The sequence below is a fragment of the Pseudomonas sp. B20(2017) genome, from assembly GCF_002113125.1.
In the GTDB taxonomy this organism is placed as follows: domain Bacteria; phylum Pseudomonadota; class Gammaproteobacteria; order Pseudomonadales; family Pseudomonadaceae; genus Aquipseudomonas.
Window position 1 is genome coordinate 1 of record NZ_NEJP01000009.1, and the last position, 55826, is coordinate 55826.

General features: G+C 61.4%; 52 protein-coding genes and 2 pseudogenes (1 of these 54 running past the window's edge). 27 read left to right on the forward strand and 27 right to left on the reverse strand.

Going from position 1 to position 55826, the window contains the following annotated elements; genetic code table 11:
* Positions 1-128: 128 nt before the first annotated feature.
* The 3 genes and pseudogenes from CAF63_RS29275 to CAF63_RS14580 form a co-directional block, all read right to left on the reverse strand.
* On the reverse strand, positions 129-989 hold the full coding sequence (locus CAF63_RS29275) for a methyl-accepting chemotaxis protein (protein ID WP_371807408.1): 861 nt from the start codon (positions 987-989) through the stop codon (positions 129-131).
* Positions 984-2105, reverse strand: a pseudogene (locus tag CAF63_RS29280) (Cache 3/Cache 2 fusion domain-containing protein); the annotation flags it as partial. The gene CAF63_RS29275 and the pseudogene CAF63_RS29280, both read right to left, overlap by 6 nt.
* A 184-nt stretch (positions 2106-2289) precedes the next feature.
* Complete coding sequence (locus tag CAF63_RS14580) at positions 2290-3210, reverse strand: LysR substrate-binding domain-containing protein (protein ID WP_085685856.1); 921 nt, start codon at positions 3208-3210, stop codon at positions 2290-2292.
* 158 nt (positions 3211-3368) lie between these two features.
* On the opposite strand from CAF63_RS14580, the gene CAF63_RS14585 reads away from it, so the two are divergent.
* Positions 3369-4763, forward strand: a complete 1395-nt coding sequence (locus CAF63_RS14585; RefSeq protein WP_085685858.1) for a NorM family multidrug efflux MATE transporter — start codon at positions 3369-3371, stop codon at positions 4761-4763.
* A gap of 108 nt (positions 4764-4871) precedes the next feature.
* On the opposite strand, the gene CAF63_RS14590 is transcribed toward CAF63_RS14585, so the two are convergent.
* Positions 4872-6542, reverse strand: a complete 1671-nt coding sequence (locus CAF63_RS14590; protein ID WP_085685860.1) for a bifunctional diguanylate cyclase/phosphodiesterase — start codon at positions 6540-6542, stop codon at positions 4872-4874.
* Between the two features lie 264 nt (positions 6543-6806).
* Here CAF63_RS14590 and rep point away from each other — a divergent pair, with 264 nt between their 5' ends.
* Positions 6807-8816, forward strand: a complete 2010-nt coding sequence (gene rep, locus CAF63_RS14595) for a DNA helicase Rep (RefSeq protein ID WP_039765244.1) — start codon at positions 6807-6809, stop codon at positions 8814-8816.
* A 56-nt stretch (positions 8817-8872) separates the two neighbouring features.
* On the forward strand, positions 8873-9445 hold the full coding sequence (locus tag CAF63_RS14600; protein ID WP_075946495.1) for a xanthine phosphoribosyltransferase: 573 nt from the start codon (positions 8873-8875) through the stop codon (positions 9443-9445).
* Positions 9446-9605: 160 nt separating this feature from the next.
* Here the strand turns inward: CAF63_RS14600 and CAF63_RS14605 are convergent, their stop codons facing one another.
* The 6 genes from CAF63_RS14605 to dadA all read right to left on the reverse strand — a co-directional run bounded on the left by CAF63_RS14605 (position 9606) and on the right by dadA (position 15698).
* The gene (locus tag CAF63_RS14605; RefSeq protein WP_085685862.1) at positions 9606-11528 is read right to left on the reverse strand and encodes an acetyl-CoA hydrolase/transferase C-terminal domain-containing protein; all 1923 of its coding nucleotides are present in this window, start codon (positions 11526-11528) and stop codon (positions 9606-9608) included.
* Positions 11529-11664: 136 nt separating this feature from the next.
* Entirely contained in the window at positions 11665-12081 is a 417-nt protein-coding gene (locus CAF63_RS14610; RefSeq protein ID WP_085685864.1) for a cytochrome c5 family protein, read from the reverse strand.
* 181 nt (positions 12082-12262) lie between these two features.
* The gene (locus CAF63_RS14615; protein ID WP_007920393.1) at positions 12263-12811 is read right to left on the reverse strand and encodes a cupin domain-containing protein; all 549 of its coding nucleotides are present in this window, start codon (positions 12809-12811) and stop codon (positions 12263-12265) included.
* A gap of 88 nt (positions 12812-12899) precedes the next feature.
* Positions 12900-13973 carry an alanine racemase gene (alr, locus tag CAF63_RS14620; RefSeq protein ID WP_085685867.1) on the reverse strand — a complete coding sequence of 358 codons (1074 nt, stop codon included), beginning with the start codon at positions 13971-13973 and terminating at the stop codon, positions 12900-12902.
* Between the two features lie 95 nt (positions 13974-14068).
* On the reverse strand, positions 14069-14422 hold the full coding sequence (locus CAF63_RS14625; protein ID WP_039765240.1) for a RidA family protein: 354 nt from the start codon (positions 14420-14422) through the stop codon (positions 14069-14071).
* Entirely contained in the window at positions 14394-15698 is a 1305-nt protein-coding gene (gene dadA / locus CAF63_RS14630) for a D-amino acid dehydrogenase (RefSeq protein WP_085685869.1), read from the reverse strand. The genes CAF63_RS14625 and dadA overlap by 29 nt, the downstream gene beginning before the upstream one ends.
* A 155-nt stretch (positions 15699-15853) precedes the next feature.
* On the opposite strand from dadA, the gene CAF63_RS14635 reads away from it, so the two are divergent.
* Entirely contained in the window at positions 15854-16342 is a 489-nt protein-coding gene (locus CAF63_RS14635; protein ID WP_003177284.1) for an Lrp/AsnC ligand binding domain-containing protein, read from the forward strand.
* A gap of 103 nt (positions 16343-16445) precedes the next feature.
* Here CAF63_RS14635 and CAF63_RS14640 read toward each other — a convergent pair whose 3' ends face one another.
* Positions 16446-16799 (reverse strand): YkgJ family cysteine cluster protein, encoded by a 354-nt coding sequence (locus CAF63_RS14640; protein WP_085685871.1) that lies wholly within the window; start codon positions 16797-16799, stop codon positions 16446-16448.
* A 145-nt stretch (positions 16800-16944) separates the two neighbouring features.
* Between CAF63_RS14640 and CAF63_RS14645 the strand changes: the two genes are divergently transcribed.
* On the forward strand, positions 16945-18255 hold the full coding sequence (locus CAF63_RS14645; protein WP_085685873.1) for an FAD-binding oxidoreductase: 1311 nt from the start codon (positions 16945-16947) through the stop codon (positions 18253-18255).
* 129 nt (positions 18256-18384) lie between these two features.
* Here the strand turns inward: CAF63_RS14645 and CAF63_RS14650 are convergent, their stop codons facing one another.
* Positions 18385-18630, reverse strand: a complete 246-nt coding sequence (locus tag CAF63_RS14650; RefSeq protein ID WP_085685875.1) for a DUF1127 domain-containing protein — start codon at positions 18628-18630, stop codon at positions 18385-18387.
* Positions 18631-18809: 179 nt separating this feature from the next.
* Here CAF63_RS14650 and CAF63_RS14655 point away from each other — a divergent pair, with 179 nt between their 5' ends.
* Entirely contained in the window at positions 18810-20237 is a 1428-nt protein-coding gene (locus tag CAF63_RS14655) for a PLP-dependent aminotransferase family protein (RefSeq protein WP_085685877.1), read from the forward strand.
* Between the two features lie 12 nt (positions 20238-20249).
* On the opposite strand, the gene CAF63_RS14660 is transcribed toward CAF63_RS14655, so the two are convergent.
* The 4 genes from CAF63_RS14660 to CAF63_RS14675 form a co-directional block, all read right to left on the reverse strand.
* On the reverse strand, positions 20250-20780 hold the full coding sequence (locus tag CAF63_RS14660; protein ID WP_085685879.1) for a hypothetical protein: 531 nt from the start codon (positions 20778-20780) through the stop codon (positions 20250-20252).
* Between the two features lie 14 nt (positions 20781-20794).
* Positions 20795-23215, reverse strand: coding sequence for a fimbria/pilus outer membrane usher protein (locus tag CAF63_RS14665; protein ID WP_085685882.1), 2421 nt, complete (start codon positions 23213-23215; stop codon positions 20795-20797).
* Positions 23215-23922 (reverse strand): fimbria/pilus chaperone family protein, encoded by a 708-nt coding sequence (locus CAF63_RS14670; protein WP_085685884.1) that lies wholly within the window; start codon positions 23920-23922, stop codon positions 23215-23217. Before CAF63_RS14670 ends, CAF63_RS14665 begins: the two co-directional genes overlap by 1 nt.
* A gap of 170 nt (positions 23923-24092) precedes the next feature.
* Complete coding sequence (locus CAF63_RS14675; RefSeq protein ID WP_085685886.1) at positions 24093-24758, reverse strand: DUF1120 domain-containing protein; 666 nt, start codon at positions 24756-24758, stop codon at positions 24093-24095.
* 385 nt (positions 24759-25143) lie between these two features.
* On the opposite strand from CAF63_RS14675, the gene CAF63_RS14680 reads away from it, so the two are divergent.
* Positions 25144-26679: a phospholipase D family protein gene (locus CAF63_RS14680; protein ID WP_143492457.1), complete on the forward strand. Its 1536-nt coding sequence runs from the start codon at positions 25144-25146 to the stop codon at positions 26677-26679.
* 21 nt (positions 26680-26700) lie between these two features.
* On the opposite strand, the gene CAF63_RS14685 is transcribed toward CAF63_RS14680, so the two are convergent.
* On the reverse strand, positions 26701-27846 hold the full coding sequence (locus CAF63_RS14685; protein WP_085685890.1) for an MFS transporter: 1146 nt from the start codon (positions 27844-27846) through the stop codon (positions 26701-26703).
* Between the two features lie 184 nt (positions 27847-28030).
* Entirely contained in the window at positions 28031-29524 is a 1494-nt protein-coding gene (locus tag CAF63_RS14690; protein WP_007954454.1) for an aldehyde dehydrogenase, read from the reverse strand.
* Positions 29525-29758: 234 nt separating this feature from the next.
* Here CAF63_RS14690 and CAF63_RS14695 point away from each other — a divergent pair, with 234 nt between their 5' ends.
* Positions 29759-30121, forward strand: a complete 363-nt coding sequence (locus tag CAF63_RS14695) for a cupin domain-containing protein (RefSeq protein ID WP_085685892.1) — start codon at positions 29759-29761, stop codon at positions 30119-30121.
* Between the two features lie 73 nt (positions 30122-30194).
* Here the strand turns inward: CAF63_RS14695 and rpmG are convergent, their stop codons facing one another.
* Together rpmG and rpmB are read right to left on the reverse strand one after the other, a co-directional pair.
* Positions 30195-30350, reverse strand: a complete 156-nt coding sequence (gene rpmG / locus CAF63_RS14700) for a 50S ribosomal protein L33 (RefSeq protein ID WP_003177274.1) — start codon at positions 30348-30350, stop codon at positions 30195-30197.
* 11 nt (positions 30351-30361) lie between these two features.
* Entirely contained in the window at positions 30362-30595 is a 234-nt protein-coding gene (gene rpmB, locus CAF63_RS14705) for a 50S ribosomal protein L28 (protein ID WP_003177273.1), read from the reverse strand.
* Positions 30596-31040: 445 nt separating this feature from the next.
* Between rpmB and CAF63_RS14710 the strand changes: the two genes are divergently transcribed.
* On the forward strand, positions 31041-32627 hold the full coding sequence (locus CAF63_RS14710) for an ABC transporter substrate-binding protein (RefSeq protein ID WP_085685894.1): 1587 nt from the start codon (positions 31041-31043) through the stop codon (positions 32625-32627).
* Positions 32628-32753: 126 nt separating this feature from the next.
* On the opposite strand, the gene radC is transcribed toward CAF63_RS14710, so the two are convergent.
* Positions 32754-33428, reverse strand: a complete 675-nt coding sequence (gene radC / locus CAF63_RS14715) for a DNA repair protein RadC (RefSeq protein ID WP_085685896.1) — start codon at positions 33426-33428, stop codon at positions 32754-32756.
* A gap of 134 nt (positions 33429-33562) precedes the next feature.
* Between radC and coaBC the strand changes: the two genes are divergently transcribed.
* From coaBC to argB, 4 genes and pseudogenes are all read left to right on the forward strand, one after another.
* Positions 33563-34771 carry a bifunctional phosphopantothenoylcysteine decarboxylase/phosphopantothenate--cysteine ligase CoaBC gene (coaBC, locus tag CAF63_RS14720; RefSeq protein WP_085685898.1) on the forward strand — a complete coding sequence of 403 codons (1209 nt, stop codon included), beginning with the start codon at positions 33563-33565 and terminating at the stop codon, positions 34769-34771.
* Between the two features lie 5 nt (positions 34772-34776).
* Positions 34777-35232: a dUTP diphosphatase gene (gene dut / locus CAF63_RS14725; RefSeq protein WP_007954445.1), complete on the forward strand. Its 456-nt coding sequence runs from the start codon at positions 34777-34779 to the stop codon at positions 35230-35232.
* 257 nt (positions 35233-35489) lie between these two features.
* Positions 35490-36866 (forward strand): annotated as a pseudogene (locus tag CAF63_RS14730) (phosphomannomutase/phosphoglucomutase); the annotation flags it as partial.
* Positions 36867-36890: 24 nt separating this feature from the next.
* The gene (gene argB / locus CAF63_RS14735) at positions 36891-37796 is read left to right on the forward strand and encodes an acetylglutamate kinase (RefSeq protein ID WP_007954443.1); all 906 of its coding nucleotides are present in this window, start codon (positions 36891-36893) and stop codon (positions 37794-37796) included.
* Positions 37797-37866: 70 nt separating this feature from the next.
* On the opposite strand, the gene pyrE is transcribed toward argB, so the two are convergent.
* Positions 37867-38511, reverse strand: a complete 645-nt coding sequence (pyrE, locus tag CAF63_RS14740; RefSeq protein WP_007954442.1) for an orotate phosphoribosyltransferase — start codon at positions 38509-38511, stop codon at positions 37867-37869.
* A gap of 82 nt (positions 38512-38593) precedes the next feature.
* Here pyrE and CAF63_RS14745 point away from each other — a divergent pair, with 82 nt between their 5' ends.
* A complete protein-coding gene (locus tag CAF63_RS14745) occupies positions 38594-39373 on the forward strand; it encodes an exodeoxyribonuclease III (protein WP_007920349.1) in 780 nt (259 codons plus the stop codon).
* Positions 39374-39436: 63 nt separating this feature from the next.
* Here CAF63_RS14745 and CAF63_RS14750 read toward each other — a convergent pair whose 3' ends face one another.
* Positions 39437-39805 (reverse strand): DUF4870 domain-containing protein, encoded by a 369-nt coding sequence (locus tag CAF63_RS14750; protein ID WP_085685902.1) that lies wholly within the window; start codon positions 39803-39805, stop codon positions 39437-39439.
* 29 nt (positions 39806-39834) lie between these two features.
* Positions 39835-40557 carry a ribonuclease PH gene (gene rph / locus CAF63_RS14755; RefSeq protein WP_003229494.1) on the reverse strand — a complete coding sequence of 241 codons (723 nt, stop codon included), beginning with the start codon at positions 40555-40557 and terminating at the stop codon, positions 39835-39837.
* A gap of 267 nt (positions 40558-40824) precedes the next feature.
* Here rph and CAF63_RS14760 point away from each other — a divergent pair, with 267 nt between their 5' ends.
* The 6 genes from CAF63_RS14760 (at position 40825) to CAF63_RS14785 (ending at position 46134) form a co-directional block, all read left to right on the forward strand.
* The gene (locus CAF63_RS14760; RefSeq protein WP_085685903.1) at positions 40825-41688 is read left to right on the forward strand and encodes a YicC/YloC family endoribonuclease; all 864 of its coding nucleotides are present in this window, start codon (positions 40825-40827) and stop codon (positions 41686-41688) included.
* A gap of 12 nt (positions 41689-41700) precedes the next feature.
* The gene (gmk, locus tag CAF63_RS14765; RefSeq protein ID WP_003229498.1) at positions 41701-42321 is read left to right on the forward strand and encodes a guanylate kinase; all 621 of its coding nucleotides are present in this window, start codon (positions 41701-41703) and stop codon (positions 42319-42321) included.
* A gap of 168 nt (positions 42322-42489) precedes the next feature.
* Positions 42490-42753, forward strand: coding sequence for a DNA-directed RNA polymerase subunit omega (rpoZ, locus tag CAF63_RS14770; protein ID WP_003229503.1), 264 nt, complete (start codon positions 42490-42492; stop codon positions 42751-42753).
* 57 nt (positions 42754-42810) lie between these two features.
* A complete protein-coding gene (gene spoT, locus CAF63_RS14775; protein ID WP_007954439.1) occupies positions 42811-44916 on the forward strand; it encodes a bifunctional GTP diphosphokinase/guanosine-3',5'-bis pyrophosphate 3'-pyrophosphohydrolase in 2106 nt (701 codons plus the stop codon).
* A 24-nt stretch (positions 44917-44940) separates the two neighbouring features.
* Entirely contained in the window at positions 44941-45321 is a 381-nt protein-coding gene (locus CAF63_RS14780; RefSeq protein WP_085685905.1) for a RidA family protein, read from the forward strand.
* Positions 45322-45393: 72 nt separating this feature from the next.
* The gene (locus CAF63_RS14785) at positions 45394-46134 is read left to right on the forward strand and encodes a hypothetical protein (protein WP_085685907.1); all 741 of its coding nucleotides are present in this window, start codon (positions 45394-45396) and stop codon (positions 46132-46134) included.
* Between the two features lie 138 nt (positions 46135-46272).
* On the opposite strand, the gene CAF63_RS14790 is transcribed toward CAF63_RS14785, so the two are convergent.
* Positions 46273-47130 carry an SDR family oxidoreductase gene (locus CAF63_RS14790; RefSeq protein ID WP_085685910.1) on the reverse strand — a complete coding sequence of 286 codons (858 nt, stop codon included), beginning with the start codon at positions 47128-47130 and terminating at the stop codon, positions 46273-46275.
* Positions 47131-47318: 188 nt separating this feature from the next.
* Between CAF63_RS14790 and exbB the strand changes: the two genes are divergently transcribed.
* The 6 genes from exbB to CAF63_RS14820 all read left to right on the forward strand — a co-directional run bounded on the left by exbB (position 47319) and on the right by CAF63_RS14820 (position 54223).
* The gene (gene exbB / locus CAF63_RS14795) at positions 47319-48272 is read left to right on the forward strand and encodes a tonB-system energizer ExbB (protein WP_085685912.1); all 954 of its coding nucleotides are present in this window, start codon (positions 47319-47321) and stop codon (positions 48270-48272) included.
* A 6-nt stretch (positions 48273-48278) separates the two neighbouring features.
* Positions 48279-48707, forward strand: a complete 429-nt coding sequence (gene exbD / locus CAF63_RS14800) for a TonB system transport protein ExbD (protein WP_011336565.1) — start codon at positions 48279-48281, stop codon at positions 48705-48707.
* The gene (locus CAF63_RS14805; RefSeq protein ID WP_085606139.1) at positions 48704-49450 is read left to right on the forward strand and encodes an energy transducer TonB; all 747 of its coding nucleotides are present in this window, start codon (positions 48704-48706) and stop codon (positions 49448-49450) included. Before exbD ends, CAF63_RS14805 begins: the two co-directional genes overlap by 4 nt.
* Positions 49451-49728: 278 nt before the next feature.
* The gene (locus CAF63_RS14810; RefSeq protein ID WP_007954418.1) at positions 49729-50658 is read left to right on the forward strand and encodes a hydrogen peroxide-inducible genes activator; all 930 of its coding nucleotides are present in this window, start codon (positions 49729-49731) and stop codon (positions 50656-50658) included.
* A gap of 9 nt (positions 50659-50667) precedes the next feature.
* The gene (gene recG / locus CAF63_RS14815; protein ID WP_007954416.1) at positions 50668-52743 is read left to right on the forward strand and encodes an ATP-dependent DNA helicase RecG; all 2076 of its coding nucleotides are present in this window, start codon (positions 50668-50670) and stop codon (positions 52741-52743) included.
* Positions 52744-52822: 79 nt separating this feature from the next.
* On the forward strand, positions 52823-54223 hold the full coding sequence (locus tag CAF63_RS14820) for an aminoacyl-tRNA deacylase and HDOD domain-containing protein (RefSeq protein ID WP_085685914.1): 1401 nt from the start codon (positions 52823-52825) through the stop codon (positions 54221-54223).
* A 120-nt stretch (positions 54224-54343) separates the two neighbouring features.
* Here the strand turns inward: CAF63_RS14820 and CAF63_RS14825 are convergent, their stop codons facing one another.
* A complete protein-coding gene (locus CAF63_RS14825) occupies positions 54344-54730 on the reverse strand; it encodes an SCP2 sterol-binding domain-containing protein (RefSeq protein WP_007954413.1) in 387 nt (128 codons plus the stop codon).
* Positions 54731-55164: 434 nt separating this feature from the next.
* Here CAF63_RS14825 and CAF63_RS14830 point away from each other — a divergent pair, with 434 nt between their 5' ends.
* Positions 55165-55524: a DUF6124 family protein gene (locus CAF63_RS14830; protein WP_085685916.1), complete on the forward strand. Its 360-nt coding sequence runs from the start codon at positions 55165-55167 to the stop codon at positions 55522-55524.
* A 58-nt stretch (positions 55525-55582) separates the two neighbouring features.
* On the opposite strand, the gene CAF63_RS14835 is transcribed toward CAF63_RS14830, so the two are convergent.
* Positions 55583-55826 carry the 3' portion of a hypothetical protein gene (locus CAF63_RS14835; protein WP_085685918.1) on the reverse strand. It continues 182 nt past the right edge of the window, so 244 of the gene's 426 nt are visible here — the last part of the coding sequence; its start codon lies off the right edge, out of view — the gene reads right to left on this strand; the stop codon is at positions 55583-55585.

Sequence of the window (55826 nt, forward strand, 5' to 3'; positions counted from 1 at the left end):
GGAGGAGGGGCGAAATCTCCCACGGATCTGTACTGCGCCAACAGTCAGAATCGAGCCTTGTCCCTCCTCCTCCCTTCAAGTACCAGCATACAAGCGAGCCTGCTCGCGATAGCTATGTCAAAGAAACCTCAACGGAAGCGGTCGACTTCCTGACGGAGGTCGGCTGCCAGACCTTCCAGCTCCTTCGCAGTAATTGCCAGGTTCGACACCACTTCGCGCTGCTCGCTGTTGGCCATCGCGATGCTTTGCAGATTGCTGCTCAACAATGTCGCGGTGCTGCTCTGTTCCTGGGTCGCCGTGGTGATTGCGGCGAACTGCTGACCCGCCGAACGGCTCTGCTCATCGATCCGCGCCAGCGCCGAAGCGACGTTGGCATTGCGCGACAGGCCTTCCTGCATCAGCAGGTTGCCCTGCTCCATGTTGCTGATGGCGTTGCCGGTCTCCTGCTGAATGCTGTGAATCATGCTGGAAATTTCATCCGTCGCCTGACGGGTACGCGAGGCCAGGCTGCGCACCTCGTCGGCCACCACAGCAAAGCCGCGACCTTGCTCACCGGCACGGGCCGCTTCGATGGCGGCGTTGAGTGCCAGCAGGTTGGTCTGTTCGGCAATCGAGGTGATCACGCTGACGATGCCGCCGATTTCCTGGGAGCGCTGACCCAGCGTGTTGATTACGGTCGCCGTGGTGTTCAGTGCACCGGCAATCTGCTCCAGCGAGGAAGACGCTTCTTCCATCGACGTACGACCGATCTGGGTCTGCTGAGCGTTTTCCTGGGCCAGACGCTGGGTGTTGCTCATGTTGTCGGCAATGTTCAGCGACGTGGCGGAGAACTCTTCAACGGCGCCGGCCATGCTGGTGATTTCGCCAGACTGCTGCTCCATGCCTTCATACGCGCCACCGGACAGACCGGACAGCGCCTGAGCCCGACGGTTGACCTCTTCGGAGGCGCGGCGGATGTGCTCGACCATGGTCGACAGGGCCTGGCTCATCTGGTTGAAGGCGCGAGCCAACTGACCAATCTCGTCGTTGCTCGACACGCTCAGACGCACGCTCAGATCACCGGCACCCAAGGCTTCGGCCTGACGAACCAGATCACCCAAAGGCGCCAGTTTGCTGCGCAGCAACCAGACCACGGAGCCGACCGCCAGCAACATCGCCAGCAGACTGCCGATGGCCAGTTGGGTACCCACGCTCCAGGTCACCGCACGAATCTCGGCCTTCGGCATGCTCGCCACCACCGACCACGGGCCGCCTTCGAACGGCACGGCAATGCTGTAGAAGTCTTCGGACTTGTCGCTCCAGAACCGACCTTTACCCGGCGTTTTCGCCAGATCATTGATCACAGGAACCGCTTGATCCAGCGCCTGCACGCCAGCCGGCGCCACCAGCCATTGGTTCTTTTCGTCCAGCAGTGCCAGCGAGCCGGTCTGGCCGATGCGGAAGCGCTTGAGGTTGTCGAACTGGGCGTTCTGCGCGTCGGTGTAATCGAAGCCGACGAACAACACAGCAATCACCTTGCCGCTGCTGTCACGCACCGGGGTGTATTGAGTCATGTAGGAGCGATCGAACAGCAAGGCGCGGCCAACATAACCCTGCCCCGCCATCAACTTCGCGTAGGCCGGGTGAGCGTGATCGAGCAAGGTGCCGATGGCGCGACTGCCATCCTGCTTGGTCAGCGAGGTGCTGACCCGCACGAAGTCTTCGCCGCTGCGCACGAACAGCGTGGCGACACCCGCCGTCATCTGCTTGAACTCGTCGACTTCCTTGAAGTTGTTGTTCAGCACTTCGCTGCCCAGATGCAGGCCCGGGGTCTGGGTGCCAGCGACGTTGACCGGCTCGCCCGGATGAATGCTCAGGCCGGCGCTGAAGCGCTTCTCGAACAATCCGCTCAGGCGCTGGGTGCTTTCACGCAGCGTGCCGTGGAAAGTGCTCAACTGATCGGCGAGCAGGCGTGCCTCGCTGGCCAGGTGTTCTTCACGAGTGGCGAGGTTGGCGGTGTCCAGCGAACGCAGGGCGAACACCGTACTGCCGCTGATGACAATCGCCAGTATCACGGCGAGCGCGAGGCCCAGCTGCGAGGCGATCCGAGCGCGAGGTTGAGACATGGACAGCTCCTGGCCGAGCCACGGGATCCTCCTTGATCCTGACTCGGAAATTTTTCTAATAGTGGGGGTGAATCGTGGATACCGGCACGACGGTTCCACATGCACGTATTCGGCGGTAAAACCGAATACTTGAGCGAATAGCAGGGTTATGGCGAAAGGCCGGCATTGTGCAGGCTCGAACGTTTCAGCTCAAGCGTGTGACCGCCGGCAGCGTCATGGCGCGGACTTCGCCTTGCAGGAAGTCGCTCAGGCGGCGCAAACGTTCACCTCCCGGACGGGTTTTTGGCCACACCAGGTAATAATTCAGTCCGCTGGCGACCGCCGTCGGCCACGGCAGACTCAGGCGTCCTTGCGCGACATCCTCGGCCACCATCAGCAAATCCCCCATGGAAACCCCATAGCCCCGGGCCGCCGCAATCATCCCGAGTTCCAGGGTATCGAACACCTGCCCGCCCTTGAGTGACACCTGATCCGACAACCCCATGTGTTCCAGCCAACTGCGCCAGTCCCGGCGATCCGGCGTCGGGTGCAGCAATTCGGCGCTGGCCAGCCGTGCCACGTCCCAGGGCTGGTCGTTGAGCAGATTCGGCGCGCCGACCGGAATCAGTTCCTCTGGAAACAGCAGGCTGGCTTCCCAGTCCGGCGGGAAATGCCCGTCACTGAGCAACACCGCGCAATCGAAGGGCTCGTTGTTAAAGTCCACTGAATCCACGTCCATCCAGGCGCTGGTCAGTTGTACCTCGTTGCCCGGCTGCAGATGGCGGAAGCGACTGAGCCGCGCCAGCAACCAGCGCATGGTCAGGGTCGACGGAGCTTTCATGCGCAGGATGTCATCCTCGGCGCGCAAGGTATTGCAGGCTCGCTCCAGGGCGGCGAATCCCTCGCGGATACCCGGCAGCAGCAGGCGCGCCGACTCGGTCAGTTGCAGATTGCGACCGCTGCGATGGAACAAGCGACAGGCGAAATGCTCTTCGAGCGTGCGGATGTGCCGGCTCACCGCACTTTGCGTGATCGACAACTCTTCGGCGGCCCGCGTGAACGAACTGTGACGAGCCGCCGCTTCGAATGCGCGCAGGGCATACAAGGGTGGAAGACGACGGGACATGTACAACGCTCCAATGGCGGGATTGCGCCAACTTAGCAGAATCGCGGAAGGATGAGTTTTAATCATGCCACCCATCCTTTTTATCCCTTTGTGCAACCTGCGCCAAACCCTGAGAATCGACGGTCTCTTGCTCCCTCTTTTATATGGATGTGAACACCATGCAGCGTCCTGTGCGTACCGAACTCTGGGCCATCCTGCGGCTGGCGGGGCCGTTGATTGCTTCGCAGTTGGCGCACATGCTGATGGTGCTGACCGACACCCTGATGATGGCGCGCCTCAGTCCCGAAGCGCTGGCCGGAGGTGGTCTGGGCGCAGCCAGCTATTCGTTCGTGTCGATTTTTTGCATCGGCGTAATCGCGGCGGTCGGCACCCTGGTGGCGATTCGTCAGGGCGCCGGCGACATCATCGGCGCCGCCCGCCTGACTCAGGCCGGGCTATGGCTGGCGTGGCTGATGGCACTCGGTGCCGGGTTGCTGTTGTGGAATCTGAAACCGGTGCTGTTGCTGTTCGGCCAGACCGAGACCAACGTCAACGCCGCCGGGCAGTTCCTGATCGCCCTGCCCTTCGCCCTGCCCGGCTACCTGAGCTTCATGGCCCTGCGCGGTTTCACCAGCGCCATCGGCCGGGCAACACCGGTGATGGTCATCAGCCTCGCCGGCACGGTGGTCAACTTCCTGCTCAATTACGCACTGATCACCGGCATGTTCGGCCTGCCGAAACTGGGGCTGACCGGTATCGGTCTGGTCACGGCGATTGTTGCCAACTGCATGGCACTGGCGCTGGCCTGGCACATCCGCCGACATCCGGCCTATAACGCCTACCCGCTGCGTGAAGGCCTGTCGCGGCCGAACCGGCAGTACCTGAAAGAACTCTGGCGCCTGGGCCTGCCGATCGGCGGCACCTATGCGGTGGAGGTCGGACTGTTCGCCTTCGCAGCGCTGTGCATGGGCACCATGGGCAGCACGCAATTGGCCGCGCATCAGATCGCCCTGCAAATCGTCTCGGTGGCATTCATGGTGCCGGCGGGGATGTCATATGCGATCACCATGCGCGTCGGCCAGCATTACGGCGCCGGGCAATTGAGCGATGCGCGGATGTCCGGGCGGGTAGGCATCGTCTTCGGTGCCGTGGTGATGCTGGGGTTTGCGATGGTGTTCTGGTTGCTGCCGAATCAGCTGGTCGGTTTGTTCCTCGACCATAACGACCCGGCGTTTGCTGAGGTAATTCGCCTGGCCGTGAGCCTGCTCGCCGTGGCAGCGTGGTTCGAGCTGTTCGACGGCACGCAGACGATTGCCATGGGCTGCATCCGTGGACTCAAGGATGCCAAGACCACGTTTCTGGTCGGGCTCGGTTGCTACTGGCTGATCGGCGCGCCGGCGGCGTGGCTGATGGCGTTCCATCTGCACTGGGGCCCAACCGGGGTCTGGTGGGGTCTGGCACTGGGCCTGGCCTGTGCGGCGGTGAGCCTGACGCTGGCGTTCGAATGGAAGATGAAGCGGATGATTCGGCTCGAGCCGCAAGCTCAGGGCTTCAAGATCGCTCAAGCCGAGTGAATTTCCCTGTGGGAGCGAGCTTGCTCGAGATGAGGGTGTGTCAGTGAATCATAGTATCGACTGATACTCCGCCATCGCGAGCAAGCTCGCTCCCACAAGGATTTGAGGCTAAACCACAATGCCCAGCGGAGGCTGGCTGGCATCTGCCACCAGGTAATCAACCAGCTCCGCCAACGGCAACGGCTTGCTGATCAGGTAACCCTGCACCTGATCGCAGCCGAACCCTCGCAGCAGATCCAATTGCTCCCGGGTTTCCACCCCTTCGGCAACCACTTCCAGATGCAGGTTGTGCGCAAGGTTGATCATCGCGTGCACCAGTTTGCGATTCTCTTCGCGTTGCTCCATGCCGCCGACGAAACTCTTGTCGATCTTCAGCAAGGTGATCGGCAGGCTGTTGAGGTGCACGAACGATGAGAATCCGGTGCCGAAATCATCCAGCGAAAAACGCACGCCGAGGCGACCGAGGGCGTCCATGGTCTGCTTGACCAGATCGCTGCGGCGCATCACGGCGGTTTCGGTGAGTTCGAACTCCAGCCATTGCGCCTCGACCCCGCGCTCGGCGATCAGACGGCTGAGCGTCGGCAGCAACTGACTATCCTGGAACTGGCGGAATGACAGGTTGATCGCCATGTGCAGCGCTGGCAGACCGCGCTCGCGCAACGCCTGCATGTCACGCAGGGCCCGGGAAATGACCCAATAACCCAGCGGCACAATCAAGCCGCTCTGCTCGGCCAGCGGCACAAATTCGCTCGGTGCAAGCAAGCCGCGCTCACTGTGACGCCAGCGCACCAGCGCTTCGAGGCCGACGATCTGGCCATCCTGCAGGTTCAGGCGCGGCTGGTAGTGCAACTCCAGCTCATCGCGACGCAAGGCCCGGCGCAGCTCACTTTCGAGGTCTGCCATGCTCCGCGCGTTGCGGTTGATCCGCTCGTTGAAGATGTGAAAGGTGCAGCCCTGAGTGCTCTTGGCCTGCTGCATGGCGATGTGCGCGTGCCACATCAACGGATCGGCGCCGCCCTGGGCGCGGGCATGGGCGATGCCGAGGCTGGAGCCGATCAACAGGCTTTCGCCATCGACCCAGTAAGGTTCGGCCAAGGCTTCGGTGATGCGTTCGGCCATCCACTCGGCCCGTTGCGGGGCGCGGCGGGTATCGATCAGCAAGGCGAATTCATCGCTGCCGAGGCGCGCCAGTTGATCGCCGACTTCCAGCTGGCTTTTCAGCCGTGCGACGACTTGCAGGATCAGGCGATCGCCGGCCTGGTGGCCAAGGGCGTCGTTGGCGTGGCGGAAGTTGTCGAGATCGAGGTGCCCGAGGGCCAGGCCGCGGCCGTCGTTTTCGGCCAGACGCGCCGTCAGCAGGGTCTGGAAGCCCTGACGGTTGGCGATGCCAGTCAGCGGATCCTGCTCGGCCAGGCGTTGCAGAGTGTTCTCCAACACACCGCGTTCGCGCACATGCCGCAGGCAACGCCGGAGCATGCCGGCATCGAGGGCATCGAACACCAGCCAGTCGCTGACGCCATCGGGGGCGGTCGCAGGCTCGTGTTCCAAAAGCAATACCGTCGGCAGGCTGCAACGGCCGGGTGCCGGTTGCAACGCAGGAATGGTCAGCAACACCGCATTGCGGTTGTCTTCGAACAGGCGGCTGACCGAATCCCAGTTCGGCGCATTGATCAGCACTGCCGCACTCCCCAACGGAGCCAGGCACTCGCGCAATAACGCTGTCCACGCTGGCTCTTCGGCCAGTAGCAGCAAACGCAAGGGTTCGACAGGCGTAGTCAAGCTGACTCCCTAGACTCTGCAATGATGTGGGCGGCGGGCATTATGCCGTTGCGGCTACCAATGACCAAACGACAACGGTTATCAAAACGTTATTTTGTGTCACGAATGAGAACATTAGCCGCAAAATCACCGCGCATCCTGCGTGAAAGTAACAAAACCGGCAAATTTGAATCGCGTGGTGCGTCACAAGTCGGAGAGAGCAGCACAAATCGCTGAGCCTGTTAAAATGCCGGCCCATTTCGTCAACGACTCCCGAATTTTCGTATGTCCCGACTCAATCCCCGGCAGCAAGAAGCCGTGAACTACGTCGGCGGCCCTCTATTGGTGCTCGCCGGTGCTGGCTCCGGCAAGACCAGCGTGATCACGCGCAAGATTGCGCACTTGATCCAGAACTGCGGCATCCGCGCCCAGTACATCGTCGCCATGACCTTCACCAACAAGGCTGCGCGCGAGATGAAGGAACGGGTCGGCACCCTGCTGCGCCCCGGCGAAGGTCGCGGCCTGACGGTCTGCACCTTCCACAACCTGGGCCTGAACATCATCCGCAAGGAACATGAACGGCTGGGCTACAAACCCGGTTTCTCGATCTTCGACGAAACCGACGTCAAGTCGTTGATGACTGACATCATGCAGAAGGAATACGCAGGCGACGACGGCGTCGACGAGATCAAAAACATGATCGGCGCCTGGAAAAACGACCTGATCCTGCCGGCCCAGGCCCTGGAAAACGCCCGCAACCCCAAGGAACAGACCGCCGCCATCGTCTACACCCACTACCAGCGCACGCTCAAGGCGTTCAACGCGGTGGACTTCGACGACCTGATCCTGCTGCCGGTGAAACTCTTCGAAGAGCACGCCGACATCCTCGAAAAGTGGCAGAACAAGGTGCGTTACCTGCTGGTCGACGAATACCAGGACACCAACGCCAGCCAGTATTTGCTGGTGAAAATGCTCATCGGCAAGCGTAACCAGTTCACCGTGGTGGGCGACGACGACCAGTCTATCTACGCCTGGCGCGGCGCGCGGCCGGAAAACCTGATGCTGCTCAAGGACGACTATCCGTCCCTGAAAGTGGTGATGCTGGAGCAGAACTACCGCTCCACCAGCCGCATCCTGCGTTGCGCCAACGTGCTGATCTCGAACAACCCGCACGAATTCGAAAAGCAGCTGTGGAGTGAGATGGGCCACGGCGACGAGATCCGCGTGATCCGCTGCCGCAACGAGGACGCCGAAGCCGAGCGCGTGGCGATGGAAATTCTCAGCCTGCACTTGCGCACTGACCGCCCGTACAGCGATTTCGCGATCCTCTATCGCGGCAACTACCAGGCCAAGCTGATCGAGCTGAAACTGCAGCACCATCAGGTGCCGTACCGTCTGAGCGGCGGCAACAGCTTCTTCGGCCGCCAGGAAGTGAAAGACCTGATGGCGTACTTCCGCCTGATCGTGAACCCGGACGACGACAACGCCTTCCTGCGCGTAATCAACGTTCCGCGCCGCGAGATCGGCTCGACGACCTTGGAAAAACTCGGCAACTACGCCACCGAACGCAAGATCTCGATGTACGCCGCCACCGACGAACTCGGCCTGGGCGAGCATCTGGACAGCCGCTTCACCGATCGCCTTTCGCGCTTCAAGCGCTTCATGGACAAGGTGCGCGAGCAGTGCGCCGGCGAAGACCCGATCTCCGCCCTGCGCAGCATGGTCATGGACATCGACTACGAGAACTGGCTGCGCACCAACAGTTCCAGCGACAAGGCTGCGGACTACCGGATGAGCAACGTCTGGTTCCTGATCGAGGCCTTGAAGAACACCCTGGAAAAAGACGAAGACGGCGAAATGACCGTCGAGGACGCCATCGGCAAACTCGTCCTGCGTGACATGCTGGAACGTCAGCAGGAAGAAGAGGACGGCGCCGAAGGCGTGCAGATGATGACCCTGCATGCGTCCAAGGGTCTGGAATTCCCTTACGTGTTCATCATGGGCATGGAAGAGGAAATCCTCCCGCACCGTTCCAGCATCGAAGCCGACACCATCGAAGAAGAACGTCGCCTGGCCTACGTGGGCATCACCCGCGCGCGCCAGACCCTGGCATTTACCTTCGCCGCCAAGCGCAAACAGTACGGCGAGATCATCGACTGTGCGCCAAGCCGCTTCCTCGATGAGCTGCCGCCGGACGACCTGGCCTGGGAAGGCAACGACGACACACCGACCGAAGTCAAAGCCGTGCGGGGCAACAGCGCATTGGCTGATATACGCGCGATGTTAAAGCGCTAGAATTGACCACTTTTACTAGACCTTCGGCGCCAAGGGCGCCAATTGAGGACAGCTTCATGGAAGCCCTGCATCAAAAAATCCGCGAACAAGGCATTGTGCTTTCCGACCAGGTCCTGAAGGTCGATGCCTTCCTGAACCACCAGATCGACCCGGCCCTGATGAAGCTGATCGGCGACGAATTCGCCACGCTGTTCAAGGATTCGGGCATCACCAAGATCGTCACCATCGAAGCGTCGGGCATCGCCCCGGCGATCATGACCGGTCTGAACCTCGGCGTGCCGGTGATCTTCGCCCGCAAGCAACAGTCCCTGACCCTGACTGAAAACCTGCTGTCGGCGACCGTTTACTCGTTCACCAAGAAGACCGAAAGCACCGTGGCCATCTCCCCGCGCCACCTGACCAGCAGCGACCGCGTGCTGATCATCGACGACTTCCTGGCCAACGGTAAGGCGTCCCAGGCGCTGATTTCGATCATCAAACAGGCCGGCGCCACCGTCGCGGGTCTGGGCATCGTGATCGAGAAGTCGTTCCAGGGCGGCCGTGCGGAGCTGGATTCGCAAGGCTACCGCGTCGAGTCGCTGGCTCGCGTGAAGTCGCTGGCGGGCGGCGTCGTGACCTTCATCGACTGATCACTGACTCAACTGCGCCGCAATACTTGTGGGAGCGAGCTTGGTCCGGGCGGCGTTCCGACGATGAGGCCATTACATTCAACATCGAGTTGGCTGTCAGGCCGCCATCGTCGGAACGCCGCCCGGACCAAGCTCGCTCCCACAGTGTTTTGTGTGGCTGTTACTGCGCGGTGGCCTTCAGGCCCGTAAGCAACAACCGCTGAAAGAGGTCTTCCTTCAGGCCTTCCGGGTGGGTCAGCTGCATGCGCGCCAAATGCTCCGGATACAACGAAGCCTCAGGCGCATCCAGCGCTGCCTTGCCCAGCTCCAGAATCTCCGTCAGTTTGAACTTGCTCTTCAGCCAGTTCAGCGCCCGCAACAGATCCTTCTCGACCTCAGTGAAATCGCAGCCCAGCGGATACTCCGGAAACAGGTTCGGATGCCGCGCGGCAATCCCCTGCAAGCGTTGCGGGGTGTTGTCGGTAAAGCGCGGATCGAGACGGAAATCCTTCGGCAGTTTGCCGACCTTCTGCGCCTGTTCGATCAGGCCCTGCTGGAAGCGCGAGTCGCTGATATTGAGCAGCGCCTCGATCACCACCGCATCCGACTTGCCGCGCAAATCGGCGATGCCGTACTCCGTGACCACAATGTCCCGCAGGTGCCGTGGAATCGTGCAGTGGCCGTACTCCCAGACGATGTTCGAGCTGACATCGCCACCGGATTCGCGCCAGCTGCGCAGCAACAGGATCGACCGCGCATCGTGCAGCGCATGGCCCTGAGCAACGAAGTTGTACTGCCCGCCGACGCCGCTGAGTACCCGCCCGTCTTCCAGTTGATCCGCCACGCCCGCCCCGAGCAGGGTCATGGTAAATACGGTGTTGATGAACCGCGCATCCAGACGCTGCAGGCGCTTGAGCTCTTCCTGACCATACAGCTCGTTGATGTAGCTGATACGGGTCATGTTGAATTCAAGGCGTTTGCTCAGCGGCAACTCGCGCAAGCGCTCATAGAAACTGCGCGGCCCGAGGAAGAAACCGCCGTGGATCGACAGGCCGTCGGTTTGCGCCGCCTCGTCGAGATTGCCGGCGTTGGCCTGCTGCTGGGTCTGCACATCCGGGTAGACCTTGCGCCGGATGATCCCGGCTTCGGCCAGCACCAGCAGGCCGTTGACGAACATTTCGCTGCACCCGTAAAGCCCTTTGGCGAACGGCTCGGTGCCGCCCTCGCGTTCGATCAACTGTGCCCATTGGCTGAGGTTCACATCGGCCAGCAAGTCCTGATATCCGGCGTTGTCGGCCTGACGCGCCAGCAACGCAGCGGTCAGCGCATCGCCCATCGAACCGATGCCGATCTGCAGGGTGCCGCCATCGCGCACCAACGTACTGGCGTGCAAACCGATAAAGTGATCCTGAAATCCCACGGGCATGTTCGGCGTGGAAAACAGCGTGCTGCTGTCTTTCTCATCGATCAGCAGGTCGAAGGTATCGATATCGACTTCGGCATCGCCCGGCATGTACGGCAACTCGGTGTGCACCTGGCCGACCAGCAGAATGGTCTCTCCCGCTGCCCGACGTTTGGCGATCATCGGGAACAGGTCGAGAGTGATGTCCGGGTTGCAACTCAGACTCAGGCGATCCGGGTGTTCGCTGCTGCTGGCGAGCAACTGCGCCACCAGGTTCAGGCCGGCGGCATTGATGTCGCGGGCGGCGTGGCTGTAATTGCTGCTGACGTAATCCTGTTGGGCCGGCGCGCTGTTGAGCAGGCTGCCGGGCTGCATGAAAAATTGCTCGATTCGGATGTTTGACGGCAGGCTGTCGCGGTGCAGGGCTGCGAGGAATTCGAGTTCCGGGTAATCGCCAAACACCCGCTCGACGAAGGGTTCGATGAAGCGCTTCTGCAAACCATCGCCCAACGCCGGGCGACCGAGGCACAGGGCGGTGTAGATCGTCAGTTGCCGCTCGGGCAATCCGGCAACCCGCCGGTACAGCGCGTTGACGAAGGGATTGGGTTTGCCCAGCCCCAGCGGCAGGCCCATGTGGATATGCGCCGGCAACCGCGCCAGCACGTCGTCCACTGCCTGTTCGATCGAACACAACTGCACCATCTGAAGCCTCCTGCCCGTTCCGTGAATAGAGGTACGACCGAGATTGCCGGTTGTTTGCTGCAAAGAACAGCCTGAGGCCTGAATCGCGGGCACAAAAAAACCGTCCGGAGACGGTTTTTTTCGTCAGAAGCGCGGCTTATTTCAGGCCGGACATCTTCTGGATGGCGCCCTTCAGCTCTTCATCGGAGCAATCGGCGCAGGTGCCTTTTGGCGGCATGGAATTGATGCCGGTGATGGCCTTGGCCAGGATGCCGTCAAGGCCGCCCTGGTGATCGGCGCGTTCTTTCCAGGCTGCGGCGTCACCGATTTTCGGTGCGCCCAACAGGCCGGTGCCATGGCAAGCGTTGCAATGTTTGGCAATCACTTCGTCCGGCGTCTTGGCGCCGCCACCGCCGCCTGCCGAAGCAGCGACTTCCATCCCTTTGCACTCTTGCCCCTGAACACACACCTGGCCGACTGGCTCAAGGCGTTTGGCAATGTCGTCATTCGTCGCAGCTTGAGCGCTGACAGCCCAGAGGGCCAGTACGGTTGCTGGTGCAGCCAGCATTTTCATAATTAGGTTCACGCGTTCACCCTCAATGGTGGCTATTCACGCCTGCGGCCACGGTTCGCAGGCGGGCGCAAGTATAGCGGTTAGCCCGCTTCACTGAAACAACCCCAAAGTCGAAGGGGTTATATCGCGCTGTGGAACAACGGTTCGGGTGCCTTCGCCGTGTGGCCTGGCGCCTCTTTGTTTAAAAATTCGCCGGCGTGGCTGCGCTGATTAGTCGCGCCGGCGCATCGAACGGATTACGGAAACGATGCGGCTTGGTACTTTCAAAGTAGTAGCTGTCGCCGGCTTCGAGGATAAAAGTTTCAAGACCTACCACCAGCTCCAGGCGCCCTTCCACCAGAATGCCGGTTTCCTCACCTTCGTGGGTGAGCATTTCTTCGCCAGTATCGGCGCCCGGCGGGTAGATTTCATTGAGGAACGCGATGGCCCGGCTCGGGTGCGCGCGGCCGACCAGTTTCATGGTCACGGCGCCGTCGGAAATGTCGATCAGCTCGTTGGCCTTGTAGACGATCTGGGTCGGAACTTCCTGCAGGATCTCTTCGGAAAAGAACTCGACCATGGACATGGGAATCCCGCCCAGAACTTTCCTCAGCGAACTGATCGAGGGGCTGACGCTGTTCTTTTCGATCATCGAAATGGTGCTGTTGGTGACCCCCGCGCGCTTGGCGAGTTCACGCTGGGAAAGCCCTTTGAGCTTGCGGATCGATTGCAGTCGTTCACCGACGTCCAAGGCGAGAGCCTCCTGATGCTGTAGAGATATTGAGCGTTATCATGGCGACAGCGTTCAGTATTTACAACACTTGGGCCCCGCTTGCGCTTCAACCCTCGGAATAGAGCCTTGGCACCCGACGCAGGTTGCAGAAGATCTGGTACGGAATGGTGTCCGCCCACTTCGCCACGTCGCTGGCGAGGATGTTTTTGCCCCACAGCTCGACAGTCGAACCGAGGCCGGCTTGCGGCACGTCAGTCAGGTCGATGCACAGCATGTCCATCGACACCCGGCCAAGAATGCGGCTGCGCTGGCTGGCAACCAGCACCGGGGTGCCGGTCGGCGCCTGACGCGGATAACCGTCGGCGTAACCCATGGCAACCACGCCGATGCGCATCGGTTTGTCGGTGATGAATTTCGCACCGTAGCCCACCGGTTCGCCCGCCGGCAGTTCGCGCACGCTGATGACTTTCGATTCCAGTGTCATCACCGGTTGCAGGCGCTCGGCCACGGCGTTGGCTTCTTCGAACGGGGTGGCGCCGTAGAGCATGATGCCCGGGCGCACCCAGTCGCTGTGAATCTGCGGCCAGCCCAGCACCGCGGGCGAGTTGCGCAGGCTGACTTCAGCCGCCAGGCCCTGACGTGCAGTTTCGAATACCGCGACCTGCTCGGCACTGCTCTGCTCGTGCAGTTCATCGGCCCGGGCGAAGTGGCTCATCAGCACGACTTTCGCCACCTTGCCGCTGGCCAGCAAACGCTGGTAAGCCGCCGCGTAATCCTTCGGATGCAGGCCGACACGGTGCATGCCCGAATCGAGCTTCAGCCACACGGTGATCGGTTTGCTCAATGCCGCCTGCTCGATGGCTTCGAGCTGCCACAGCGAATGCACCACGCACCAAAAATCGTGCTCGACGATCAGCGCCAGCTCGTCCGCCTCGAAAAAACCTTCGAGCAACAGCACCGGCGCGCGAATCCCGGCGGCACGCAGCTCCAGCGCTTCTTCGATGCACGCCACCGCGAAGCCGTCCGCTTCAGCCTCCAGCGCCTGGGCACAACGCACTGCGCCATGGCCATAGGCATCGGCCTTGATCACCGCCAGTGCCTTGGCACCGGTAACTTCACGGGCGATACGGTAGTTGTGACGCAGGGCTTGAAGGTCGATCAGGGCACGGGCAGGACGCATGGCAGCAGACTTCTTGGCGGTCATGGAAATAAAAACCGGCGCTGGCTGACGGCGTGAACCGCCAACAGCACCGGGAGAGGGATCTTTACAGCGGGTTACGGCAACGCGGCGACGATGGAGATCTCGACCAGGATGCTCGGTTTGGCCATCTTCGCTTCAACCGTGGCACGGGCCGGGGCGGCGCCCTTGGGCAGCCACTGATCCCACACCGAATTCATGCCGGCAAAGTGCGCCTCGATGTCGTTCAGGTAGATCGTCGCCGACAGCAGATGCTGTTTGTCGGTGCCGGCCAGGTCCAGCAGACGCTCGATGTTGGCGAGTACGTCGCGGGTCTGCTGTTCGACACCGGCGTTGAAGTCATCGCCGACCTGCCCGGACAGATACACCGTACCGTTGTGGCTGACGATCTGACTCATGCGCTCATTGGTGAGCTGGCGCTGGATTGCCATGCTTTGCGGACTCCTGGGTGGTGTTGCCATAACGGGAAATATCGAGGCCTTCGGCGCTGATCTGAGGTTTTTTCTTCGCCATCAGGTCGGCCAGCAAGCGACCGGAGCCGCACGCCATGGTCCAGCCGAGGGTGCCGTGACCGGTGTTCAGGAACAGGTTCTTGAACGGGGTGGCACCGACGATCGGTGTGCCATCCGGGGTGGTTGGGCGCAGGCCGGTCCAGAAACTCGCTTCGGCCAGATTGCCGCCCCGAGGATAAAGGTCGTTGACGATCATCTCCAGGGTTTCGCGCCGGCGTGGGTTCAGCGACAGGTCAAAACCGGCGATCTCCGCCATGCCGCCGACGCGGATGCGGTTGTCGAAACGGGTGATCGCGACCTTGTAGGTCTCGTCGAGAATGGTCGACGTCGGGGCCATGTCCGGATTGGTAATCGGCACGGTCAGCGAGTAGCCCTTCAACGGATACACCGGGGCCTTGATGCCCAGCGGTTTGAGCAGTTGCGGCGAGTAACTGCCGAGGGCCAGCACGTAGCGGTCGGCGGTTTCCAGCTTGCCGTCGATCCACACGCCGTTGATGCGGTCACCGGCGAAGTCGAGGCGCTGGATGTCCTGACCGAAGCGGAATTCCACACCCAGTTTGGTGGCCATTTCGGCGAGACGGGTGGTGAAGATCTGGCAGTCGCCGGTCTGGTCGTTTGGCAGGCGCAGGGCACCGGCGAGGATGTCGGTGACACCGGCCAGCGCCGGTTCGACGCGGGCAATGCCGGCGCGGTCGAGGACTTCGAACGGCACGCCGGACTCTTTCAATACGGCGATGTCCTTGGCAGCGTTATCCAGTTGCGCCTGGGTGCGGAACAACTGAGTCGTACCGAGGCTGCGGCCTTCGTAGGCGATGCCGGTTTCGGCGCGCAATTCGTCGAGGCAGTCGCGGCTGTACTCGGACAGACGCACCATGCGCTCCTTGTTCACCGCGTAACGGTTGGCGGTGCAGTTGCGCAGCATCTGCGCCATCCACAGGTACTGGTCAATGTCGGCGGTGGCCTTGATCGCCAGCGGCGCGTGGCGTTGCAGCAGCCACTTGATGGCCTTGAGGGGAACGCCCGGCGCAGCCCACGGCGAGGCGTAGCCCGGCGAGACCTGGCCGGCGTTGGCGAAACTGGTCTCCATGGCCGCGGCGGGCTGCCGGTCGACCACCACCACTTCAAACCCGGCACGGGCCAGATAGTAAGCACTGGCGGTACCGATGACGCCGCTACCCAAGACCATAACGCGCATTTTTGTATCCCTCATCGCGGCGTGCCGCGCATGTGTGTTGTCAGAGCAATGATGCGCGCAGTGTAAAAAAGATTTGCCAGTGCTTTTCACTGTATAAGCGCCTATATTTGGCGACAATTCTCGGCAAAAACCCTTTTCACGGAGGCGCATCCCCTATGCGTACCAACACTCAGACCAAACGTGAGCTGGACAAGATCGACCGCAACATCTTGCGGATCCTGCAGGCGGACGGGCGGATTTCATTCACCGAACTGGGCGAGAAGGTCGGGCTCTCCACCACGCCGTGTACCGAGCGGGTGCGGCGCCTGGAGCGCGAGGGGATCATCATGGGCTACAACGCCCGCCTGAATCCGCAGCACTTGAAGGGTAGTCTGCTGGTGTTCGTCGAGATCAGCCTCGACTACAAATCCGGCGATACTTTCGAAGAGTTCCGACGTGCGGTGCTGAAACTGCCCCACGTATTGGAATGCCATCTGGTGTCAGGGGATTTCGACTATCTGGTGAAGGCGCGGATTTCCGAGATGGCCTCGTACCGCAAGCTGCTGGGCGACATCCTGCTCAAGCTGCCGCACGTGCGCGAATCCAAGAGCTACATCGTGATGGAAGAAGTGAAAGAGAGCCTGAGCCTGCCGATTCCGGATTGATCGCTCAGACCAGTACCTCGTTCCCACGCTCCGCGTTCGGCTTTGGAAGGGACGCGGAGCGTCCCGGGCTGCATTCCCACGCAGAGCGTGGGAATGATCAGAGTCAGACCAGCACCTGCCGGTTTTCGGCCATGTACTCGAACACCTGTTTCTCGACACGTGGGTGAATCAGCTCCACCGGTCGCCGGCCGTTGGGGCACGGCAAGGTCTGGGTGGTGCCGAACAAACGGCAGATCAGCGGCCGCTCGTCATACACCGTGCAGCCATTCGGTCCCAGGTGCACACAGTTGAGTTCTTCCATGGCCGCGTCCTGCTCCGCACGGGTCTTGCGCGGCAGTCGGGCCATTTCCTCGGGCGAGGTGGTCACCGGCCCACAGCAGTCATGACAGCCCGGAACGCATTCGAACGTGGGAATCTGCTGACGCAAGGTGCGGATTTTCTGACTGTTGCAGCTCATTGCAGCGGTAACCGGAGCGAAATAGGCGGCAATTGTGCCGCAAAAGCCGTGATCCAGACACCACGGGCCGACCAATGTTGCCCGGCCTCGGGCCTGCGGCTTATGCTCCGTCAAATTTTCTCGACACCCGCTCAGGATGACGCCCATGAATGCCCGCGCCCAAGCCACCGCGAGCCAACCCCACGTTGCCTCTTATTACGTCGCCAGCAGCCTGCCGCAACCCGACCAACCGGTGCTGCAAGGCGAACTGATTGCTGACGTGTGCGTGGTCGGTGGCGGTTTCTCCGGGCTGAACACTGCATTGGAACTGGCGGAGCGCGGCCTGAACGTGGTGTTGCTGGAAGCGAACCGGATCGGCTGGGGCGCCAGCGGTCGCAACGGCGGACAGCTGATTCGCGGGGTCGGTCATGGCCTCGACCAGTTCGCCAACGTGATCGGTGCCGACGGCGTGCGCCAGATGAAACTCATGGGCCTGGAAGCGGTGGAAATCGTCCGCCGGCGCGTCGAGAAATTTCAGATCCCCTGCGACCTGACCTGGGGTTACTGCGACCTCGCCAACAAACCCTCCGACCTGGAAGGTTTTGCCGAAGACGCCGAAGAGCTGCGCGGCCTCGGTTACCGCTACGAAACCCGCCTGCTGCAAGCGAACGAGATGCACACCGTAGTCGGCTCCAACCGCTACGTCGGCGGTTTGATCGACATGGGTTCCGGGCACCTGCACCCGTTGAACCTGGCACTCGGCGAAGCCGCAGCAGCGCAGCAACTCGGGGTGAAGCTGTTCGAGCAATCGGCGGTCACCCACATCGACTACGGCCCCAAAGTTCGGGTGCACACCGCGCAAGGCTCGGTGCGGGCGAAAACCCTGGTGCTGGGCTGCAATGCCTACCTCAACAATCTGAATCCGCAACTCAGCGGCAAGGTGCTGCCGGCCGGCAGCTACATCATCGCCACCGAACCGCTAAGCGAAGAACAGGCCCACTCCCTGCTGCCACAGAACATGGCCGTCTGCGACCAGCGCGTGGCGCTGGATTACTACCGGCTCTCGGCGGATCGTCGTCTGCTGTTCGGCGGCGCCTGCCATTATTCGGGGCGCGATCCGAAGGACATCGGCGCGTACATGCGGCCGAAGATGCTCGAAGTGTTTCCGCAACTCGCTTCAGCGAAGATCGATTATCAGTGGGGCGGGATGATCGGCATCGGTGCCAACCGTCTGCCACAGATTGGCCGGCTCGCAGAGCAACCGAACGTGTATTACGCCCAGGCCTATTCCGGTCACGGGGTGAATGCCACGCACCTGGCGGGCAAGCTGCTGGCCGAGGCCATCAGCGGCCAGCACAGCGGCGGCTTCGACCTGTTCGCCAAAGTGCCACACATCACCTTCCCCGGCGGCAAGCATCTGCGCTCGCCGCTGTTGGCGTTGGGGATGTTGTGGCATCGCCTTAAAGAACTGGTCTGATGGACTTTCAGCGTCTCTGAAGACGACTTCGCGAGCAAGCTCGCTCCCACAGTTGACCGCGATCTGCCTGCCAGACACGGTCGAATGTGGGAGCGAGCTTGCTCGCGAATCTAAAGATCACCGCAGACCTCAGATCCGCCAGAACGGCTTCAACCCCTCCTCCAGCGCCTGCTCGCGGGTCAGCCCGATGTCCTTGAGCTGATCCGGCGTCAGGCGCAGCAACGCCTTGCGCGTGTGCAGACGATGCCAGAACAGACCCCAGCGACTCAGGCCGGACGGTGCGTTGCGCAGGATCTCATTGCGCGCGTTGTCCTGTTGCCCTGCCTCCAGTTCCTGACTGTGTAACGTCAGCCGCACATCGCTCAAGCCGTTCATTTTCATTGCTCCTGTTTACTTGGGTAGCCAGAGATTCCATGATGCGCGGGCGAGCAAAAGCATTACAGATTCAACACATCTGTATTATTTCCATACAGATTTGTTGTCTCTGCGACTGAATTGTCGATTTACGCCGCATCTGTACTGGTTTAACGAATCATCTGCATCGAGGCAGTGCCATGACGCTCTATGTGAATCTCGCCGAACTGCTCGGCACCCGCATCGAACAAGGCTTCTACCGTCCTGGTGATCGCCTGCCGTCGGTACGCGCCTTGAGCGTAGAGCACGGGGTCAGCCTGAGCACGGTGCAGCAGGCCTATCGGATGCTGGAAGACAGCGGCCTGGCGACGCCGAAACCCAAGTCAGGGTACTTCGTGCCAGTGGGCCGGGAGTTACCGGAGCTGCCGGCAGTCGGGCGTCCCGCGCAGCGGCCGGTGGAAATTTCCCAGTGGGATCAGGTGCTGGAACTGATTCGCGCCGTGCCGCGCAAGGACGTGGTGCAGCTCGGTCGCGGCATGCCGGATATCTCGTCACCGACGATGAAACCGCTGCTGCGCGGGCTGGCCCGTATCAGCCGCCGTCAGGACATGCCCGGTCTGTATTACGACAACATTCACGGCACCCTCGAACTGCGCGAACAGATCGCCCGGCTTATGCTCGATTCCGGTTGCCAGTTGAGCGCCAGCGATCTGGTGGTCACCACCGGTTGCCATGAAGCGCTGTCCACCAGCATCCACGCGATCTGCGAGCCCGGCGACATCGTCGCGGTGGATTCGCCAAGCTTCCACGGCGCCATGCAGACCCTCAAAGGCCTGGGCATGAAAGCCCTGGAAATTCCCACCGACCCGCTCACTGGCATCAGCCTCGAAGCGCTGGAACTGGCGCTGGAGCAATGGCCGATCAAGGTCATCCAGCTCACGCCCAACTGCAACAATCCGCTCGGCTACATCATGCCGGAGTCGCGCAAGCGCGCCCTGCTCACCCTGGCCCAGCGCTTCGACGTGGCGATCATCGAGGACGATGTGTACGGCGAACTGGCTTACACCTATCCGCGCCCACGCACGATCAAGTCTTTTGACGAAGATGGCCGTGTGTTGCTGTGCAGCTCGTTCTCCAAGACCCTCGCGCCTGGGCTGCGCATCGGCTGGGTCGCGCCCGGTCGCTATCTCGAACGCGTGCTGCACATGAAATACATCAGCACTGGCTCTACAGCACCACAGCCGCAGATCGCCATCGCCGAATTTCTCAAAGCCGGGCACTTCGAACCGCATTTGCGGCGGATGCGCACGCAGTACCAGCGCAATCGCGACGTGATGATCGACTGGGTGACGCGTTACTTCCCGGCCGGCACCCGCGCCAGCCGTCCGCAAGGCAGTTTCATGCTCTGGGTCGAACTGCCGGAAGGTTTCGACACCTTGAAACTGAATCGTGCGTTGCACGATCAGGGCGTACAGATTGCCGTCGGCAGCATCTTTTCCGCCTCGGGCAAGTACCGCAATTGCCTGCGCATGAACTACGCAGCCAAACCCACAGCGCTGATCGAAGAAGCGGTGCGCAAGGTCGGCGCGACCGCGATCAAGCTGTTGGCCGAGAGTGACAACCTCTGACACGGATGTGCCTTAGCGCAAACGAAATCCCAGATCGGTTTCGAAACGGGTCAGGTCACTGACCCGGCTTGCAGCCGATGGCAAACGTGCGTCCAGTTCCAGCTCGATTTCCATGCCTTGGCCTTCGACTCCAACTCCGGCGAGCGCAGGTATCAGTCTGGAACCGGGACGAAGGACATCAGCATCCGGCCCCTCAATGAGCCACTGCGTCGGCCTGCCGTCGACCCGTACGTTCAAAACACGGACTCTGAGCGTACCGGCGCCGAAGCGGTAATGCCCGGGGCCGGCGACCGGCCCGATCAGCTCCAGGCGCAACGGACCGGGCCGGCTGCACTGGACCGTGGCCTGAGCACGGCGAAGACCGAAACTCAACGATTCACCTTGTACCGATTGCGCCAGCAATTGCCCGCGCGTCGTGGTGCCGAAATCGATAGCGGCCGGGCCGAGCGTGACCGTGCAATCGGGGTTCGCCTCCACACCTTCCATGAATGCCAAAAGCCCCGTCAGCAGCACGCACGTTGCGTCTGTCTTCAATCCTTGCATGATGTTTTCCTTTTTCAGACAGTACGGCAAATGGCCGATGCGGTTTCATACAATGCGTCGACGTCAGGCTCCAGGCTCATGGCGAATTCCAGATGACATCGCTGGCCATCCGGTAACAGCACGTGAAGCTTTAGATCTGGCTGCACGTCCGGCAGGAAAATCCGCCCAGCCTCCAGCACGCTGGTGACGTACCGCCCCTGGTCATCAAAAACACCGACACCCTTGCGGACAAAATGGCTGTCCGACATGCGCGCCTGCAACAACACGCGCCGCGCGGTGACCATTTCGAACGCCAGATGCGCGACCGCACCACGCCCGGCTTCTACCTCTTTAAAAGCGTTGTGCACATCGACATTGCGCCCCAGGCTGGCCGTGTCGAGTTCGACCCGTCCTTTGCTGTATGCCGGCAGACTCGCTGCCACGGCGTGCCCGGAATGATCGGTCCAGACCGGGCCACGCGGAGTGTTCAACTTGACGCCCGCGCTGTCGCCGGCCTTGAGCAAGGCGAAGGTTTCGCGCAGCGGATAAGGCGACAGCGTCACCCCGTCACCGTGCACCAGCGCACCACCACGCAGGCCGATGTCATAGTTCTGGTTACCGGCGCCACTGCGGGAATAACCCATGTCCACCTGACTGTAGCGGGGCAACAGATTGACCCGTCCGTTGAACCCGGCGCTGCCGTCATCCGGTCGCTCGGCGCCGATGCTGTAGGCCAGGGTGTCGCTGAGCTGTTCATTGAATCGCAGACCGCTGCGGGTGCCACCGACCTGATCATTGCGCACGTCACTGCGCAACGTCTGGCGCGGCCCCAGAGGTATACCGACACTTAAATAGACTGCCGTTCCGCGGGCATCGTCCGCCTCACCCGCAACGTCGCGCTCCAGGGTCAATGTCAGATTGGCCCGGCGAATATTCTGCGACCACGCGAAAGCGACCCGGGAAGTAGCTGTGCCGTCAAACATGGAAAACCGGGAGTAACTGGTGGAAAAACCACCCAGTGTCGAACTGCTGGCACTGAGGCTCGCCGTCATTTGATTGCGCACTCTCACGAAGGGCTGATCATTTTTCCGGTCCCAGGTGGTGTCGGACAGCGTGCGAAAATCCTGCGTCTGCTGCGTCATCGCGAGACCGGCTGACAATCCTTCGCCGAGCAGACCGTTGGCCGTCCATTGCAACTGTGTTCCGGACAGGGCCTGATCGTGCGTCCGGGAAATCACCTGACGCCCTCCGAACACCAGACGATCCCCCAGCGTGCGTTGCATCGCCCATCCCAGCGACTGATAGCCAGTGCCGAGCATTGCGCCGCCCGTGGCCTGCCAGCGCGGGCCGAGCCGCCAGTCCCTGCTGGCGGCGGCAAACGATGGCGCATACCGCTCATCTCCGGCATAACGCCGTACACGCCCGGCGGCCAGTCCGTAGCCTGGCGTTCTGCCCGGCATCACACTTCGCAATTGGGTCGCGGGAACAATAAAACGCCGCTGCTGACCGTCCTCCTCGTGTACCGTAACCTCCAGATCAACGTTCTGGCTGAGCAACGGCAATCCCGCCAGCGTGAACGGTCCGCTGGGCACCACCGTGGTGTAGATCAAAGCGCCGTTCTGAGTCACCTCGATCCGGGCTGAGGAATAGGCAATGCCTTCGACCCTTGCACCGGAGCTGTCCTCATCCAGCTCTATCAAGGCCAGCTCCGGCTGTACCTGAAAGCCATTGAAAGCCTCACCGGAGAACAGGGGCGAAACCATGTTCAACTGTCCCAGCTGCAGATTGGCCTGATATCGCTCGGAGGTATGCGAAGCGTAGGCGTACAAGTGCTCGACGCGGCCCTGCCCGGCCAGCTCACTGTAGGCCTGGCGGCTGCGCAATGCCCAGTCCGCCGCGTTCAAGCCGATTTCGGTATTGAGGCTGCGGTATTGCGAGGACTGCCCGGCATAGTGGCTACCGAGCAACAACGCATCGTAATTGAACAGCCCTGCCGTACCCCCGTTAACGAAACTGCGCCGGGCCGGGCTATCAGGCAGTAACGCGTCGGTTGGCACCAGCAGCGCAACGTGTTCACGGGACGGATCAGCTTGCACCACCGCGTGCGCAAAACGCTGGACGAACAACTCGCATCCCGGTTCGGTTACAGACTCGGCGTGATCCGGAATACGGATGCCGCCACGCTCCAGTAGTGACGGCGTAAAACACAACTCGCCCTCAGTATTGAACGTCACCTGCAACCGCCCCTTGGGCACGCCGTTGACCGAGAGCGTGACCGCCTGCACTCCCTCACGAAAGCGCGGGGCCATGCTGAAATACTCCGCCAGATGTGGATCCAGCCCGCGCGACTTGATCACTTCCTGATTGAATTGCACCCTGACCTGCTCTGCGCCGTGGGTCGACGAAAAACCCAGGGCGCCCATCAGCCAGAGGCCGCCGAACCACCGCGAATGCATCAGTCCAGCCCCAGCGGTGCATCAAAATGCGCAATGGCGAATCCGTAAGTGGTCACCGGGAACAACCGCACGTGTGTCGCCGCTTGTCCGCGCTCAACAGTTCCACTTAGCGTGAGCGTTTCACCGGGCAGCACATAAGTGCGCCCCAGATCCAGCTCCCGCTGTCTTGGCAGCAACATCACCGAGTGCCCCAACCGTACAACATACGGACTGGGGTTGCGCACCTGCACCTCGGTGCCTTTTTGCGACCACAGCAAATGCTTCCAAGGCTCGCGGTCAATCGGTAAGTGCTTCGGACGTAAAATCGCCGGAATGTTCTGGCGTACGCTCAAGCTTATTTGAGCATTACCTGATGAATCCTGAGGCGCTATGCCTTCGAACACCACGCGCTTGAGACGCTCGGTCTTCAATGGCTCGGCGCTGCGCAGGATGAAACGAACGCGCTGGGTCGCGCCGGCTTCGACCCGGGTAACCGGTGGCGTCAGCAACAGCAATGACTCGGTGTCTTGCGGCACGTCTTCGACAGAGGTGTGCAACAGCGCCGGATGCGGCTCACTATTGAACACGTTGATCCCCGCTTCACCCACTCCTTCGTCCAGCACTACGATCGGCGTTTCCGGAACCATCCCCGCCGCCCGGACACTACCGGGCCCCCATAGACCAACCAGCAATACACTGGTGATGGCATTGCGCACATAAGCATTCATATTGTTGTCCACACGCGAACGCGAAGCTGGCAGTGACGCCGAGCAACGGGACTGCCGACTGGGTTGATTACAAGTGACAGGCCTCGCAAGCACGCAAAGCCTGTCCATTGTCCTGCGCAGGATGCGCGACACTGATCCGCCCTCTGTTCAAGGCAGTCGTGTGCTCCCTGTCAGAGGTAAAGCAGCTCGAACGTCGCCGAGCCATTGAGTGGTATGTAGTTGCTGAGATCCAGATTCTGCGAGGGGCCGATGACCGGAACAAGGGTCATGGGAAACGTATGCATGACCCCTGGCATCGGACCTGCCGCCAACGATGTGCCCCATGAGTAGCGCAGGTTGCCACCCTCCGCGTTTTTCCCGACCAGAGTTGGCGTATCCGGACTGTCCCAGTTCGCCATCCCGCCTTGCTTGTACATGACCATGGAAGGTTGACCATCGACCGTAGGTGTCCCGAAGCGCAGACCGTAACCACCGATTTTTTTGGCGCCGGGCGCCAGGCCGATTCCGTAGATATACAGCGCCCAGTCCGTTCCATCGACAATGATGCCCGGCAACTGGGTATGAGCCTGATTGTCATGCACCTTGATTGCCATTGGCGCAGACGCCGAGCAAGTCACGTTCAGGGATATGTTGTGGTTGGTCAGTTCAGTCTGACGATCGCGGTTCAGCGAAGCGGCAGAAATGTCCCCCAGATTCACAGTGTTGCCGCCGGTGAAAGAAGGCTTGCACGAGGTCGGGACGATGGTGCCGGTGATGGTCAGGTCCCCACCAGCGGCCATGGCCAATGCCGGACACAGGGCGCTTGCGACAGCGATTGCACGAAAGGTCTTGCGCATGAAAATTCTCACTCCATAAGAATCGAAAGATGACAGCCAGCTGCGCTTCTTCTGCTGAATAACAGGAAACGTCCTGCTTCAGAATCAGCGTTGTCATTATTCCGATTGCTTCCCGGCAGTGATGTAAGGCGAGGGTGTATTGCGCGCTGGAAAACTCGCTGCGGGGCGTAGCTGATGTGAGCCGGAAAAATCCGCCGTTTGTTTAAAAAATTGCGTCCTGCCGACAGCCAAGGGCTACAAACCGCTCTGCTTCAGGGATCGAATTGACTGCCCTTTTCGAACAGGCAACAGGCAACAGGCTGCGTGCGCCGTGCCATACTCCTGACCTCGCCCACACCCGGAACGACCCGACTTGAGCCCCAGACATTCCCTGCCATTTGCACTGATGTTCGTCCTGCTGCTCGCCGGGTGCGCTTCGCTGGATGTCCCGCGCGAACCGAGCCAGGCGCTGCCGGCTTCCGATTCGGCGTTCGGCCGTTCGATCCAGGCCCAGGCGGCGCCCTACAAGGGCCAGTCCGGCTTTCGCCTGCTGTCCAACAGCACCGAAGCCTTCACCGCCCGCGCCGAGCTGATCCGCAACGCTCAACGCAGCCTCGACTTGCAGTACTACATCGTCCATGACGGCATCAGCACCCGAATGCTGGTGGAAGAAGTGTTGAAGGCCGCCGACCGTGGCGTGCGGGTGCGGATCCTGCTGGACGACACCACCAGCGACGGCCTCGACCTGATCATCGCGACCCTGGCGGCGCATCCGCAGATCCAGATCCGCCTGTTCAATCCGCTGCACCTGGGGCGCAGCACCGGCGTGACCCGGGCGGCCGGGCGGCTGTTCAACCTGTCGTTGCAACACCGGCGGATGCACAACAAGTTGTGGCTGGCGGACAACAGCGCAGCCATCGTCGGCGGGCGCAACCTGGGCGATGAATACTTCGATGCCGAGCCCAACCTGAACTTCACCGATATCGACATGCTCAGTGTCGGGCCGGTCGCCGAGCAGCTCGGGCACAGTTTCGATCAGTACTGGAACAGCGCCCTGAGCAAGCCGATCGACGAGTTCCTCTCCAGCAAACCCTCGGCCAAAGACCTGCAGAACACCCGCACACGCCTGGAAGAATCCCTGGAAGAAACCCGCAAACAGAATCACGCGCTGTATCAGCAGTTGATGACCTACCGCACCGACCCGCGCATGGACATCTGGCGCAAGGAGCTGATCTGGGCCTGGAACCAGGCGCTGTGGGATGCACCGAGCAAGGTGCTGGCCAAGGGCGAACCCGATCCGCAACTGCTGCTGACGACCCAACTGGCACCGGAGCTGACCGGTGTCAGCGAAGAACTGGTGATGATTTCTGCCTACTTCGTGCCGGGGCAGCCGGGGCTGGTCTACCTGACCGGCCGCGCTGATGCCGGCGTGTCGGTGAGCCTGTTGACCAACTCGCTGGAAGCCACCGACGTGCCGGCGGTGCACGGCGGTTATGCGCCGTATCGCAAGGCGTTGCTGGAACACGGCGTGAAACTGTTTGAGCTGCGGCGCCAGCCTGGGGATAACTCCGGCAGCGGCCCGCACCTGTTTTACAGCAAGTCCTATCGCGGCTCGGATTCGAGCTTGCACAGCAAGGCGATGATCTTCGACGGGAAAAAATCGTTCATCGGCTCATTCAATTTCGACCCGCGCTCGGTGCTGTGGAACACCGAAGTCGGGGTGCTGGTGGACAGCCCTGAACTGGCGGCCCACGTGCGCGAACTGGCCTTGCAGGGCATGGCGCCAGCGCTGAGCTACGAAGCGAAACTGCAGGACGGAAAAGTGGTATGGGTCACCGAGGACAACGACCAGATGCACACGCTGACCAAGGAGCCCGGCAGTTGGTGGCGGCGCTTCAATGCGTGGTTCAGCACCACGGTGGGACTGGAGCGGATGCTGTAGCAGCCCGCTCCAACTGGCTCATCAAGCGGGCTCCGGCACCTTGCCGAACGCCCCTTGCCGCGACAGCAGAATCACCAGCCCGAATGCCCCGGCCGCCATCAGCCACGGCAACGCATGCCCGCTGATCCACTGACTGCCGGCCCCCGCCATCAACGGCCCGATCAGGCAGCCAACGCCCCACAGTTGCGCGACATGCGCGTTGGCGCGCACCAGCGCATCGTCGCGATAGCGCTCGCCGATCAGAATCAGCGACAGGGTGAACAAGCCACCGGCACTGGCGCCGAACAGCACCCACAGCGGCCAGATCAGCAAAGTGTCGAGCAACATCGGGATCGCCAGACTCGACAACATCAGCACCACAGCGCAGCCGGTGAACAAAGCCCGCCGCGACAGGTAGTCGGCCAGCGCACCGATCGGCAATTGCAGCAGCGCATCGCCCACCACCACGGTGCTGACCATCGCCAGCGCGATTTCGGCGGTGAAACCCTGTTGCAGGCAATACACCGGCAACAGCGTCAGGATCATCGCCTCGAACGCGGCGAACAGCGACACCGCCCAGGCGATTGCCGGCAGTTCGCGAGCGAAACCCCACAGATCGCCGAAGGTCACGCTGCTGGCCTCGCTGCTTGGCGCGCCGCTGCGGCCCAGCAGCAGAAACGGCGAAGCGATCAGCAGACCGACACCCACCCAGAAACCATAATCGTGATCCGTGCCCAACGCGCCCAACAGCAACGGACCAGACAGTTGGCTCAACGCATAACTGCTGCCATACAGAGCGACCAGTCGCCCGCGCCAATGCTCGACCACCAGTTGATTGATCCAGCTCTCGCCGAGGATGAATACGATGGTCAGAACCACGCCGATCATCAGCCGCAGCACCAGCCAGATCGGGTAGCTCGGCAGCAACGCCAGCAGGCCGATGGACAGCGCCCCGGCCCACAGACACAGGCGCATCAGGTTCGCGGTGCCGAAGCGCGCCGCCAGATGACTGGAAATCTTCGCCCCCAGCAACACGCCAATGGCCGGCATCGCCGCCATGACACCGATGGCGAACGAACCATAGCCCCAACCCTCCAGACGCAACGACACCAGCGGCATGCTGACACCGAGGGCCAGGCCCACACTCAAGACAGACGCCAACACGGCGAAATACGTCGCCCAACGCATGGTCCACGCTCCTGTGGATAATTTTTATGTGCACCACAAAACACTGTGGGAGCGAGCTCGCTCGCGATAACGGTTTCACATTCAGCAAATGTGCTGACTGATACACCGCTTTCGCGAGCAAGCTCGCTCCCACAGGGATCTTTGTATCGTTCGAGAGCCTGCCTGAGCAGGCTCCCTCAACGGTTTACAGCTTGATCCAGGTCGCCTTCAGCTCGGTGTATTTGTCGAACGCGTGCAGCGACTTGTCACGGCCGTTGCCCGACTGCTTGAAGCCGCCGAACGGTGCGGTCATGTCGCCGCCATCGTACTGGTTGACCCACACGCTGCCGGCACGAAGTGCCTTGGCGGTCAGGTGCGCCTTGGAAATGTCCTGAGTCCAGACTGCCGCCGCCAGGCCGTAAGGCGTGTCGTTGGCGATGTTGATCGCTTCCTCGGCCGTGTCGAAGGCGATGACCGACAGCACCGGGCCGAAGATTTCTTCCTGGGCAATCTTCATTGCATTGCTCACGCCGTCGAAAATCGTCGGCTCGACGTAGGTGCCACCGGTTTCCTGAAGAATGCGCTTGCCGCCGGCCACCAGTTTGGCGCCGTCAGTGTGGCCCGACTCGATATAGGACAGCACGGTGTTCATCTGCTGGGTATCGACCAGCGCGCCAACGTTGGTGGCCGGATCCAGCGGGTTGCCCGGTTTCCAGGTTTTCAGCGCTTCGATCACCATCGGCAGGAATTTGTCCTTGATCGAACGCTCGACCAGCAGACGCGAACCGGCAGTGCAGACTTCGCCTTGGTTGAAGGCGATGGCGCTGGCGGCGGATTCGGCGGCGGCTTGCAGATCCGGCGCATCGGCAAACACGATGTTCGGGCTCTTGCCGCCGGCTTCCAGCCACACACGTTTCATGTTCGATTCGCCGGAATAGATCATCAGTTGCTTGGCGATCTTGGTCGAACCGGTGAACACCAGGGTGTCGACATCGTTATGCAGAGCAAGCGCCTTGCCGACAGTGTGACCGTAGCCCGGCAGCACGTTCAGCACGCCTTTCGGAATGCCGGCCTCGACCGCCAGTTCGGCGATGCGGATGGCAGTCAGCGGGGACTTTTCCGACGGCTTGAGGATTACGGAGTTACCGGTCGACAGGGCCGGGCCGAGTTTCCAGCAGGCCATCATCAGCGGGAAGTTCCACGGCACGATGGCACCCACCACGCCGACTGGCTCACGGGTCACCAGACCCAGTTGGTCGTGCGGAGTGGCGGCGACTTCGTCGTAGATCTTGTCGATCGCTTCACCGCTCCAGCTCAGGGCTTGGGCGGCACCCGGCACGTCGATGTACAGCGAGTCGCTGATCGGCTTGCCCATGTCGAGGGTTTCGAGCAGGGCCAGTTCTTCGGCGTGCTGCTTGAGCAGGCCGGCAAAACGGATCATGGTGGCTTTGCGTTTGGTCGGCGCCAGGCGCGACCAGACACCGGAATTGAAGGTGGCGCGGGCGTTTTCCACGGCGCGCTGGGCGTCGGCGGCGTCACAGCTGGCAATCTTGCCCAGCAGACGGCCATCGACCGGGCTGATGCACTCGAAGGTCTCGCCGGAGACGGCATCGGTGTACTCGCCATTGAGGTAGGCGCGGCCTTCGATCTTCAGGTCGCGGGCGCGTTGTTCCCAGTCGGCACGAGTCAGGGTGGTCATTCGAGTGTCCTCCTCTTGTTCAATACGAGCGCCGCGATCGTCGCGGTCGTCCTCAGGAATACTGCCCGGCCAGCCTGCTTTCGGCCCAAGGCATCCGCCACCCTAAACCAGCGGCCGGGGTTGTTTCAATATATTTGACATAAGCTCGCCATACGGCCTTGCAGCGTTCAATTTAATCAACATAGACTTTGGCCCTTTCACGCCACCGCGCCGTCATCACGGGAGAAAACAACAATGAACATCCAGAACGTCGTCGACATCAGCCTGACCACCACCGAAGCCGAACGCTATCGCCCTGACCCGGCCAAAGTGCTCAGGGGTGATCCCGAGCAGGCGGTGTTCAATCAGTACGACAGCCCTTGTGGGCAAATGGGCGTCGGCGTGTGGGAAGGTGCGGTGGGTCAGTGGACGGTGAATTACACCGAGCACGAATACTGCGAAATCCTGCAGGGCGTATCGGTGCTGCGTGACGGCGAAGGCAATGCAAAGACCCTGCGCGTCGGCGACCGCTTCGTGATTCCGGCCGGTTTCCGTGGCACCTGGGAAGTGCTGGAAGCTTGCCGCAAGGTCTATGTGATCTTCGAACAGAAGGCCTGAGGCCTTTTGCCAGGCAACAAAAAAGGCCCGTATCGTGAGATACGGGCCTTTTTCGTAAGTCGGGAAAAATCAATTACTTGATTTTGCCTTCCTTGTAGATCACGTGCTTGCGAACAACCGGATCATATTTCTTGATCTCGATTTTGTCCGGGGTAGTACGCTTGTTCTTGTCGGTAGTGTAGAAGTGACCAGTACCGGCGCTCGAGATCAAACGAATCAATTCACGCATGATTAGCTCCCTTAAACCTTGCCGTCGCGACGCAGCTCGGCCAGCACAACGCTGATGCCACGCTTGTCGATGATACGCATGCCTTTGGCGGAAACGCGCAGGCGTACGAAACGTTTCTCTTCTTCAACCCAGAAGCGGTGATGCTGCAGGTTCGGCAGGAAACGACGACGGGTTTTGTTGTTTGCGTGGGAAATGTTGTTCCCAGTCACCGGACCCTTACCGGTAACTTGACATACTCTAGACATGCCTCAGCCCTCTAAAACCACATGCCCAACCCGGCATGGGTTGGCCGCTTAATCTCTAGTCATTGTGGCGCCAGGCGCCGCGATTCTTTAGAGGTCTTACCGGCTACACCTACAAGCGAAGGAACCGGGCCCCTAGAAAAGAGCGCTGCTTTATACCAGAAAGACCACGGAGCAACAACTTTCCGTGTGCAAAGAATGGCTAAAAAGCCGCTTTTCCCGGCCGAAAGCGGCTTGGGCAAAGGCTGCCGGCAATTTTTACCATTCGTCGACGAAAAACGATCATACCCGCGATCGAGACTTTTCCTGCCGTCTCTTCCGACAAATCATCCGCCCAGAGCCCCGAAAATGCAAAAAGGGGATAGTCATTTGCAATCGCGACCACTAGGGTAGGCCTTTTCCAGACTGCACTTGCAGATGGGCCTTCGATCTGTAAAGGAAGCCGACCATGCGCCTCGCTGCCCTCCCCCTGCTCTTCGCCCCGCTGTTACTGAGTCCACTGGCCCAGGCCGCCGCCCTGAGCGTCTGCACCGAGGCCAGCCCCGAAGGCTTCGACGTGGTGCAGTACAACTCGCTGACCACCACCAATGCCTCGGCGGACGTACTGATGAACCGTCTGGTGGATTTCGACACTGCCAGCGGCAAGGTGGTCCCGAGCCTGGCCGACAGCTGGGAAGTCAGCACGGATGGCCTGACTTACGTGTTCAAACTGCACCCACAGGTGAAGTTCCACACTACCGACTACTTCAAGCCGACCCGTGAGCTGACCGCTGAAGACGTCAAGTTCAGCTTTGACCGCATGCTCGACCCGGCCAACCCGTGGCACAAAGTCGCCCAGAGCGGCTTCCCACACGCCCAGTCGATGCAGTTGCCGAGCCTGATCAAGAAGATCGACGCCCTGGATCCGCTGACCGTGCGCTTCACCCTCGATCACCCGGACTCGACGTTCCTCGCGACCCTGAGCATGGGTTTCGCCTCGATTTATTCTGCTGAATACGCCGACAAGCTGTTGAAGGCCGGCGCCACCGACAAGCTCAACAGCCAGCCGGTCGGCACCGGCCCGTTCGTGTTCACCCGGTTCCAGAAAGACGCGTCAATCCGCTACAAGGCCAACCCGGACTACTTCCGTGGCAAGCCGGCGGTGGATCCGCTGATCTTCGCCATCACCCCGGACGCCAACGTGCGCCTGCAAAAGTTGCGGCGTAACGAGTGTCAGATTGCCCTGTCGCCAAAACCACTGGACGTACAGGCAGCGAAGCAGGAGCCGACGCTGAAAGTCGAAAAGACTGACGCGTTCATGACCGCATTCGTCGGCATCAACAGCCAGCATCCACCGCTGGATAAACCGGAAGTGCGTCAGGCGATCAACCTCGCTTTCGACAAGGCCAATTACCTTAAAGCCGTGTTCGAGGACACTGCCGAAGCCGCCAACGGCCCGTATCCGCCGAACACCTGGAGCTACGCGAAGAATCTGCCCGGTTACCCGCACGACGTGGCAAAAGCCAAGGCATTGCTGGCCAAGGCCGGACTGAAAGACGGCTTCCAGACCACAATCTGGACGCGTCCGTCCGGCAGCCTGCTCAATCCGAACCCGAGCCTCGGCGCACAGTTGCTGCAATCGGATCTGGCGGAAATCGGCATTCAGGCGGAAATCCGCGTGATCGAATGGGGCGAGTTGATCCGTCGCGCCAAGGCTGGCGAGCATGATCTGCTGTTCATGGGCTGGGCCGGCGACAACGGCGATCCGGACAACTTCCTCACTCCGCAGTTTTCCTGTGCGGCGGTGAAATCCGGCACCAACTTCGCCCGCTACTGCAATGCCGACCTGGACAAGCTGATCAGCGCTGGCAAGACCACCAGCGAGCAAGGTGTACGCACCAAGCTTTATGAGCAGGCGCAGGCGCAGATCCAGCAGCAGGCGCTGTGGCTGCCGCTGGCGCATCCGACGGCGTATGCGCTGACGCGTAAGGACGTGCAGGGTTACTCGGTGAGCCCGTTTGGGCGGCAGGATTACTCCAAGGTCACCCTGAAGTAGCCCGCAACAACCCAAAACCTGTGGGAGCGAGCTTGCTCGCGAATGCAGTCTGTCAGTTACCGGATGAGGCGGCTGACACAACGCTATCGCGAGCAAGCTCGCTCCCACAGGGATACTGCATCACCCTCACATCCAGCCACACTCCGCCATCGACAATGGCTCCCCATCACCGACGATGAAATGATCGAGCACCCGCACGTCGATCAGCTCCAGAGCCTTCTGCAAGCGCTTGGTCAATAATCGATCAGCCTGACTGGGATCCGTGTTGCCCGACGGATGGTTGTGGCACAGGATCACCGCCGCCGCGTTGTTGGCCAGTGAGCGTTTCACCACTTCACGGGGATGCACGGCGGTGTTATCGATCGAGCCCCGAAACAACGCTTCGAAGGTGAGTACTTGATGCTTGGAGTCCAGAAACAGGCAACCGAACACCTCGTGCGGCTCGTGACGCAGCATCGCCTTGAGGTAATCGCGGACCACCTGGGGATTCTCCAGCGCCGTTTTCTGCCGCATGCGCTCGGCCAAATGTCGCCGCCCCATTTCCAGTACAGCTTGCAGTTGGGCGAACTTCGCCGGCCCCAGGCCCAATTGCTCGCTGAACGCCCCGAGATCAGCCTCCAGCAACGCACGCAGGCTGCCGAACTGGCTCAACAAGTGTCGCGCCAGATCCACTGCACTTTTACCGGAGACTCCGGTCCGTAGAAAAATCGCCAGCAATTCGGCATCGGAAAGACTTCCCGAGCCCTGCTCAAGCAGCTTCTCCCGCGGCCTTTCCGCCGCCGGCCAATCACGAATACTCATACACCTTCCTTGTCTGTGGGCGCCGCTGTTCCGTAGCGGTCGCTGTGATATCGTAGCCCATCTTTTTTGCGGGCGAATTCACCCTGGGGAGGGGGGTCGCCACGTATGTCACCAACGAAATGAAAGGCAGACCTATGCAGCGGCTGTATCGGAAACGCATCGTTCTGGGCGTCGGCGGCGGTATTGCTGCCTACAAGAGCGCCGACCTTGTGCGCCGCCTGATCGATCAGGGCGCCGAAGTGCGCGTGGTCATGACCCGTGGCGGCAGCGAATTCATCACCCCGCTGACCATGCAGGCCCTGTCCGGCCACCCGGTTCACCTGGATTTGCTCGACCCGGCTGCCGAAGCGGCGATGGGCCACATCGAACTGGCCAAATGGGCCGATCTGGTGCTGATCGCCCCGGCCACCGCCGACCTGCTGGCCCGTCTGGCCCAAGGCATCGCCAACGATCTGCTGACCACACTGGTACTGGCCACCGACGCCATCGTCGCGGTCGCCCCGGCCATGAACCAGGCCATGTGGCGCGACCCGGCGACCCAGGCCAACCTGCAACTCCTTGAAAGCCGCGGCCTGAAGACCTTCGGCCCAGCCTCCGGCAGCCAGGCCTGCGGCGACGTCGGCATGGGCCGCATGATGGAAGCCACCGATCTGGCCCAGCTCGCGGCGGACTGCTTCCAGCGTCAGGCACTGACCGGCAAGCACGTGGTGATTACCGCCGGCCCGACTCAGGAAAACATCGACCCGGTGCGCTACATCACCAACCACAGCTCCGGCAAAATGGGCTTCGCCCTGGCTGAAGCAGCGGTGGAAGCCGGCGCCCGCGTGACCCTGATCAGCGGCCCGGTGCACCTGCCGACGCCGGATCGCGTCAGCCGCATCGACGTGGTCAGCGCCCGCGACATGCTCGCCGCGTGTGAAGCCGCGATCCCTTGCGACATCTTTATCGCCTCGGCGGCGGTGGCGGACTACCGTCCGGAAGTCGTCGCCCCGCAAAAATTGAAGAAAGACCCTACGAGCGGCGACGGCTTCGTCCTGCAAATGGTGCGCAACCCGGACATCCTGGCCACCATCGCGACCCGTCCCGACCGTCCGTTCAGTGTCGGCTTCGCCGCCGAGACCGAACACCTGCTCGACTACGCTGCACGCAAGCTGAAGGACAAGAATCTCGATCTGATCGTCGCCAACGACGTCGCCAACCCGAGCATCGGCTTCAACAGCGAAGAAAACGCCTGCAGCGTCATCGACCGTGCGCTGCACGCCACGGTTTTCGCCCAGACCAGCAAGAGCAAGATTGCTCGCCAACTGGTCACTTTTATCGCCGAACGTCTGAACCAGGTTTAATTTACATGCACGCTTTGCAAGCCAAGATCCTCGACCCACGCATCGGTACCGAATTCCCGCTGCCGCAATACGCCACGCCGGGCTCCGCCGGCCTCGACCTGCGCGCCATGCTGCAAGAGGACATCGTGATCAAGCCGGGTGAAACCGTGCTGATTCCTACCGGGCTGTCGGTGTACATCGGCGACCCGAACCTCGCCGCGCTGATCCTGCCGCGCTCGGGCATGGGCCATAAGCACGGCATCGTGCTGGGCAATCTGGTCGGCCTGATCGACTCCGACTACCAGGGCCCGCTGATGGTGTCCTGCTGGAACCGTGGCCAGACCGAATTCACCATGCCGGTCGGCGAGCGCCTGGCGCAGCTGGTGCTGGTGCCGGTGGTGCAGGCGCACTTCGAAATGGTCGAAGAGTTCGTCGAAACCGAACGCGGCGCTGGCGGTTTCGGCCATTCCGGCACCAAGTGATTTGTTTTATGGCGAGGGAGCCTGCTCCTTCGCCATAAAAATACGCAGATTCATCTGGAAGCTTTACCGCAGAAAATCAAGGCATTGGCAGGCCGAAGCCACGCCACACAAGGCGTCATGGCCCTTTCACACCACGAACTCTCTGTGAAAACCGCCGTCATACCCTTCAGTTTGAGCTTGCCGTCGAATGAGTCGTCGGTGTGTCCAGCCACTTTCGAGATGGAGCATTTTCGCAGATGAGCACCCCCGCCCAAGTCGCCCCGAAGCTTCCCGACAGCATCTTCCGCGCCTATGACATTCGCGGCACCGTGCCGGAATTCCTCAATGGCGAAACCGCCTACTGGATCGGCCGCGCCATCGGCTCCCAGAGCCTGGCCCAGGGCGAACCGAACGTGTCCGTCGGCCGTGATGGCCGCTTGTCCGGCCCGGAACTGGTTGCCGAACTGATCCGCGGCATCGCCGAAAGCGGCTGCCACGTCAGCGACGTCGGCCTGGTGCCGACCCCGGCGCTGTACTACGCCGCCAACGTACTGGCCGGCAAGTCCGGCGTGATGCTCACCGGCAGTCACAACCCGTCGAACTACAACGGCTTCAAGATCGTGATCGCCGGCGACACCCTCGCCAACGAACAGATCCAGGCCCTGCACGAGCGCCTCAAGACTGGCAACCTGAGCAGCGGCACGGGCAGCGTGACCCAGGTCGAGATCCTCGACCGCTACAACACCGAAATCGTCCAGGACATCAAAATGGCCCGGCGCCTGAAAGTCGTGGTCGACTGCGGCAACGGCGCGGCCGGCGTGATCGCCCCGCAACTGATCGAAGCGCTGAACTGCGAAGTCATCCCGCTGTTCTGCGAAGTCGACGGCAACTTCCCGAACCATCACCCGGACCCGGGCAAGCCTGAGAACCTCGTCGACCTGATCGCCAAGGTCAAGGAAACCAAGGCTGACATCGGCCTGGCCTTCGACGGCGACGGCGACCGCGTCGGCGTGGTGACCAACACCGGCACCATCGTGTTCCCGGACCGTCTGCTGATGCTGTTCGCCCGTGACGTGGTGGCGCGCAACCCGGACGCGGAGATCATCTTCGACGTCAAATGCACCCGTCGCCTGATCCCGCTGATCAAGGAATATGGCGGTCGGCCGCTAATGTGGAAGACCGGTCACTCGTTGATCAAGAAGAAAATGAAACAGTCCGGCGCCCTGTTGGCCGGCGAAATGAGCGGGCACATTTTCTTCAAGGAACGCTGGTTCGGTTTCGACGACGGCATTTACAGCGCCGCACGGCTGCTGGAAATCCTCAGCAAGGAAAAATCCGACGCGGAAACGCTGTTCGCGACGTTCCCGAACGATATTTCCACGCCGGAAATCAATATCCATGTGACCGAAGAGAGCAAATTCAGCATCATTGATGCACTGCACGATGCGCAGTGGGGCCCAGGCGCCGACCTGACCACCATTGACGGCGTGCGGGTCGACTACGCCAAAGGCTGGGGCCTGGTGCGTGCGTCCAACACCACACCGGTGCTGGTGCTGCGCTTCGAGGCCGATGACGAGGCTGAATTGCAGCGCATCAAGGCTGTGTTCCATGCCCAACTGAAACGCGTTGCACCTGATCTCCAACTACCGTTCTGATTGCTGATTCACCCGGAGCCCTGAATGACCCTCGAACGCGATGCCGCCGCCAACACTGCCAAGGTCCTGTCCGAAGCGCTGCCTTACATCCGCCGATACGTCGGCAAGACCCTGGTGATCAAATACGGCGGCAACGCGATGGAAAGCGAGGAGCTGAAAACCGGCTTCGCCCGCGACATCGTGCTGATGAAGGCCGTGGGCATCAACCCGGTCGTGGTTCACGGCGGTGGCCCGCAGATCGGAGATCTGCTCAAGCGCCTGTCGATCGAAAGCCATTTCGTCGACGGCATGCGCGTCACCGACGCCGCGACCATGGACGTGGTGGAAATGGTCCTCGGCGGTCAGGTCAACAAAAGCATCGTCAACCTGATCAACCGTCACGGCGGCAGCGCCATCGGCCTGACCGGTAAAGACGCCGGGCTGATTCGTGCGAAGAAGCTCACCGTCACCCGCCAGACCCCGGAGATGACCCAGCCGGAGATCATCGACATCGGCCATGTGGGCGAAGTGGTCGGGATCAACACCGAACTGCTGAATCTGCTGGTCAAAGGCAACTTCATCCCGGTGATCGCGCCGATCGGCGTGGGTGAGAACGGCGAGTCGTACAACATCAACGCTGACCTGGTGGCCGGCAAGGTTGCCGAAGCGCTGAAAGCCGAGAAGCTGATGCTGCTGACCAACATCGCCGGTCTGATGGACAAGTCGGGCACCGTACTGACCGGCCTGAGCACCCAGCAAGTCGACGACCTGATCGCCGACGGCACCATCTACGGCGGCATGCTGCCGAAGATCCGCTGTGCTCTGGAAGCGGTTCAGGGCGGCGTGGGCAGCTCGCTGATCATCGACGGTCGCGTACCAAACGCGATCCTGCTGGAAATCTTCACCGACACCGGTGTGGGCACGCTGATCAGCAATCGCAAGCGCCCATAAGCGCTCGCGTAAACAAAAAGACCCCGCTCAGCCTGGCTGAGCGGGGTCTTTTTTTTGCCTGAAGCTGCGATCAGACGCCGAACTGGGCGCGATAGGCTTCAACGGCTGGCAGGTGTTGCTTGAGCTGCGGATCGTCAGCCAGGAATTCCAGCACCTGGTTCAGCGACACAATGCTGATGACCGGGATACCGAAATCACGCTCGACTTCCTGAATTGCCGACAGCTCACCGTTGCCGCGCTCCTGACGGTTCAGGGCGATCAGCACGCCGGCGGCCTTGGCGCCGTCCTGGGAGGCGATGATCTGCATCACTTCACGGATCGCGGTGCCAGCGGTGATCACGTCGTCGATGATCAGCACTTCGCCGGTCAGCGGTGCGCCGACCAGGCTGCCACCTTCGCCGTGGGCCTTGGCTTCCTTGCGGTTGAAGCACCATGGCAGGTCACGGTTGTGGTGCTCGGCCAGCGCCACGGCAGTGGTTGCCGCCAGCGGGATACCTTTGTAGGCCGGGCCGAACAATACGTCGAACGGAATGCCGCTCTCGGCGATGGCTGCGGCGTAGAAACGGCCCAGCTGCGCCAGCGCGGAACCCGAGTTGAACAGGCCGGCATTGAAGAAGTAAGGACTGGTGCGCCCGGACTTCAGGGTGAACTCACCGAAGCGCAAAACGCCGCGATCGATGGCAAAACGAATGAAATCGCGCTGATACGCTTGCATGAAAAAAACCCCAAATACCACGGATTTAGCTAATTAGCTTGACGCCGTGTATCATACACGCACGCGATTTTTGGGGCCATTTATGCGGATCATCAGTGTGAACGTCAATGGTATTCAGGCTGCAGTCGAGCGCGGTTTGCTCAGTTGGCTGCAGGCACAGAATGCCGACGTCATCTGCCTGCAGGACACCCGTGCCTCCGCCTTTGAACTGGACGACCCAGCCTTCCAACTGGATGGCTACTTCCTTTATGCCTGCGATGCTGAAGTCCCTGCCCAAGGCGGCGTGGCTTTGTATTCGCGGTTGCAACCGAAGGCTGTCATCAGCGGTCTCGGTTTCGAGACGGCCGACCGCTACGGGCGCTACCTGCAAGCAGATTTCGACAAAGTCAGTATTGCCACCTTGCTGCTTCCTTCGGGGATGAACGGCGATGAGGACTTGAACCAGAAGTTCAAGCTCATGGACGACTTCGGCAAGTACCTGGACAAGCAGCGGCGCAAACGTCGCGAGTACATTTATTGTGGCTCGCTGTACGTCGCGCAGCAGAAGCTCGACATCAAGAACTGGCGCGACAGCCAGCAATCCCCGGGTTTCCTGGCGCCGGAACGCGCCTGGATGGACGAGATTGTCGGCAACATGGGCTACGTAGATGCCCTTCGCGAAGTCAGCCGCGAAGGCGACCAGTACAGCTGGTGGCCGGACAACGAACAGGCCGAGATGCTGAATCTGGGCTGGCGCTTCGACTACCAGATCCTGACCCCGGGCCTGCGGCGCTTCGTGCGCAGTGCACGCCTGCCGCGTCAGCCTCGGTTCTCGCAACACGCACCGCTGATCGTCGACTACGACTGGACGCTGACCATCTGAGCGGCCTTTCGCAGACACAAAAAAACCGACATCACTGTCGGTTTTTTTGTGGGCGATCGTTCGTTATTTGATCAACCGCCAGGTGAACGGATAACGGTACGGGAAACCTTCGTTGGCCTTCACCCCACCGATGATCGTCAGCACCAGCGCCGCAATGGCCAGCAGGCCGAACAACACGAACCCGATAAGCACCAGCATCAGCACGAAACAGATCATCGAAGCGATCGCCACGGTAATCTGAAAATTCAACGCTTCCTTGCCCTGGGCGTCGATGAACGGATCGGTTTCGCGTTTCATCTGCCACAGGACCAGCGGCCCGATCAGCGTGCCGAACGGAATCCAGATCCCCAGCAAGGCGGACAAGTGACAAAACATCGCCCATTGACGAACCTCCTGGCTCGGTTTGGGCAGCAACTCTTGCTCATCACTCATCGCGTCCTCCTTGCGGGTTACGAACCTGCTCAGTCGGCCAGTGCAGCCTTTTGCAGCTCGAAGATCTCGTTCATGCCTTTTTTGGCCAGTTCCAGCATCGCGTTCAGCTCTTCAGGCTGGAACGGCGCGCCTTCGGCGGTGCCCTGCACTTCGATGAAACCACCGGTGCTGGTCATCACCACATTGAGGTCGGTCTCGGCGGCAGAGTCTTCAAGATAGTCCAGATCCAGCACCGGCTCGCCCTGGTACATGCCCACGGAAACGGCACCGATCATTTGCTTGAGCGGGTCGCCGCCCTTCAGACCGCCACGTTTCTTGATGACTTTCAAGGCATCGACCAGCGCAACCATGGCGCCGGTGATCGACGCGGTACGGGTGCCGCCGTCAGCCTGGATCACGTCGCAGTCGACGTACAGGGTGACGTCGCCCAGCTTGGACATGTCCAGCGCGGCGCGCAGGGAACGGCCGATCAGGCGCTGGATTTCCAGGGTACGACCGCCCTGCTTGCCACGGCTCGCTTCACGCTGGTTACGCTCGCCGGTGGCGCGCGGCAGCATGCCGTACTCGGCGGTCAGCCAGCCCTGGCCCTGTCCTTTGAGGAAACGCGGCACGCCATTTTCGACGCTGACGGTGCAGATGACTTTGGTATCACCGAATTCGACCAGTACGGATCCCTCGGCGTGTTTGGTGTAGTTGCGGGTAATGCGGATCGAGCGGAGCTGATCGGCAGCGCGACCACTTGGACGTTTCATAGGAGATACCTGTACTGGGGACGGAAAACTGCGGAGCATTATAGAGCCGCGCACCGCGCCTGGGCACTCGTTAAAAAATCCGGCCGACGACCGAAGGCCCTGAAACGCGCTTCGCCGACGGCCTGCAGCCCTTTGTCACACCGTGTGTTTGGGCGCATCTGCCGCACTGCGCTACAATCCTGCGCCTTTGCTGCCAGTCGGCTTAAATTCATTGATATCGAGCCGCGGAGCTTCAGTTCGCGCCGATCTGTATCGCGAGGTCACCCCATGGTGCACAGCATGACCGCCTTCGCCCGCGTCGAAAAAGCCGGCGTTCAGGGCACCCTGAGCTGGGAGCTGCGCTCGGTCAACAGCCGCTACCTGGAACCCCACCTGCGCCTGCCGGAGTCGTTTCGCGACCTCGAAGGCGCCGTCCGCGAAGCCCTGCGCCAGGGCCTGTCGCGCGGCAAACTGGAATGCACCCTGCGTTTCACCGAGGAAAGTACCGGCAAGCCGCTGCAAGTGGATCGCGAGCGCGCCGCGCAACTGGTCGCCGCTGCCGAAACCGTCGCTGGCCTGATCAAGAATCCGGCGGCGCTGAACCCGCTGGAGGTGCTGGCCTGGCCGGGCGTACTGGTCGCCGACGCCACCGACCCGCAGGCGCTGAACGCCGAGGCGCTAGCCCTGTTCAATCAAGGTCTGAACGACCTCAAGGCCGGCCGCGAGCGCGAAGGCGCGGAGCTGGCCCGCCTGATCAACGAACGCCTGACCTCCATCGAGGAAGACGTGGTGACCCTGCGCGAACTGGTTCCGCAAATGCTCGCCACCCAGCGCCAGAAAGTCCTCGACCGCTTCGCCGACATGAAGGCTGAGATGGACCCGCAGCGCCTGGAACAGGAAATGGTGATGCTCGCGCAAAAGAGCGACGTGGCCGAAGAACTGGATCGCCTGAGCACCCACATCATCGAAGTTCGCCGGGTCTTGAAGTCCGGCGGCGCCGCCGGCCGGCGCCTGGACTTCCTGATGCAGGAGCTCAACCGCGAAGCCAACACACTGGGCTCCAAGGCCTTCGACCCGCGCAGCACCCAGGCGGCGGTCAACCTCAAGGTGTTGATCGAGCAGATGCGCGAACAAGTGCAGAATATTGAGTAAGGCTACCCCGACATGACCCACAGCACCGGCACCCTGTACATCATTTCCGCCCCTTCAGGCGCGGGCAAGAGCAGTCTGGTCAAGGCCCTGACCGACGCCAACCCGGAGATCCGCGTCTCGATTTCCCACACCACCCGCGCCATGCGCCCGGGCGAAGTGGACGGCGTGAACTATCACTTCGTAACCCGCGAAGAGTTCGTGAAGATGGGCGAGCACGGCGACTTCCTGGAACGCGCCGAAGTCTTCGGCAACTTCTACGGCACCTCGCAAAGCCGCCTGCAGCAGACCCTGGACGAAGGCCACGACCTGATTCTGGAAATCGACTGGCAAGGCGCCGAGCAAGTGCGCAAGCTGATGCCGCAGGCCCGGTCGATCTTCATTCTGCCGCCATCGCTGCAGGCCCTGCACCAGCGCCTGACCAACCGTGGCCAGGACAGCGACGAGATCATCGACGGCCGGATGCGCGAAGCCGTCAGCGAGATGAGCCACTACGTCGAGTACGACTACCTGATCATCAACGACGATTTCGCCCACGCACTGGACGATCTGAAAGCGATTTTCCGCGCCAATCAGCTGCAACAGAAACGCCAACAAGTGCGTTTCGGCAAATTGCTGGCTGAATTGCTGGGCTGAAACAGCACTTCCCAAAACCGCTGCAAGGGCTTTACATTGGCACTTGCAGCGCGTTGAAGAGTCTGGTCAAAAAATCAGCGCTTCCCTAATCGCTGGTGATTTTTTAAACTGTTGAGTCCGCTCGCCCAACCGGGCAGCGCGCATATTGCATTCGCTCCGAGGAATACCATGGCCCGCGTAACCGTTGAAGACTGCCTAGAACACGTGGAAAACCGCTTTGAGCTGGTCATGCTCTCTACCAAGCGTGCCCGTCAACTGGCCACCGGCGGCAAAGAGCCCCTGGTTCAGTGGGAAAACGACAAACCGACCGTAGTTGCGCTGCGTGAAATCGCTGAAGGCCTGATGAGCTACGAGTTCATCGCCGAGCAGGAAATCGTCCACGAAGACCCGGTCTTCGCTGCGTTCGAGGACGAGTCCAACGAGGCCGTCTAAGCCTATGCCTGGTCGACGTAGCACGGCGCGGGATCACAGCCTACGGCAGGAGTTATCATGCCGAGCATAGACGCCCTCGCCGATCGCTTATCGACCTACCTCGGCAACGACCAGGTCAACCTGGTCCGCCGAGCGTATTTCTACGCCGAACAAGCCCACGACGGCCAACGCCGCCGCAGCGGCGAGGCGTACGTCACACATCCTCTTGCCGTGGCAAACATTCTTGCCGACATGCACATGGACCATCAGAGCCTGATGGCCGCGATGCTGCATGACGTGATCGAAGACACCGGGATCGCCAAGGAAGCGCTGCAAGCGCAGTTCGGTGAAACCGTGGCCGAACTGGTCGACGGGGTCAGCAAACTGACCCAGATGAACTTCGAGACCAAGGCCGAAGCCCAGGCTGAAAACTTCCAGAAAATGGCCATGGCCATGGCACGCGACATCCGCGTGATCCTGGTCAAGCTCGCCGACCGCCTGCACAACATGCGCACGCTGGAAGTGCTGTCCGGTGAAAAACGCCGGCGCATCGCCAAGGAAACCCTCGAGATCTACGCACCCATCGCCAACCGGCTGGGCATGCATGCGATCCGCATCGAGTTCGAAGACCTCGGCTTCAAGGCGATGCACCCGATGCGTTCCGCACGGATCTACCAGGCCGTCAAGCGCGCCCGGGGCAATCGCAAGGAAATCGTCAACAAGATCGAAGAATCCCTTGGCCATTGCCTCGCCATCGACGGCATCCAGGGCGAAGTCAGCGGTCGCCAGAAACACCTCTACGGCATCTACAAGAAAATGCGCGGCAAGCGTCGGGCCTTCAACGAGATCATGGACGTCTACGCGTTCCGGATCATCGTCGACAAGGTCGATACCTGCTACCGCGTGCTGGGTGCTGTTCATAATTTGTACAAACCGTTGCCGGGGCGCTTCAAGGATTACATCGCGATCCCCAAGGCCAACGGCTATCAGTCGCTGCACACCACACTGTTCGGCATGCACGGTGTACCGATCGAGATCCAGATCCGCACCCGTGAAATGGAAGAGATGGCCAACAACGGTATCGCCGCCCACTGGCTGTACAAATCCAGCGGCGACGAGCAGCCGAAAGGCACTCACGCCCGGGCCCGTCAGTGGGTCAAAGGCGTGCTGGAAATGCAGCAACGTGCCGGCAACTCGCTGGAATTCATCGAGAGTGTGAAGATCGACCTGTTCCCGGACGAGGTCTACGTGTTCACGCCCAAAGGCCGGATCATGGAGCTGCCCAAAGGCTCCACGGCGGTCGATTTTGCCTACGCGGTGCACACCGACGTCGGCAACAGCTGCATCGCCTGCCGGATCAACCGTCGTCTCGCACCGCTGTCCGAACCGCTGCAAAGCGGCTCCACGGTCGAGATCGTCAGCGCTCCCGGCGCGCGGCCGAACCCGGCGTGGCTCAACTTCGTGGTCACCGGCAAGGCGCGGACGCACATCCGCCATGCGCTGAAACTGCAACGCCGCTCCGAATCCATCAGCCTCGGCGAACGCCTGCTGAACAAGGTGCTCAACGGCTTCGACAGCGCGCTGGAACAGATTCCGGCCGAACGCGTGAAGGCGATGCTCACCGAGTACCGCCTCGAACTGATCGAAGACCTGCTCGAAGACATCGGCCTGGGCAACCGCATGGCCTACGTCGTGGCACGTCGCCTGCTCGGCGAAGGCGAACAACTGCCGAGCCCGGAAGGCCCGCTGGCGATTCGCGGCACCGAAGGACTGGTCCTCAGCTACGCCAAATGTTGCACACCGATCCCGGGCGACCCGATTGTCGGTCACCTGTCGGCGGGCAAAGGCATGGTCGTGCACCTGGACAACTGCCGCAACATCAGCGAAATCCGCCACAACCCGGAAAAATGCATCCAGCTCTCGTGGGCCAAGGATGTCACCGGCGAATTCAACGTTGAACTGCGCGTCGAGCTGGAACACCAGCGCGGCCTGATCGCCCTGCTGGCCAGCAGCGTCAACGCAGCCGACGGCAATATCGAGAAAATCAGCATGGACGAACGCGATGGTCGCATCAGCGTCGTCCAGTTGGTGGTCAGCGTCCACGACCGTGTGCACCTGGCCCGCGTGATCAAGAAACTGCGCGCCCTGACCGGAGTGATCCGCATCACCCGAATGCGTGCATAACTCAAACAATACAAGGAGTCATACATGACCAAGACTGTTATCAGCAGCGACAAGGCCCCGGCCGCCATCGGTACTTACTCCCAGGCGATCAAGGCCGGCAATACCGTTTACATGTCGGGTCAGATTCCCCTCGATCCAAAAACCATGGAACTGGTCGAAGGCTTCGAAGCCCAGACCGTCCAGGTGTTCGAGAACCTGAAAGCCGTGGCCGAAGCTGCTGGCGGTTCGTTCAAGGACATCGTCAAGCTGAACATCTTCCTCACCGACCTGAGCCACTTCGCCAAGGTCAACGAGATCATGGGCAAGTACTTCGACCAGCCGTACCCGGCGCGCGCCGCCATCGGCGTGGCAGCCCTGCCAAAGGGTTCGCAGGTTGAAATGGATGCCATTCTGGTCATCGAGTAATGCGCACGGCGCGGCTTCAGACGCCGCGCCGACTGCTCTGCGGTAAAGAAAAGGTTTTGAAAGGATTCCACCATGCGCAAAGCGCTTGCTCTCTCGCTGCTCGCCATTTTCCTCGGCGGTTGCGCCAGCAACCCTGCCGACCGTGACATCAGCGGCACCTGGATCAATCAGGTCGCCATCGATGCCGCTGCCAAGGGCGGCCCCCTGCGCGAAGCGCTTCAGGCTTACGGCCCGAATCTGGAGTGGGACGTCAACACCAAGGCCGGCCAGGCCCGCTATACCAACGGTTTCGAAAACGTCGAAGGTCGCTTGCTCGGCGAACAGTCCGGCGTCTGGAAAGTCGACTTCTATGGCAGCTCCGCCAGCGAGCTGAAACGTGACGGTGGCCAACTGCAACAAGCCGCCAACGACAACGAACCGGAACAGGTCTTCGACCGCGCGCAGATTCCGGTGCCGGAAGGCGCACCGATCGGTGCCAGCTTCGAACGCGCGCTGTATTCCGCTTATCTGGGCGGCAACTGGACGATCACCAGCGGCCAGGGCGAAGGCGCCACCGTGCAGTTCCAGGCTGACGGGCAAGTCTCCGGTCTGCCGGGTGCCGACCGCTATGCGCTGTGCCTCGCGGGCGATTGCGCGTCGATGAGCAGCGGCAACGACAGCATGTGGTTGCAGCAGAACGGCCAGGGCAACAACTGGATCTTTGTGCGCAAGGGCAAAGAACTGGAAATCCTGCAGGCCGTGAACACCGCGCTGGCGGACGAACAACCGCAGTTCACCCCGGGTGAGCGCAAGTGGTTGCTCGAGAAGCAGTAACTCGGTTCTGAAGCTACAGAAATCCCATGTGGGAGCGAGCTTGCTCGCGATGAGGCCATATCATTCAACATTTATGCTGACTGTTATGCCGCCATCGCGAGCAAGCTCGCTCCCACAGTGGTTTGTGGCGCCTGGAAATCAGCACTTACCTTCAAGAATCGCGGCATACCCCTCGCGATAACTCGGATACTTCGGCACCCAACCCAGCGCCTTCGCCCGGGCATTGCTGCAACGCTTGCTGCCGGTGCGACGCACGCTCTCGTCTTCCGACCATTCGGTGACACCCAGGTACTCACGCAGCCACGCCACTACCTCGGCCAGCGGAGCGGGCGCATCGTCCACGCCGATATAGATGTCATCCAGCGCCACGCCCTTGCGATCCGCCTCCAGCAGATAAGCCATCAACCCCGCCGCGTCATCGGCATGGATGCGATTGCCATACAGCGGCGGATCGACCGCCACGCGATAACCCCGACGCACCTGGGTCAGCAACCACTCACGGCCGGGGCCGTAAATGCCGGTCAGGCGCACGATGCTCGCGGGAATGCCGCTGTTGAGCGCAACCTGCTCGGCCTCCAGCATCACCCGACCGGAATAACCCGCAGCGACGGTTTCGGATTTTTCGTCGACCCATTCGCCGTTCTGCTGCCCGTAAACACTGCTGCTGGAAACGAACAGCAACCGCTCAGGCTCCTGACCGTAATCTTTCAGCCAACCCAGGACATGCTGCAAACCCTGCACATACGCCGCGCGATAACCGGCTTCATCGTGATCGGTGGCCGCCGCGCTATACACCAGGTAATCGATAGCGCCCACCGGCCAGGTCTCGGGGCAATCTTCATTGAACAAGTCACCGGCCACACCGATAACGCCGTCCGGCAAACGTGAAATATCACGGCGCAGGCCATAGACCTGGAAGCCGGCAGCCAGCAATTGCGTGGCCAGACGGCTGCCGACATCACCGCAACCGGCGATCAAAACAGAAGGCGCGGACATCAAAAATCTCCCATCGGAAAGCGACAGACTAGCCTCGGCAGGGGACGAGCGGCTAGCAATGAAGGAAAAAAAGCAACTCTATTACTTTTGTTAACAAGAATTACTTGCAATAATGCTGGCCACTTTTGTTCTCGGCCTCACGAGGCCTGGAAGAGCATTACCGTTTTTCTATCTCAGGTCCGGCCAGCATGACACGCATTCAAAACTCCGCTTCGCCAACCAACCGACCTCGCGCCTGGAGCGCTGTGGCTGCCCTGCTGCTCAGCCTGATGCTGGCGCCAGTCGCCGCATTTGCTGACGCACAAGCCCCGGCCGCGCCAGCCGCCACTGAGCAAAGCGCTCCGGCCGCCGCACCGGCTGCGACCGACCCGGTGCAGGCCGTAGACGCCAGCGCCGCCGACGCGCCGGAAGTGCTCGAAGCCGACAACACCCTGGGCATGGCCCACGACCTGTCGCCATGGGGCATGTACCAGAACGCCGACGTGATCGTTAAAGCCGTAATGATCGGGTTGGCCATTGCCTCGATCATCACCTGGACCATCTGGATCGCCAAGGGCTTCGAGCTGATGGGCGCCAAGCGTCGTCTGCGTGGTGAAATCGCTGCCCTGAAAAAAGCCGCCACCCTCAAAGAAGCGAGCGCCACCGCCGCGAAGGAAGGCACCCTCGCCAACCTGCTGGTTCACGACGCCCTCGAAGAAATGCGCCTGTCGGCCAACGCCCGCGAGAAAGAAGGCATCAAGGAACGCGTCAGCTTCCGCCTCGAGCGTCTGGTTGCCGCCTGCGGCCGCAACATGAGCAGCGGCACTGGCGTCCTCGCCACCATCGGTTCCACCGCGCCGTTCGTCGGCCTGTTCGGCACCGTGTGGGGCATCATGAACAGCTTCATCGGCATCGCCAAAACCCAGACCACCAACCTTGCCGTCGTAGCCCCGGGTATCGCTGAAGCGCTGCTGGCTACCGCACTGGGTCTGGTTGCGGCGATTCCTGCCGTGGTCATCTACAACGTGTTCGCCCGCTCCATCGCCGGTTACAAGGCTCAGGTGTCCGATGCGTCGGCAGAAGTCCTGCTGCTCGTCAGCCGCGACCTCGACCACCAGCCTGAGCGCAACAGCTCGCAACCGCACATGGTGAAAGTGGGGTAATCGGCCATGGGCCTGCATTTGAAAGAAGGCGCAGACGACGATCTGGCCGAGAACCACGAAATCAACGTCACACCGTTCATCGACGTGATGCTGGTGCTGTTGATCATCTTCATGGTGGCCGCTCCGCTGGCCACCGTGGACATCAAGGTTGACCTGCCTGCCTCGACCGCCAAACCGGCGCCGCGGCCTGAGAAACCGGTGTTCCTCAGCGTGAAGGCTGACCAGCGCCTGTTCCTGGGCGATGACGAAGTGAAAGCCGAAACCCTCGGCGCCGCACTCGACGCCAAGACCCAGGGCAAGAAAGACACGACGATCTTCTTCCAGGCCGACAAAGGCGTGGATTACGGCGACCTGATGAGCGTGATGGATAACCTGCGTGCCGCCGGTTACCTGAAGGTTGGTCTGGTCGGGCTCGAGAGCGCAGTCAAGAAATGATCACGACGCGCCATAAGCTGACGCGTTACAGCGGTAGCCTGGCCGTGGTGCTGGGTGTTCACGCGCTGGCCATCGCGCTGGCGCTGAACTGGACCGCCCGCCCGCCCATCGAATTGCCGCCGCAGGCAATGATGGTCGAGCTGGCACCGGTTCCGGCCCCGCCACCGCCCGCACCGCCGAAAGTCGTCACGCCACCGCAGCCACCGGCTCCGGTCGAAGAACTGCCGATCCCGAAACTGGCCGAAGCGCCGAAAGCCGAGATCGCGGTGCAGAAACCGAAGCCCAAGCCAAAACCAAAACCGCCGAAGCCGATCGAGAAGAAACTGCCCGATCCGCCGAAGGAGAAACCGTCCGAAGAGAAGCCGGCCGATACCCAGCCGACTCAGGCGCCGACGGAGAAATCCGCCCAGCCTGCACCGGGCCCGTCGCCTGCACAATTGGCCGCCAAGGCCAGCTGGCAAGGCACCCTGCTCGCGCATCTGGCCAAGTACAAGAAGTACCCGGCCAGCGCTCAAGCGCGGGGCAAGGAAGGCTTGAACCGGTTGCGTTTCGTGGTCGATGGCGAAGGCAACGTGCTGTCGTTCGAACTGGTGGGCCGTTCCGGCAACGCCGATCTGGACCGGGCCACCCTGGAAATGATCCGCCGCGCCCAACCGCTGCCCAAGCCACCGGCCGACATGCTGACCAATGGCGCGATCGAAATTGTTGCGCCGTTTGTGTACTCGCTGGAACGCCGCCGCTAGGAAACACCGCAAAACCTGTGGGAGCGAGCTTGCTCGCGAAGAGGCCTTGTCAGACAGGGCTGCTTCGACTGATACGCCGCTTTCGCGAGCAAGCTCGCTCCCACAAGGTTCAGCGCCAACCGGAAGAATCCAGCCAAGAAGGCACCGAAAGGTGCCTTTTGCTTATCCATCCACGGCAAACCGGCATTGCCCGGTGTCGCATTCATCACTCAGTCTGATAACGTGCGTCTATCGATTGCAGCCGGTATGCTTGGCCCGCATCTTCATGGACGCTTGCTATGACTCTCACAGAATTACGCTACATCGTTACCCTCGCCCAAGAGCAGCATTTCGGCCACGCGGCCGAGCGTTGCCACGTCAGCCAGCCGACCCTGTCGGTGGGCGTGAAAAAGCTTGAAGACGAACTCGGTGTGCTGATTTTCGAGCGCAGCAAAAGCGCCGTGCGCCTGACCCCGGTCGGCGAAGGCATCGTCGCCCAGGCGCAGAAAGTGCTGGAGCAGGCCCAGGGCATCCGCGAACTGGCCCAGGCCGGCAAGAACCAGCTGACCGCCCCGCTGAAAGTCGGCGCGATCTACACCGTCGGCCCGTACCTGTTCCCGCACCTGATTCCGCAACTGCACCGGGTCGCCCCGCAGATGCCGTTGTACATCGAAGAAAACTTCACCCACGTGCTGCGCGACAAACTGCGCAACGGCGAGCTGGACGCGATCATCATCGCCCTGCCGTTCAACGAAGCCGACGTGCTGACCCTGCAACTCTACGACGAGCCGTTTTACGTCCTGATGCCGGCCCAGCACCCATGGACCCAGAAAGAATCCATCGACGCCGCCCTGCTCAACGACAAGAGCCTGCTGCTGCTCGGCGAAGGCCACTGCTTCCGCGATCAGGTGCTGGAAGCCTGCCCGACCCTGACCAAGGGCAACGACGGCGCCAAGCACACCACGGTCGAATCCAGCTCGCTGGAAACCATTCGCCACATGGTCGCGTCCGGCCTGGGCATCTCGATCCTGCCACTGTCGGCGGTGGACAGCCATCACTACGCCCCGGGCGTGATCGAAGTGCGTCCGTTATCGGCGCCGGTGCCGTTCCGCACCGTGGCCATCGCCTGGCGCGCGAGCTTCCCGCGGCCGAAAGCCATCGAGATCCTCGCCGACTCCATTCGTCTGTGCTCGGTCGCCAAACCTGCCGCGCCGGTCACGGCCGGTTAAGCCAGCGTCATGACTGAGCTGTCGCAGGTGTCGGTCACCGCACTCAAGGGTGTCGGTGAAGCCATGGCCGAGAAACTGGCCAAGGTCGGCCTGGAAAACCTCCAGGACGTGCTGTTCCACCTGCCGCTGCGTTATCAGGATCGCACCCGCGTGGTGCCGATCGGCGCGTTGCGGCCGGGGCAGGACGCCGTGGTCGAAGGCACCGTCAGCGGTGCCGACGTGGTCATGGGCCGGCGTCGCAGCCTTGTCGTGCGTTTGCAGGACGGCACCGGCGGACTGAGCCTGCGCTTCTATCACTTCAGCAACGCGCAGAAAGAAGGCCTCAAGCGCGGCACGCGGATTCGCTGCTACGGCGAGGCCCGGCCCGGCGCCTCGGGACTTGAGATCTACCATCCGGAATACCGCGCCATCAACGGTGACGAACCGCCGCCGGTGGATGAAACCCTGACCCCGGTCTACCCGCTGACCGAAGGCCTGACACAGGCGCGCCTGCGTCAGCTGTGCATGCAGACCCTGACCCTGCTCAAGCCGGCCACCCTGCCCGACTGGCTGCCGACCGAACTGGCCCGCGACTATCAACTGGCGCCGCTGGCCGATGCGATCCGCTACCTGCACAACCCACCCGCCGATGCCGACGTCGACGAACTCGCCCTCGGTCATCACTGGGCCCAGCATCGCCTCGCTTTCGAAGAACTGCTGACTCACCAGCTATCGCAGCAGCGTCTGCGCGAAAGCATGCGTTCCCTGCGCGCGCCGGCGATGCCGAAAGCCACCAAGCTGCCGGCGAAATACCTGGCCAACCTCGGTTTCAATCCGACCGGCGCGCAACAGCGAGTCGGCAACGAAATCGCCTACGACCTCAGCCAGCACGAACCGATGCTGCGGCTGATTCAGGGCGACGTCGGCGCGGGAAAAACTGTGGTCGCCGCCCTCGCCGCGCTGCAAGCGCTGGAAGCGGGTTATCAGGTCGCACTGATGGCGCCGACCGAAATCCTCGCCGAGCAGCACTTCATCACCTTCAAGCGCTGGCTTGAACCGCTGGGCATTGAAGTGGCGTGGCTGGCCGGCAAGCTCAAGGGCAAGAACCGCGTCGCCGCGCTGGAACAGATCGCCAGCGGCACGCCAATGGTGGTCGGCACTCACGCGCTGTTCCAGGACGAAGTGCAGTTCAAGAACCTCGCGCTGGTGATCATCGACGAACAGCACCGTTTCGGCGTGCAGCAACGTCTGGCGCTGCGGCAGAAAGGCGTCGGCGGGCGCATGTGCCCGCATCAACTGATCATGACCGCCACGCCGATTCCACGGACGCTGGCGATGAGCGCCTACGCCGACCTCGACACCTCGATCCTCGACGAACTGCCGCCCGGTCGAACCCCGGTCAACACCGTGCTGGTCACCGACACCCGTCGCGTCGAAGTCATCGAACGGGTGCGCAGCGCCTGCGCCGAGGGCCGTCAGGCCTATTGGGTGTGCACGCTGATCGAAGAGTCCGAAGAGCTGACCTGCCAGGCCGCCGAAACCACTTTCGAAGACCTCACCGCCGCCCTCGGCGAGTTGAAGGTCGGGCTGATCCACGGCCGCATGAAACCCGCCGAGAAAGCCGCCGTCATGGCCGAATTCAAGGCCGGTAACCTGCAACTGCTGGTCGCCACCACCGTGATCGAAGTCGGTGTGGACGTGCCCAACGCCAGCCTGATGATCATCGAAAACCCCGAGCGCCTGGGCCTCGCGCAACTGCACCAGTTGCGCGGTCGCGTCGGTCGGGGCAGCGCAGTCAGCCATTGCGTGCTGCTCTACCATCCGCCGCTGTCGCAAATCGGCCGCCAGCGCCTGGGCATCATGCGCGAGACCAACGACGGTTTCGTCATTGCCGAAAAAGACCTCGAACTGCGCGGCCCCGGCGAAATGCTCGGCACCCGCCAGACCGGCCTGCTGCAATTCAAGGTCGCCGACCTGATGCGCGACGCCGATCTGCTGCCCGCCGTGCGCGATGCCGCCCAGGCGTTGCTCGAACGCTGGCCCACCCACGTCAGCCCGTTGCTCGACCGCTGGCTGCGACACGGGCAGCAATACGGCCAAGTGTGAGCACCGTCGCAGTTTCTCAAAGCTCGTTCCAACCAAGCTGGTTATACTCCAGCAATTGTTTCAAAAACGGATACAGACCATGACCGAAGCTGCTCTCGCCCCCGAATCCCCGCACGCTCCGTCTGTTATTCGGCTGCTGCTCAACAAGCTGGGCGTCGCCTACGAAGAAGTGCTCGACCACCACGGCCTCAACGCCTCGCGCAAAGTGCAGGCCGTGTTGCTGGACGACGCGGTCGGTGCGCTGATGGTGCTGTTTCCACAGAGCCAGTTGCTGGATCTCAACCGCCTCGCCGAACTGACAGGCCGCCGCCTGACCGCCGTGTCGACCGAGCGTCTGGAAAAGATGCTCGGCAAACACAGCCTGAGCCTGCTGCCGGGCCTGCCGGCGCTGACCAGCTCGCCGTGCCTCTACGAAGAAAGCCTGCTGCGCGAGCCGAAGTTGCTGATCAATTCCGGCGAGCCGGGCCTGCTGCTGGAAATCGCCAGCGAAGACTTCAAGACCATGCTGACCAAGGCCAGCGCCGCCAACTTCGGCGAAGCCCTGAGCAGCATCCGCCCGAACCTCGACCGCCCGGACGATGACCGCGAGGAAATCACCCAGGCCGTGCAGGCGTTCACCGCGCGGCGCATCCAGCAGCGTCTGGAAGCGACCATCGAGATTCCGCCGCTGGCCGAAACCGCACAAAAAATCATCAAGCTGCGCGTCGACCCGAACGCCACCATCGACGACATTACCGGCGTGGTCGAAACGGACCCGGCGCTGGCCGCACAAGTGGTGAGCTGGGCGGCGTCGCCGTACTACGCCTCCCCGGGCAAGATCCGTTCGGTAGAAGATGCGATCGTGCGCGTGCTGGGCTTCGATCTGGTGATCAACCTGGCGCTGGGCCTGGCCCTCGGCAAGACTCTCAGCCTGCCCAAGGATCACCCGCAACACACCACGCCGTACTGGCAGCAGTCGATCTACACCGCCGCCGTCATCGAAGGCCTGACCCGCGCCATGCCGCGCGCCCAGCGCCCGGAAGCCGGCCTGACCTACCTCGCCGGCCTGCTGCACAACTTCGGCTACCTGCTACTGGCCCACGTGTTCCCGCCGCATTTCTCGCTGATCTGCCGCCACCTGGAGGTCAACCCGCACCTGTGCCACAGCTATGTCGAGCAACACCTGCTGGGCATCAGCCGCGAACAGATCGGCTCCTGGCTGATGCGCTACTGGGACATGCCGGACGAACTGGCCACCGCCCTGCGCTTCCAGCACGACCCGAACTACGACGGCGCCTACGCCGAATACCCGAACCTCGTCTGCCTGGCCGTGCGCCTGCTGCGCAGTCGCGGGATCGGCTCCGGGCCGGATGAAGACATTCCGGATGCGCTGCTGGAACGTGTTGGCCTGAGCCGCGACAAGGCCAATGACGTTGTCAGCAAAGTCCTGGAAGCCGAAGTCCTGCTGCGCGAACTGGCTTCGCAATTCAGCCAGGCCTGACTTGCGCTCATAAAAAAGGCCCCACACTCAACCGAGTGTGGGGCCTTTGTATTTGATCGTTCCCACGCTCTGCGTGGGAATGCAGCCCATGACGCTCCGCGTCACAGCCTCACGCAATACTCAAGCAGCCTTGGCCTTCGCCTTCCGCGGCTTCAAATACTTCATCAACCCCTGAAACCACATCACCAACGCCGGATTCCCCTTGAGCTGGATCGACTTGTCCTGAATCCCCTGCATGAACGCCAGCTGCTTGTTCTTCGCCTGCATCGTGGCAAACCCGAACGCCGCATCCTTAAACGCAATCGCAAACGCCGGCTCCGCCACCACCCCGGACTTGCTGGTAATGCGCTGATCCTTCACCACGAAATGCCGCGCCACTTTCCCGTCCAGAGTCTGCAGCTGAAACACCAGATCCTTGTCACCCAACTGCTGCTGGAACGCAGGATTTGTCCGACTGGCCTTACCCATCAACAGACCCAGCATCCACAGAAGAAAACGAAATTTCATGCGCACAGCCTCAAAAGGAAAATGAACGGCTGGGGGAGTGTAAGGGATTCGGATGGATTCGCCACTATCTTGCACGGATAGAAGACGATGCATAGCTTTTCCTGAAAGATGACTGCCAAGTCACGACTTCACTCTCAGAACTAGATCGTTCCTACGCTCCGCGTGGGAATGCCTCCCGTGACGCTCCGCGTCACACCATCCCCCCGTCCTACACCTGAAGAAACACATTCCTGTAGGAGCTGCCGACAGCAGTGGTTTCTTGTTCCTCTACCCCGCAAATCCTTGGGAAATGTCCTTCAAACTGCGGTGCTGTCCATGAACTAGGCGTGCCTGGGGTTCATCGATAACCTCTGTCCATCACCGCAAAATCGGTGACCGGATGTGCAAGTCCGAAAACCGGAGCAAATCTTTCCAACTCTAAAGGATTTACACCGATGATCGACCCAACCCTCACTGACGAAGAAGTTTCCCCCTACGAATTCCCAGACTCGAAGAAACTCCACGAAGCCGCCGAACGCGCCCTCGACCACCATTTCAAACCCACCACCCCACGCCCCAAACGCCTCGGCGGCCTTTTCGCCCTCTGCCCCACCGCCGACGCCGAAGCCCTCATGGCCAACGCCTCCGAAGACCTCCTGTCCATCAGCGCCATCGCCGCCAACCTGGCCGACGACCTCGACGGCCCCCGCCGCTCAATGGCACTGGGCCTGAGCAGAATGGCGGACGGCGTACGGTTGATGGTCGAAGGCACGCTCGATCATATTGAGTTTCGGGAGTATCAGGCCAAGCCGTAGCTGAATTGCGGGCGGAAAAAAGGGGACGTTGAGTCCCCTTTTCCAACTAACCAATTCCTCACCACTGACAGCCCGTTTCCGGTGAGAAATCCATACTGAAATCGTGTTCGAAGGAGTACTTCTTCCTGGTTTTGTAGTTCGTATAAGTCATGCCATAGACCCGGGCACCCTGACTGACCATTTCATACTCACCCGTCAGCGCGCCCTCCGAAACCTCAACCCAAGTCGTCGTGAACTGATACGGTCGATCCTCTGCCAGAATTTCTTGCTCGGTATTCCGATGCACCAGAGAAATGGCCTTC

Bases quoted from the DNA above. Each gene is read 5' to 3' on its own strand.
- CAF63_RS14675 (WP_085685886.1), bottom strand. From the start codon at position 24,758: ATGCGCAAGACCTTTCGTGCAATCGCTGTCGCAAGCGCCCTGTGTCCG.
- CAF63_RS14790 (WP_085685910.1), bottom strand. From the start codon at position 47,130: ATGTCCGCGCCTTCTGTTTTGATCGCCGGTTGCGGTGATGTCGGCAGC.
- CAF63_RS14640 (WP_085685871.1), bottom strand. From the start codon at position 16,799: ATGAGCTGCAACAGTCAGAAAATCCGCACCTTGCGTCAGCAGATTCCC.
- CAF63_RS14625 (WP_039765240.1), bottom strand. From the start codon at position 14,422: ATGGCAATCCAGCGCCAGCTCACCAATGAGCGCATGAGTCAGATCGTC.
- exbD (WP_011336565.1), top strand. From the start codon at position 48,279: ATGGGCCTGCATTTGAAAGAAGGCGCAGACGACGATCTGGCCGAGAAC.
- CAF63_RS14645 (WP_085685873.1), top strand. From the start codon at position 16,945: ATGAATGCCCGCGCCCAAGCCACCGCGAGCCAACCCCACGTTGCCTCT.
- CAF63_RS14680 (WP_143492457.1), top strand. From the start codon at position 25,144: ATGTTCGTCCTGCTGCTCGCCGGGTGCGCTTCGCTGGATGTCCCGCGC.
- CAF63_RS14785 (WP_085685907.1), top strand. From the start codon at position 45,394: ATGCGCAAAGCGCTTGCTCTCTCGCTGCTCGCCATTTTCCTCGGCGGT.
- CAF63_RS14745 (WP_007920349.1), top strand. From the start codon at position 38,594: ATGCGGATCATCAGTGTGAACGTCAATGGTATTCAGGCTGCAGTCGAG.
- CAF63_RS14660 (WP_085685879.1), bottom strand. From the start codon at position 20,780: ATGCAAGGATTGAAGACAGACGCAACGTGCGTGCTGCTGACGGGGCTT.
- CAF63_RS14760 (WP_085685903.1), top strand. From the start codon at position 40,825: ATGGTGCACAGCATGACCGCCTTCGCCCGCGTCGAAAAAGCCGGCGTT.
- CAF63_RS14695 (WP_085685892.1), top strand. From the start codon at position 29,759: ATGAACATCCAGAACGTCGTCGACATCAGCCTGACCACCACCGAAGCC.
- CAF63_RS29275 (WP_371807408.1), bottom strand. From the start codon at position 989: ATGAGCCAGGCCCTGTCGACCATGGTCGAGCACATCCGCCGCGCCTCC.
- CAF63_RS14820 (WP_085685914.1), top strand. From the start codon at position 52,823: ATGACCGAAGCTGCTCTCGCCCCCGAATCCCCGCACGCTCCGTCTGTT.
- recG (WP_007954416.1), top strand. From the start codon at position 50,668: ATGACTGAGCTGTCGCAGGTGTCGGTCACCGCACTCAAGGGTGTCGGT.
- rpmB (WP_003177273.1), bottom strand. From the start codon at position 30,595: ATGTCTAGAGTATGTCAAGTTACCGGTAAGGGTCCGGTGACTGGGAAC.
- CAF63_RS14810 (WP_007954418.1), top strand. From the start codon at position 49,729: ATGACTCTCACAGAATTACGCTACATCGTTACCCTCGCCCAAGAGCAG.
- CAF63_RS14750 (WP_085685902.1), bottom strand. From the start codon at position 39,805: ATGAGTGATGAGCAAGAGTTGCTGCCCAAACCGAGCCAGGAGGTTCGT.
- CAF63_RS14600 (WP_075946495.1), top strand. From the start codon at position 8,873: ATGGAAGCCCTGCATCAAAAAATCCGCGAACAAGGCATTGTGCTTTCC.
- alr (WP_085685867.1), bottom strand. From the start codon at position 13,973: ATGCGTCCTGCCCGTGCCCTGATCGACCTTCAAGCCCTGCGTCACAAC.
- CAF63_RS14635 (WP_003177284.1), top strand. From the start codon at position 15,854: ATGCGTACCAACACTCAGACCAAACGTGAGCTGGACAAGATCGACCGC.
- CAF63_RS14685 (WP_085685890.1), bottom strand. From the start codon at position 27,846: ATGCGTTGGGCGACGTATTTCGCCGTGTTGGCGTCTGTCTTGAGTGTG.
- dadA (WP_085685869.1), bottom strand. From the start codon at position 15,698: ATGCGCGTTATGGTCTTGGGTAGCGGCGTCATCGGTACCGCCAGTGCT.
- rpmG (WP_003177274.1), bottom strand. From the start codon at position 30,350: ATGCGTGAATTGATTCGTTTGATCTCGAGCGCCGGTACTGGTCACTTC.
- CAF63_RS14665 (WP_085685882.1), bottom strand. From the start codon at position 23,215: ATGCATTCGCGGTGGTTCGGCGGCCTCTGGCTGATGGGCGCCCTGGGT.
- CAF63_RS14650 (WP_085685875.1), bottom strand. From the start codon at position 18,630: ATGAACGGCTTGAGCGATGTGCGGCTGACGTTACACAGTCAGGAACTG.
- CAF63_RS14670 (WP_085685884.1), bottom strand. From the start codon at position 23,922: ATGAATGCTTATGTGCGCAATGCCATCACCAGTGTATTGCTGGTTGGT.
- exbB (WP_085685912.1), top strand. From the start codon at position 47,319: ATGACACGCATTCAAAACTCCGCTTCGCCAACCAACCGACCTCGCGCC.
- spoT (WP_007954439.1), top strand. From the start codon at position 42,811: ATGCCGAGCATAGACGCCCTCGCCGATCGCTTATCGACCTACCTCGGC.
- CAF63_RS14605 (WP_085685862.1), bottom strand. From the start codon at position 11,528: ATGGTGCAGTTGTGTTCGATCGAACAGGCAGTGGACGACGTGCTGGCG.
- CAF63_RS14710 (WP_085685894.1), top strand. From the start codon at position 31,041: ATGCGCCTCGCTGCCCTCCCCCTGCTCTTCGCCCCGCTGTTACTGAGT.
- CAF63_RS14610 (WP_085685864.1), bottom strand. From the start codon at position 12,081: ATGAAAATGCTGGCTGCACCAGCAACCGTACTGGCCCTCTGGGCTGTC.
- radC (WP_085685896.1), bottom strand. From the start codon at position 33,428: ATGAGTATTCGTGATTGGCCGGCGGCGGAAAGGCCGCGGGAGAAGCTG.
- CAF63_RS14805 (WP_085606139.1), top strand. From the start codon at position 48,704: ATGATCACGACGCGCCATAAGCTGACGCGTTACAGCGGTAGCCTGGCC.
- dut (WP_007954445.1), top strand. From the start codon at position 34,777: ATGCACGCTTTGCAAGCCAAGATCCTCGACCCACGCATCGGTACCGAA.
- rep (WP_039765244.1), top strand. From the start codon at position 6,807: ATGTCCCGACTCAATCCCCGGCAGCAAGAAGCCGTGAACTACGTCGGC.
- CAF63_RS14830 (WP_085685916.1), top strand. From the start codon at position 55,165: ATGATCGACCCAACCCTCACTGACGAAGAAGTTTCCCCCTACGAATTC.
- CAF63_RS14655 (WP_085685877.1), top strand. From the start codon at position 18,810: ATGACGCTCTATGTGAATCTCGCCGAACTGCTCGGCACCCGCATCGAA.
- coaBC (WP_085685898.1), top strand. From the start codon at position 33,563: ATGCAGCGGCTGTATCGGAAACGCATCGTTCTGGGCGTCGGCGGCGGT.
- rph (WP_003229494.1), bottom strand. From the start codon at position 40,557: ATGAAACGTCCAAGTGGTCGCGCTGCCGATCAGCTCCGCTCGATCCGC.
- gmk (WP_003229498.1), top strand. From the start codon at position 41,701: ATGACCCACAGCACCGGCACCCTGTACATCATTTCCGCCCCTTCAGGC.
- rpoZ (WP_003229503.1), top strand. From the start codon at position 42,490: ATGGCCCGCGTAACCGTTGAAGACTGCCTAGAACACGTGGAAAACCGC.
- CAF63_RS14825 (WP_007954413.1), bottom strand. From the start codon at position 54,730: ATGAAATTTCGTTTTCTTCTGTGGATGCTGGGTCTGTTGATGGGTAAG.
- CAF63_RS14580 (WP_085685856.1), bottom strand. From the start codon at position 3,210: ATGTCCCGTCGTCTTCCACCCTTGTATGCCCTGCGCGCATTCGAAGCG.
- CAF63_RS14585 (WP_085685858.1), top strand. From the start codon at position 3,369: ATGCAGCGTCCTGTGCGTACCGAACTCTGGGCCATCCTGCGGCTGGCG.
- CAF63_RS14690 (WP_007954454.1), bottom strand. From the start codon at position 29,524: ATGACCACCCTGACTCGTGCCGACTGGGAACAACGCGCCCGCGACCTG.
- CAF63_RS14780 (WP_085685905.1), top strand. From the start codon at position 44,941: ATGACCAAGACTGTTATCAGCAGCGACAAGGCCCCGGCCGCCATCGGT.
- argB (WP_007954443.1), top strand. From the start codon at position 36,891: ATGACCCTCGAACGCGATGCCGCCGCCAACACTGCCAAGGTCCTGTCC.
- pyrE (WP_007954442.1), bottom strand. From the start codon at position 38,511: ATGCAAGCGTATCAGCGCGATTTCATTCGTTTTGCCATCGATCGCGGC.